Here is a 56,471-nt window from a genome sequence, read left to right as displayed (position 1 = left end):
GACGCTGACCAACACGGAAGCCGGCCCGGACAATTTCCAGGTCTTCCTCAAGCCGAAATGCGACGCGGCCATTGCGCAGTTCGACCCGACCCAATGGCGGCTGGAGCGCGGCCAAATCATCCTGCTGTCGAAGACGGGCGAGGCCTGGCAGTTCGAGGCCGACGACAACGCGCAGTGGCGGCGCGTGCCCGATACTGCCGATCCCCTGATCCTGCTGCGGCAGTAGGCGCCGCCCGGCTTTCGAATTTTTTCATGACTTGTGTCGATCTGGCGTCGGCTGGACCGTCATCTCCCTAGCGAGCTGATTTTGCGGCCGAAACGGCGGCGTCTCGCCTCAACAGGAGTTTTGCATGCGCTTCATGTACATCGTCACCTCCCCGAAGCCCCCTATGGGCCCGTCACCTGCGCTGATGGAGGCGATGCAGCGGATTTCCGAGCGGGAGATCAGGGCCGGCCGGATGCTCGACAATGGGGGCCTGATGCCGCTCGCGACCGGCGCGCGGGTGCATGTCGCCGATGGCGAGCTCAGCGTCATCGACGGCCCGTTCGTGGAGGCCAAGGAGGTGATCGGCGGCTATGCGATATTCGAGCTGCGCGACAAGGAGGAGGCCCTGACGATGGCCAAGGAATTCATGCAGCTGCACCTCGACCACATGCCGGGCTGGGAAGGCACGTGTGAATTGCGGGCATTTGCGACGCCGGGCGTGGACGTGGCCTGCGAGGTCGACGCGCGCGCGGGGGTAGCCGCCCACGCCTGATGGCTGAGACAGTCCACCCCGGTCGGCGGCGATGACCGCCGCCGACATCGATCGCGTCATCCGCGCCAATTGGCGTGTCGTGCAGCCGCGGCTGATCGCCACGCTGTCGCGGATGCTGCGCGACGTGCCGCTTGCGGAGGAGCTGACCCAGGACGCGCTGGTTGCGGCGCTGGAAGCCTGGCCAAGCATGGGCGTGCCCGAGAATCCCGGCGCGTGGCTCATGACGACCGCCAGGCGGCGGGCGCTCGATCATCTGCGCCGCGGCAAGATGCTCGCGGACAAGCACGGCATGCTGGCGCGGGACATGTTGCAGGAGCAGGCGACCGTGCCGGATTTCGATGCCGCGCTCGACGATGACATCGGCGATGAATTGTTGCGGTTGATCTTCACGGCCTGTCATCCGATCCTGTCGCGCGAGGCCCGCGCGGCGCTGGCGCTGCGCATGATCTGCGGCTTGACCACGCCGGAGATCGCGCGTGCCTACCTCGTGCCGGAAGCAACGATCTCCCAACGCATCGTCCGCGCCAAGCGGACGCTGTCGGAATCCGGCCTCGCCTATGAGACCCCCAGCGGCGAGGCGTTGTCACAGCGCCTCGGCTCGGTGCTGGAGGTTGTCTATCTCATCTTCAACGAGGGCTACCTCGCGGCGCGGGGAGAGGAATGGCTGCGGCCGCAACTCTGTGACGAGGCGCTGCGCATGGGCCGGGTGCTCGTCGCTCTCGCGCCGGAAGAGCCCGAGGTTTATGGCCTCGTCGCCCTGATGGACCTGAATGCCTCGCGCTTGCATGCGCGCACCGATGCAAACGGCGATCCCATTCTGCTGATGGACCAGGATCGCATGCTCTGGGACCGGTTGCAGATCCGTCGCGGCCTGCGCGCGCTCGAACGCGCCGGCGAGCTCGGCGGCGCGAGCGGATTCTACGCGCTTCAGGCCGCCATCGCGGCGTGTCACGCCACCGCGGATGTGGCTGCAAGCACCGATTGGCGGCGCATCGCGCAGCTCTACGCCGAGTTGGCGCGGCTGGTGCGCTCGCCGGTGATCGAGCTCAATCGCGCGGTCGCCGTCGGGATGGCCGACGGACCGCAGGCCGGTCTTGACATCGTGGATGCGATCGCCGGCGCGCCGGCGCTGACGGCCTATCATCACCTGCCGGCGGTTCGTGGCGACCTCCTGCAAAAGCTCGGGCGGCTCGCAGAGGCGCGTCTGGCGTTCGAGGCCGCCGCGCAGCTCGCGACCAACGGCCGCGAACGTGCGCTGATGCAGCGCCGCGCTGAGGCCCTCCGCGACGAGCCTCTCTAGGATGTCGGCTTGGGCGGCGGCGCGGTGCCTTGCGCCCATTTCTCCATCTTGCCGAGCACGCCCCAGGCTGTGAGCGCCAGCGAGATCGGGAGCGCGAACTGGCTCAGGCCCGGGACCGCTGAGGCGATCGTCCCGAACAGCCCGGCAAGACCTCCCGCGTTCGGGCTTGCCGTTACCGCGGAGAGCAGCGCAGTGATGAGCGAGCCGCCGATGCCGAGCGCGGTTTTCTTGCCGTTCAGGAGATTGCCGATGGTGTCGCCGAGCGCGCCATTGACCTGGCCGAGGACGGGCTTGTTGCTGAGCAAACCGCTGAGCAGGTCGACCACCTGTTTGAGTTGATCGGTCGCAACCGGACTTGTCGCCGCCGCTGTTCCGGGCGCGGGAGCCGAGTTGCTGACGAGAGAGAACAGCCGTTCGAGCACGCTGACTGCATTGTTGGCCGCGGGCTGTATGCTTGCCGCTGTGGCTCCTCCCGGTTGCAACAGCTGTGCGAGGCTCTCGACCCGGTTCAGGATTTGAGAGAGCTGGTTGGGCTGCGCTCCGGGCGCCGTTGCTGTCAGCGGGCCCGCGACCGGCGTTGCACCTGTCGGCGTCGCCGCGCCCGGCTGCAGGAGCTGAGTGAGATTTTCCACTCGGCTCAGGATTTGCGACAGCTCGACAGGCGATGCTCCCGACGTCGTGCCCGTCGGTGTTGTCGCCGCTGGCGGTACCACTTGTGTGAGGTTTTCCAGCCGCTTGAGGATCTGGGAGAGGTCAGCGGGCTGTACCAACGGTCCTGGCGGCGTGGCCTTCGTAATCGCGGCAATCGTGGTGCCGTCGAGCAGGCCAGTGTCTTTCAGGCCGTTGCGTTGCTGGAATTGCGAGACGGCGGCCTTGGTCTTCGGTCCGCAGATGCCGTCTTCGTCGAGCGGCGGATTGGCGCCGAGCTTGTTGAGCGTCTGCTGCATCAGCAGGACCGACGGCGCCATGTCGTCGTCGGGTTCGGAACGGCCGGCGATCGGCGGGCTGCCGTCGAGCGTGATCGAGGAATCCTGCGACATCATCGCATGCAGGATCACCGCGGTGCCGAGCTGGGAGTCGGCATGGCCCGGGTCGAAGACGTGGTCGGCGACGAATTTGCCGGCGCGTGCCTCGGGCGGCCCGTAGAGGGTCGAGCCGCCATAGAGATAGGGCGAGTTGACGCCCTTGGCGTGATAGCCGAGGCCATTGAAGCACTCGAGCCTGAACAGGGTCCGCGCGGCGCCCCAGTCCTGCGTTCCGACGAAATTCTCGATCCTCAACGCGTCCACGGCGCCGTCGACGAACGAGGCGAACGGACCGCGCCCTTTCGGGACCAGGCATGTCGCGCGATGTAGCGTCTCGCCGTTGCCGAGATAGGTGTCGAAATCGAAATTGGACTCGCGATAATGGCACAGCGCGACGAAGTGCCAGGGCACCCCGGTCAGCCGCTCGACCTGCTGATAGCTCGCCTTGCCATTGATCGCCTTGCGCGCGACGGCGTTGGCTTCGGCGAGGCGTGCGGGCCGGATCTCGAGATTAGCCCAGTTTCGCTCATATTCGCTCTTCAGAGTCTCGAATGACACCATTTTCCCGCTCCCGCGAATTCATAAAATATTGGTTCGTCGTGCAAGTCAGGCGCGAGCCGCGTGCCATCGGCGGGCAGGGGCTCTCGGCGTGGCCCGCTGAATGTGGCAGGCCGCCGCTCCGGGGTATGTGAAATGGCTTACACGCTCGGCGGGAAATCAGCGGAGCAGCTGTGGCCAGGGTCACGAGAGCCCCGATTGCGGCAGTGCAGTCCGAAGCGGCCGGCCGACGACACGACTGCGCCAGTCGGGGAACCGGCAAGGCCGGTCGTCCGTTAGCTATGGAGTTTGTTTGGCAAGGAGACCTGCTTGGTCAATCGCGTCCTCGCGATCGGCATCGAGCCTGGAAGTGCGGATTACAGCGCGTTTCCGCAGCTCACGCCGGAGCTCGTGCGTACCTATATCGAGGCGCAGCTCCTGCGCCTGCGTGATCTCGGCTACGAGGTCACAAGCTGCCTCATCGATCTCGACGCGACCGCGGAAGCCAGCGTGACGGCAGCGTTGCGCGATGAGCGCTTCGACTGCATCGTCATCGGAGCCGGCCTGCGCGAGCCCAGGCAACGGCTACTGCTGTTCGAGAGAATTGTGAATCTGGTCCACCGGCTCGCACCGGAGGCGGCGATCTGTTTCAACACGACGCCGGCCGACACCGTCGAAGCCGTGGAGCGCTGGGTCAAGCCCTGAGATGATGTTGGCGGCGGCTGCATCGCATGCGGTCTGGGATGCCTTCGAGCCCGGACTCCGGCGCCGTCGCGCACGGCGTCAACCCCCGCGATCTGCGATTGTTCTGGCTCGAATCCGCTGGCGGCGCTATGACGTGTTTCAGCACAATGGAGGGCTTGGAATGCTTCGTGGTCTTGGAATTGCGGCGTGTCTGACCGTGGCCATGGCGATGCCGGTCCATGAAGCAGTGGCGCAGGATGCAATTGGCGGTGCCATCCTCGGCGGCGTCGGTGGGGCGATCGTTGGTGGCGCGCTTGGCGGCGGCCGTGGCGCGGCGATCGGAGCCGTCGTCGGCGCCGGCACGGGTGCCGCAATCGCCTCCGAAGGCGAGCGCCGCCGCTCCGGATACTACGCCTATCAGCGCGGCTGCTACATGCAGCGCCCCGACGGCCGCTATGTCCCCGTCGATCCCAGGTATTGCTACTGAGCGGTCATCCGCTTCCAGCGGGCACGCAGTTGAACCGTGAGCGGCAACTAAATCAGCCGCATCCCGCGCAGGCTGGTGTGGCCGCTCTTGCCGACGATGATGTGGTCGTGCACGGAAATCCCGAGCGGCTTGGCGATGTCGATGATGGCCTTGGTCATCTGGATGTCGGCCTGCGACGGCGAGGGATCGCCCGAGGGGTGGTTGTGCACCAGGATCAGCGCGGTTGCGGATAATTCCAGCGCGCGCTTGATCACCTCGCGCGGATAGACCGGGGTGTGGTCGACCGTGCCGGTCTGCTGCACCTCGTCGGCGATGAGCTGGTTGCGCTTGTCGAGAAACAGCAGCCGGAATTGCTCCTTGTCGGCAAACGCCATGCTGGTGCGGCAATAGTCGATCACCTCGTTCCAGGACGACAGAGCGTTGCGGCTGTTGACCTCGCCCTTGGCGACCCGGTGCGCAGCAGCGGCGATCAGCTTGAGCTGGTTGATCGCGCCTTCGCCGACGCCCTCGATTTCGCGCAGCCGCGCCACCGGTGCGTGGACGACCTCGGCGAATGAACCAAAGGTCTTGATCAGCGCCTTCGCAAGCGGCTTGGTGTCGCGCCGCGGCAGTGCCGGAAACAGCGCCATCTCCAGCAGCTCATAGTCGCTGAGCGCATCCGCCCCCGCGCTATAGAAACGCTCACGCAGCCGCTCGCGATGGCCGAGATAGTGCGGCGCGTCGTCCGGCTTGCTCTTGTCGTGGTCGGCTTTGGCGGGCATCGGCCGCCAGCATTGCCGCGGACCGGCGCTTTTGCAACCGCCAATTGCGGTGCCGCTGCTCTAGCGGTCCAGGCAGCGCCTCGAAACGCTCACCCGATCTGCTTCTCGCCGTGCCGCTCCGACAGCGTGAAGATCTCGACGCCGGTGGCGGTGACGCCGACGGAGTGCTCGAACTGCGCCGAGAGTGAACGGTCGCGGGTCACGGCGGTCCAGCCGTCGGAGAGAATCTTTACATGCGGCTTGCCGAGATTGATCATCGGCTCGATGGTGAAGAACATGCCGGGCTTGAGCTGCACGCCTTCGCCGGGCCGGCCGATATGGATGATGTTCGGCTCGTCGTGGAACATGCGCCCGAGGCCGTGGCCGCAGAAATCGCGCACCACGCTCATGGCCTGCGGCTCGACGAAGCTCTGGATGGCGTGGCCGATGTCGCCGGTGGTGGCGCCGGGCTTCACCGCGGCGATGCCGCGCATCATGGCTTCGTAGGTCACTTCGATCAGCCGCTCGGCCTTGCGCGCGATCGGGCCGACCGCATACATCCGGCTGGAATCGCCATACCAGCCGTCGAGGATGAAGGTGACGTCGATATTGACGATGTCGCCTTCCTTCAGCGGACGGTCGCCGGGCATGCCGTGGCAGACCACGTGGTTGAGCGAGGTACAGGTCGAGTAGCGATAGCCGCGATACATCAGCGTCGCCGGATAGGCGCCGTGGCTGAAGGCGAAGTCGCGAACGAATTGGTCGATGCGCTCGGTCGGCACGCTGGGCCCGACGATGTCGGTCAGTTCGTCGAGGCACTTGGCCACCAGCGCGCCCGCCTTGCGCATGCCGGCAAACGCGCTCGGCCCATGCAGCTTGATCTGTCCGGTTTTGCGGAGCGAGGTATCGGTGGCTTCAACGTAGCTCATGCGGATGCGGTCTTCTCGGCACGGGGCCGGTATCGAGGTGGGCGCAAGGGTCTGATTTCAGGCCCCAATTTAATGATCGCGGGCCTTCATGCAAGCCAAGCTTGGCGGGCATGCGCCCGAAAGCCGGCTCAATTCGGGACTTCTACGGTGGTTTCCACCGGGAGCGCGCCGCCGCGGACGCGGATTTCGCGGACCGGATAGGGAACCCGGATGCCCTCGCGCTTAAAGGCGTCCCACAGCGCCAGCATCACGTCGCTCCTGACGTTGTCCATGCCGTCGGGGTCGGCGAGCCAGAGGGTCAGCGAGAACTTCATGCCGGCTTCGGCGAACTCGGTCAGGATGCAGTTCGGCGGCTTGGCTTTCTGCGCGCGGGGATGGGCGGCCGCGGTGTCGATGGCGAGCTTGCAGACCAGCTTCGGATCGGCATCGTAATTGGTACCGAAGGTGATCTTCACCAGCGTGTTCTTGTCGGTATAGGTCCAGTTGACGACCTTCTGCGTCACCAGATCCTCGTTCGGCACCAGGAATTCGCGGCCGTCGCCGGCGGCGACGGAAATATAGCGCGTCTTCATCGCGCTGATGCGTCCGGTATTGTCGCCGATGGTGACGAGGTCGCCCGGCTTCACCGACTTGTCGGCGAGCAGGATGATACCCGAGATGAAATTGGCCACGATCTTCTGAAGGCCGATACCGATGCCGACACCGACGGCACCGGAGAACACCGCGAGCGCCGAGAGGTCGATGCCGACCGTTCCGAGCGCGATCACGATCGCGATGGCGAGCAGTCCGATGCGGATGATCTTGACCAGCAGCACCTGGATCGACGGGGTCAGGTCGGAGGCCGAGTTGATCTTGCTCTCGGCGAAATTGCTGGCGACGTTGGTGAACCAGAGCGCGATGATCAAGAGCGCTCCGGCCTTGAGCACCAGCAGCGGCGTCAGCCGCAACCCGCCGAGCACGATCGCATAGGAGTCCAGCAGCTCGACCGTGGCATCGAGCTGGCCGAGGATGGACAGCGCTGCGACGAACCACGCCGTGATCGACACCAGCTTGACGATGAATTCGTTGCGCAGCACCGAGGTCAAGAGGCGGATCGCGAGCCAGGCCAAGCCGAGCTTGGCGGCGACCATCAGCAGATAGCTGCGGCTCGGCCAGGTCGCATGGTACATCACGATGCGCGAGATGATCACGACCAGGGTGAACACCGCCGCCGAGGCGCTGGACACCATGACGCGGACGAAGTGCCGCAGCGGCAGCGGCCAGCTCATCGCCAGCGACGTCATGTCGACGCGGGTGCGAACGGCGGCCTCCGCCGCATAGGCGATCCCGGTCGCCACCAGAATCAGACCAAATTGCAGGTAGAACCAGGGCGAGGAGATTTCCGCCCCGACGCCGCGCGCAGTTGTCTGCACGAGCTCCATGAGGTCTTTGAGGTCCATGTCCATCGCGAGGTCTCGTCGGGAAGCGGTCGGAATTGATTCGAGGGAGAAGCAGAATCCCACAAAGGCAGCGGCGGGACCATCGATACACCGCCCTCTGACGCGCGTTAAGGCCGCAAAATACGGGCAGATCGCCGCGAGCGGGAGAAAATATGTTGGCGCGGGAGTCTGCCGACGATAAGGATGCCATTCCAGTGATTTGCCAGCGATTTGCCAGCGCTTTGTAACCGGAAGGTGGATGGCCTCTCTCGATTCCGTCAGCATCGCCATTCTGCTCGGCGCCGTCCTGATCATGGCCGGTATCCTGTCGAGCCTGCTTGCGTTGCGCTTCGGCGCGCCGCTGCTGCTCGTCTTCCTCGCGATCGGCATGCTGGCGGGCGATTCCGGACCCGGGCAGCTGCAGTTCGACGACGTCCGCACCACCTATCTGGTCGGCTCGGTGGCGCTGGCACTGATCCTGTTCGACGGCGGCTTAAGGACACGCTTTGCCAGCATCCGCACCGTGCTTGCGCCGTCGGTGACGCTCGCAACCGTCGGCGTGCTCCTGACCGCGCTGATCACGGCGCCGTTCGCGAAATATGCCCTCGACCTCAACTGGACCGAGTCGCTGCTGGTCGGCGCCGTGGTGGCCTCGACCGACGCCGCCGCGGTGTTCCTGCTGGTGCATACCCAGGGCCTGCGCCTGCGCCCGCGTGTCGGTGCGACGCTGGAAGTGGAATCCGGCACCAACGATCCCTTCGCGATCTTCCTCACCTTGATGCTGGTCGAATACATCTCGCTGGGAACGGGCACGGCCACGCATGTGCTGACGGAGTTCGCGCAGGAGGCGGTGCTGGGCGCCATTGTCGGCGTGATCGGCGGGCGCCTGGTCGTCATCGCGCTCAACCAGGTGGCCTTGCCGCAGGGCCTGCATGCGCCGTTTGTCACGACCGCAGCGCTGGTGATCTTCGGCGGCTCGCAGATCATGCACGCCTCGGGTTTCCTCGCGGTCTATCTCGCCGGCATCGTCATCGGCAACCGGCCGACGCGCGCGCACAATTCGGTGGTGGCTTTCCTCGATGCGGCGACCTGGCTGGCGCAGATCGTGATGTTCGTGCTGCTCGGCCTGCTGGTCTCGCCGAGCCGGCTTGGCGCCAGTGCGCTGCCGGCGGTGGGGGTCGCATTCGTCCTGATGCTGGTGGCGCGGCCGCTTGCCGTGTTCGTGTGCCTGGCGCCGTTCCGCTTCAACTGGCGGGAGAAGATCTTCATCGCCTGGACCGGCTTGCGCGGTGCGGTCGCGATCTTCCTGGCCTCGATCCCGATGCTGGTTGGCCTGTCGAAAGCCTATCTCTATTTCGACGTCGCCTTCGTCGTCGTCATCATCTCGCTCCTGCTGCAAGGCTGGACCCTGGCACCCGCCGCGCGCAAGCTGCACGTGGCGCTGCCCCGCGCCGAGCGCGGGCCGCGCCGCGTCGAGCTCGATCTGCCTGGCCAGCTCGAGCAGCAGCTCGTCGGCTATCCGGTGCGGCCCAAGAGCCTGTATTTCCGCCGCGGCCTGATCCCGTCCTGGTCCAAGCCGACGCTGGTGATCCGCAACGAGAACATCTTGACGCCCGTCGAAGCCGATCCTATCGCGCCCGGCGACTACATCTATTTGCTGGCGCCGCCGGAAAAGGCCGAGTCGCTCGACCGCTTCTTCGTCGACATGCAGCCGAGCACGGCGCCCGACCCGCATCTGCTCGGCGACTTCATGGTCTCCGGCGAACACACGCTGGCCGAACTCGCCGAGATCTACGGCGTGAAGGTGAGTGAGGACGAAGCCAAACTGACATTGGCCGACTGGTTCGACATCAACCTCGATCGCGCGCCGAAAGAGGGCGCCGAGCTCGCGCTGGACGAGATCGTGCTTGTGGCGCGAAGCATCTCCGGCGGCCGCGTCAACGTCGTCGGCCTCCGCCTGCCGGAAGACGAGGAAACGCCCGCGCCCTTGACGCGCCGGCAAGCGCTGCGGCGCAAGCTCGCGGATCTCTGGACGTCGGTGGCGGGGGTTTAGCCGCTACGCAGCCCGCATTGAGTTTGGCAGGCCGGAGCCAACCCCGTCATTGCGAGCGCAGCGAAACAATCCAGACTGTCGCCGCGGAAAGACTCTGGATTGCTTCGCTTCGCTCGCAATGACGATGGCGGCGGGCTGCACCCTCACGTCAGCACCTTCACCCCGCCAAGCGACGTCACCCGCCCCTGCTTCAGCATCACGATCTGGGTCGCGAGCTGGCGCAATTCGGCGACGTCGTGGCTGACATAGACCATCGGCACGTTGGCCTCGTCGCGCAACCGCACCAGATAGGGCAGAATCTCGAGCTTGCGGCCCTCGTCGAGTGCGCCGAGCGGCTCGTCGAGCAGCAACAGGCGCGGCCTGGACAACAGCGCGCGGCCGAGCGCCACGCGCTGGCGCTCGCCGCCGGAGAGCTTTCCGGGGCGGCGACCTTGCAGCGCGCCGATGTCGAGCAGGTCGACGACGCGCTTGTGCTGCGCCGGATCGGGCAGCACGCGATTCATCCGCCGTCCATAGTCGAGATTCTGCGCGACATTGAGATGCGGAAACAGCCGCGCGTCCTGGAACACATAGCCGACGCGGCGGCGCCAGGTGGGGATGTGGATGCCGGCGGCGGTGTCGTCCACGGTCTCGCCGTCAATGACGATGGTGCCGCGGTCGGGACGCAGCAGGCCCGCGATCATGTTGACCAGCGAGGTCTTGCCGGCCCCGGACGCACCGAACAGGCCGATGACGCGGCCCTCGCTTTTGAAGGATGCGGACAGCGAGAACTCACCGAGCTGCTTTTCGACGTCGACGCGCAGCATCGTCAATTCCCGTGCAGCCGCGCGGTGGCGCGGCGGGCGAACCATTCGGCGGCGATCAGCGCGCCGAGCGCGAGCACGATCGAGATCATGACGAGCCGGCCCGCGGCCGCATCACCGTCGGGCGTCTGGATCAGCGAATAGATCGCCGAGGAGATCGTCTGGGTCTCGCCGGGAATGTTGGAGACGAAGGTGATGGTGGCGCCGAACTCGCCGATGGCTTTCGCAAAGCCGAGCACCATGCCGGCGAGCACGCCGGGCAGCGCCAGCGGCAGCGTCACCGTGACGAACACTTTGAAAGGCGCAGCTCCCAGTGTTTCCGCGGCCTGCTCGAGCCGGCGGTCGATCGCCTCGATCGACAGTCGTATCGGGCGCACCAAAAGCGGAAACGACATCACGCCGCAGGCGAGCGCAGCGCCGGTCCAGCGGAACGCGAAAACGATGCCGAGATGGTCGGCCAGGAAAGCGCCGACCAGGCCGCGGCGGCCCAAGGTGAGAAGCAGCAGGTAGCCGGTCACGACCGGCGGCAGCACCAGCGGCAGATGCACCAATGCGTCGAGCACCGCCTTGCCCCAGAACTCCTTGCGGGCGAGCAGCCACGCCAGCGCGATGCCGAACGGCGTCGCCACCAGCGTCGCGATGATGGCGACCCTGAGCGAGAGCAGGATCGCCGTCCATTCCGCAGGCGAGATCTCGGACATCAACTGGTGAACATCACGTCGTGGGGCTGATCAGGAATTTGAAGCCGTATTTTTCAAGAATGGTCTTCGCCGCGGTCGAGCGCAGAAACGTCAGATAATCGTTGGTCTCGGCCTTCGCCGTCGTGGTCGCGGCCACCGGATAGATGATCGCCGGATGCGAATCCGCCGGGAAGGTGCCGACGATCTTGACGCCGGGCTCGACCTTGGCGTCGGTGGAATAGACGATGCCGAGCGCGGCTTCGCCACGGGCCACCAGCGTCAGCGCGGCGCGCACGCTCTCGGCCATGGCGAACTTCGGCTCGGCCGCCTGCCACGCCCCGAGTTTCTCGAGCGCAGCCTTGGCGTACTTGCCAACCGGCACCGACTTCACGTCGCCGGTCGCGATCCTGCCGTCGCCGGCGAGCTTTGCCAGGTCGAAGCCTTGCGCAATTGTGACGTTGTCGATTTTCGAATCCTTCGGCGCGATCAGCACGATGCTGTTGCCGAGCAGATTGACGCGGGTCGGCTCGTTGATGGTCTTCTTTGCGATCGCGTAGTCCATCCAGTCGGTGTCGGCGGAGACGAACACATCGGCCGGCGCGCCCTGCTCGATCTGCCTGGCCAGCACCGAGCTCGCGGCATAGCTGACGCTGAACTTGACGCCGGTCCGGGCGGAGTAGGCGGCGTCGACCTCGTCGAGCGCGTTCTTCATCGAGGCGGCGGCGAACACAATGATGGTCTTGTCCTCTGCGGCGGCAGGCGAGGGGCCCACGCCCGCGAGGATCACGAAAGCGGTGACAAGTGCGGCAATACGAAACATCAGATGCGCTCCGTCCGAGCCCGCGCGCGAGATCGCGCGCGCAACTGGCGTTGGGTGGGGTCTGGCTTGCGACGGGCGGAAGCGCTGTTCCACGGGTCCTTGCGACGGCTTACGGCCGGCCGGGATATCGCACCTGCGAAGATAGCAGGCTGCGGCGTCAGGTCAAAGGCGACCGTTTGCCTATTGCGCCGGCAGGATCGCGATCGAGAGCGAATTGTCCTTGGCGCCGCTGATTTGCAGCACGAAAGGCTGCGCCGACAGCTGGTATTTCATGGTCTTGCGGATGCCGTCGCAATCGGTCGCGCCGCTGAAGGCGACCGGCTTGAGGGCGTGCCCGTCCTGGATCACGTCCACCCAGGCCCCGCTGGACAGGCTGACCGTATAGAGCCCGGCCTTCGCGGTCTTGATGCTCGTGAACCCGGCAAAGCTGCCGTCCTTCGGCGCGCGCTCGGGTGGGCTGGGCAATTTGGCATCCGCGGGCGTCACCAGTCCGAGCGTGATCGCCGACGACGGCAGGGCCGCCTGCTCGCTGCCCGACGCGAGCTTGACACGATCCGGGGCGGTGAGCGCAGCGCGCTCGCGCTCGATCGGCCATTTGAACTTGTCGCAGCCGCTCGGTTCCTCGGCGGCGAGGGCGGAGGTCGCACTGATCGAAAGCGCAGCGAGGAAGGTGAGGACGCGCATGTCAAATCTCATCGTTGGCCACGCGAAGCTGCGGGCTTGCTGTCAGTTTTGTTGGAGAGCGGGATGCGCGTCCCGGGATGCCGCGGGCTTACGGCACGGCGGCAAGCTGATCCTAGCGCATTTCCATCAGACGAACCAACCATCCAGCCGTCATCCCGGACAAGCGCGCCTTAAAGCGCGCGCAGATCCGGGATCCATAGCCACAGGAAGCAATTTGGCGAAGACTCGGAATTGTCAGCCCGCGCTACGCCTTCTCCCTGGGAGTATGGGTCCCAGATCTGCGCGCGCTTAGGCGCGCTTGTCCGGGACGACGGCGGAGTATTGGCAAGCGGCGTCCCCGCGCGCATCAATTACCGCTTCGCATCCGGCGCGTGCAGCACTGCCTTGCAGGCGGCTGGCATCTGCGCCAGCGTCATCGGCGGCTTCGGCTTGGGCGGCTCCGGCGGCGGCTTCGGATGCAGCACGCCGTCGCTGAACCAATAGGCGAGATCGGACGGCTTGCAGCCTTCGTCCTCGGATTGCGACGGCTGGCTCTGACATTCGGTTGCGCCCGCGGGACAGCGCATGCGGATGTGGAAGTGATAATCGTGGCCCCACCACGGCCGGATCTTCGACAGCCAGGAGCGGTCGCCCTTGGCCTCGCGGCACAGCGCCTTCTTGATCGCGGCATTGACGAAGATGCGCTGCACCGCCGGCTCCTGCGCCGCGTCGCGCAGCACCAGGACGTGACCCGGCGTGAACACCTTGGGGTCGACGTCGAGCCGGTCGTCGCGCACCATCATGACGGCCGACGTCTCCTCGCGCTCCTCGCGCGAGAGGCGATGGTCCGGCATCGGCGTCAGCCAGATGTCGGCGTCGAGGCCGATCTGATGGCTGGCGTGGCCCGACAGCGCCGGGCCGCCGCGCGGCTGGCCGATGTCGCCGACCAGGATGCCGGGCCAGCCCGCGTCCTTGTGCGCCTTGGCCGCGAGCCGCTTGAGCAGCGCGATCATGTCGGGGTGACCGTAATAGCGATTGCGCGACAGCCGCATCACCTGCCAATTGTCGCCGTTGAGCGGCATCTCGACGGCGCCGCCGATGCAGCCTTTGACATAGGAGCCGATCACGCGCGCCGGCCCCGCCGAGGGCAGCAGCTTTCGCGCGAACAGCTCTTTGGCCCCGATCTTGGGATCGTTCGGATTGGCCAGTGGCGGCAGCGGCTTTGGGTTCACGCTGCCCTTGTCCTGGGCCAGCGCGACGCCGGCGGCCAGGAGCGTCATGACAAGCAGGAGAGGGGCGATTCGGCGGAGACTCATGCTGCCATCCTTATAGCCCAACGCTGCGTCAGGATTAAGAATCAGGGCGTCGGCTGAGATATCGTCCAAACCCGCAATTCTCCGCCTAAGCCAGCCGATTTTTAACGGCGCGATAACCCTGTGCTGCATTGACCAAAATTGGTGCGCGGGGTGAGGAGAGCCCGCCGTCGGTATGCAATCGCGCATGATTTCGGAAAGGATTCAGGCGAGCGCGCAATTTTGCGCCAGCGCCTTCTCCGATCGCGCCGCGGCACCAGGTTTGGGGCGCCCGCCGACACCGCGCCGCCTCGCAAACAGGCACAAAGTCGGTCTCGCGCGATCCGCACGACGCTGGCGTGTGGCGCCGAGCCCGCCCAAGATTACTGTTTTTTCAGAGACTTCCCGCAACAGTTGCGGCCGCTGGGCGCGACTGGGACGTATGAAGTTGAGTTTGGGGCCTCGAACACCAAAAAAGCGAAAGCGGGGCGTGCTCGCTCGGACCGGCCAACGGCCGTGCAAGCCGCGATTCGGGCGCGCGCCGCGTCCGCCGCTCGAACGTGACGCGGCGATCGTGGAAGCACGCAAAGCCCATGACCACCTGCGTCAGGCCGTCGACATGCTGCCGCAGGGCATCGTGATCCTCGATCCCGAGGGCCGCTACGTCCTTTGGAACAAGCAATATGCCGAGATCTACAGCAAGACCGCCGATCTGTTCGCCGAAGGCGCCCGGCTGGAAGACACGCTGCGCGTCGGCGTCGCCCGCGGCGACTATCCGGAAGCGGCCGGCCACGAGGACGAGTGGATCGCCGAGCGGCTGAAAAGGCTGCACGAGCCGGGCAAGCGCCACGAGCAGAAGCTGTCGGATGGCCGCGTCATCCTGATCGAGGAACGCCGCACCGACGACGGCGGCGTCGTCGGCCTGCGCGTCGACATCACCGAATTGAAGCAGCGGGAGGCCTCGTTCCGCCTGCTGTTCGACGGCAACCCCGTCCCCATGATCATCTGCGCGCTGGATGACGAGCGTATCCTCGGCGTCAACGATGCCGCGGTCGCGCATTATGGCCATAGCCGTACCGAGTTCGAGAAGCTGACGATCCGCTCCTTGCAGGCGTTCGACAGCGCGCCGCCCTGGACCGTCGATCCCGCCGCGGAGGAGCAGGCCGGGCGCACCTGGAAGCACGTCAAGGCCGACGGCGCGCTGATCGATCTCGCGATCTATTCCCGCGAGCTGACCTATGCCGGGCGGCCGGCGATGCTGCTCGCGCTGATGGACATCACCGAACGCAAACGCGCCGAGGCGCGGCTCGCCTTCATGGCCCAGCACGACGCGCTGACCGGCCTGCCGAACCGCAATCTGCTGCGCCAGATCATGGACGATATGCTCCAACATACGCGCCGCAGCGCCGACAAGGTCGCGGTGCTGATGCTGGGGCTCGACAATTTCAAGGCGGTCAACGATACGCTCGGACATGCGGTCGGCGACAAGCTGCTGCGCGGCGTCGCCAAGCGGCTGCGCTCGAGCCTGCGCGAGGACGACGCGCTGGCGCGGCTCAACTCCGACGAGTTCGTGCTGGTGCAGAGCGGGCTGGCGCGTCCCGAGGATGCCGTGCTGCTGGCAAAGCGCCTGCTGGCGGCCATCGCGGATCCCTATCTGCTCGACGGTCATTCCGTGGTGATCGGCGCCTCGATCGGCATCGCCATGGCGCCCGGTGACGGCGATGATTCCGAAAAGCTGCTCAAGAGCGCCGACATGGCATTGTCGCGCGCCAAGCTGGATGCGCGCGGCGGCTTTGCTTTCTTCGAGGCCGCGCTCGATGCCAAAGCCCAGAGCCGCCGCAAGATCGAGGTCGAGCTGCGCGACGCGATCCAGGGCGACGTGCTGCGGCCGTATTATCAGCCGCTGATCGATCTTTCGAGCGGGCGCATCACCGGCTTCGAGGCGCTGGTGCGCTGGCCGCATCCGGAGCGCGGCATGATCTCGCCGGCCGAATTCATTCCGGTCGCCGAGGACACCGGGCTGATCAATCCGCTCGGCGGGCTGATGCTGCGCCGCGCCTGCCTCGATGCCGTGACCTGGCCGGACGACGTCCGCGTCGCCGTCAACCTCTCGCCGCTCCAGTTCCGCAGCGGCAATCTGCTCTCGGTGGTGACGGACGCGCTGAAGCATTCCGGCCTGCCGCCGCGCCGGCTCGAGCTCGAGATCACCGAGACGCTGCTGCTCGAGAAGAGCGCGCAGGTGCTGGCGACGCTGCATGCCCTGCGCGCGCTCGGCGTGCGCATCTCGATGGACGATTTCGGCACCGGCTATTCCAGCCTGAGCTATCTCAGAAGCTTTCCGTTCGACAAGATCAAGATCGACCAGTCCTTCGTGCGCGACCTCGGCAGCAATCGCGAATCGCAGGCGATCATCCGCTCCATCGTCAGCCTCGGCAAAGGTCTCGGGGTCATCATCACCGCCGAAGGCGTCGAGACCGAAGCCGAGCTGAGCTGTCTGCGCGCCGAAGGCTGCGATGAAGGCCAGGGCTTCCTGTTCAGCAAGGCCCGCCCCAATGCCGAGATCATCAGCCTGCTCGCCGCCCAGCGCGGCATCGACGGCGGCGAGAAAGCGGCGCTGGTGGCGTGAGCGCTGTGTTCCTTTGGGTCATTGCTTCAATGCATCTCCAAATGTAAGGGACGTACTGGCCTCTCAGTTAACCTCTCCCGCCTGCGGGAGAGGTCGCGCCGCAGGCGCGGGTGAGGGCTCTCTCCACGCTGGGAGTCCCACTGCGGAGACACCCTCTCCCCAGCCCTCCCCCGCAAGCGGGGGAGGGAGCGCAGCGCCCTTATGGCTGTTATCCCGCTTCAACTGCCGACAATATCCCCTTCCCCACATCCTCAAAATGCGTGTCGCGCGCCTGGATCTGCTGGGTGATGGCGTGCATGTCGCGAAAGCGCCGCTCGAACGGGTTGCTGCGAAACACGGCGGTCGCGCCGGCCATGTGATAGGCGGTGTCGACCACCTTGGCCGATTGCTGGATGGTCCAGGTCGCGGCGAGACGAACCGCGCTGCGATGCACCGCACTGAATGCGCCGGTCGCAGAGAGGTCGCGCCACATCGCATTGGCCGTGACATAGAGATAGGCGCGCGCGGCGCGCAGATCCCCTTCGGTGCGGCCGATCAATCCCTGGACCGCCTGGTTGTCGCGCATCGCGTTTGCTGCAAGAGACTGATGTTTCGCCCGCGCCAGCGCAATCGCGGCGTCCAGTGTCGCGCGCGCGACGCCGAGTGACACTGCGGCGAAGCCGAGACTGAACGTCGAACCGGTGGGGAGCCTGTAGAGCGGCCCCGGCTCGCGCAAAGCCTCGGGCATGTCGCGGAACGCGGCAAAACGATCGGGAATGAAGAGGTCGTGCACCTCGTAGGAATCGGTGCCGGTGCCCGCGAGGCCGATTGCCTGCCAGACGTCGTGCAGCACAGCGCTCGCAGAGGGAAACAGGATGGTGCGTATCTCCGGCGAGCCGTCGGCGTTTTTCCGTGGCGTGCCGTCGGCACTGAGGATGCGCACATGCGCGCCGAGCCAGCTCGCCTGGCGCGAGCCCGAGGCAAAATCCCAGCGCGCTGTGACCTGATAGCCGCCCTCGACCGCGCGCGCCTCATGCGCAACCGCGCCCCAGGCGAGAATGCCGGGCGCGGCGTTGAAGATCTCGTGCGCGGTGTCGTGGTCGAGGGCGGCTGCGATCATCGCGCAGACGCTGTTTTGGCCGAGACACCAGGCGGTGGAGGCATCCGCCTTCGCGATCTCCTCCAGCATCTGCATGAAAATCTCGGGCGGCGCTTCCGATCCACCGAGGCTCTGCGGCAGCAGCGCGCGATAGAGCCCGTTCTCGATCAGCGCGCCCACCACCGCGGGCGTCAGCCGCCGCATCCGCTCGATCTCGTCAGCCTCGCCCGCAATCAGCGGCGCGATCGCCCGCGCCCGCTCGACCAGCCCAAATCCGGGAGTTGCGTTCATATCGGCGTTTCCTCGCCCATTCTTGGTGTGAGCGGTAGATGCGCGATGGTGATCTATCTGGCGGGGCGGATCAAGATCGTAGCCCGGATGCAGCGAAGCGAAATCCGGGGGCCGCTGTCTCCCACGGCGACCAACCCGGATTGCGCTCCGCTCCATCCGGGCTACGGATCAGTCGATGGAATCTCGAAGCGGTCGCTCCATGATGATCGTGCGCTCGTCACCGTGATAGCTGTCGCGCACCGCATGGAAGCCAAGCCGGGCGTAGAAGGTTTCGGCGGTGACCGAGGAAGGCACGGTCAGCGAAGGGATGTTTCGCTCGCGCGCGGTGCGATCGATCTCCGCCATCAGCAGCTTGCCGACACCTCGGCCCTGAACATCGGGGGCGACGAAGACCGTGCGAACGACGCTTCCGTCAAGGCCGGCTGTTCCAACGACGCGGCTGCCGATGACGGCGACAAAGACCGTGCGCTTCCGGATCAGCTCGCCCACGGCCGTGGGGCTGAAGCTGCGCTCGACCGTTTCGATGATCTCATTGGTATAGTCCTTCGCATTGGTTTCACGCAGGGCACGCAAAATCACCGCGCTGATGTCAGCGGCGTCAGCGTCAATCGCGGGCCGGATCGTGCATTCCATGGCTCGCTCCCACTCGCAAAGAACTGGATGTCAAGGCCCGCCACAGGCAATCAGCTTGTCGCGCAACCCAACCTGATGCTACCGTTTGTAGCATATTTGGGGCCGCCCAAGAGGCATATCATGAAGAAGCCAACCCGCCGCGATGCTCGCCTCGCCGCGGCTCCCAGCGCCGAGACGCCGACCGTGCTGGCGTTCGAGCACGCGCCGATGAGCGACATCGTCGATGCTCTGGCCGACGGGCGCGTTACCGCGACGGCGCTGACCACATTCTATCTCGCGCGCATCGAAGCTTACGACCGCAGCGGTCCGATGCTCAATGCCGTGCGCACGCTCAATCCCGACGCGCTGACGATCGCGGGCAAGCTCGACGACATCAAGCCGTCGCTCAAACGGCCGCTGGCCGGCATCCCGATCCTCGTGAAGGACAACATCGCGACCGCTGACAAGCAGCCGACCACGGCAGGTTCGCTGGCGCTGGAGGGCGCGCGCGCCAAGCGCGACGCCACCGTGGTCAAGCTGCTGCGGAAGGCCGGTGCGGTGATCCTGGGCAAGGCGAACCTGACGGAGTTCGCCAACATGCTCACCATGGACATGCCCGCGGGCTATTCATCGCTGGGCGGCCAAGTGAAGAACCCTTATGCGCCGGCGCTGATGGACGATCGCGAGATTCCGGTGGTGTCTCCAGGGGGATCGAGCTCGGGTTCGGCAGTCGCCGTGGCAACCGGACTCTGCGGCCTCGATCGGCACCGAGACCTCAGGCTCGCTGCTGCACCCCGCCGGCCTGAACGGCCTCGTCACCGTCAAGCCGACCGTCGGGCTGATCAGCCGTGCCGGGATCGTGCCGATCGCGCACAGCCAGGACACCGCGGGGCCAATGACGCGCACCGTGCGTGACGCGGCGCTGCTATTGAACGTGCTGGCAGCCAAGGATCCGCTCGACCCGGTGACGCTACGCCAGCGGCGGCCCGCCGATTACACCGCCGGCCTCGCATCCGATGCGATGAAGGGCGCGCGCATCGGCGTGCCGAGCGATCCTGCCGATCCGCTGAACGATCCCTACTACGGCAAGCTGCCACCCAAATGGATCGAGGTGATCGCCGAGGCGATCAAGGTGATGGAGGATCTCGGCGCGATCATCGTCCGCGCCAGCATGCCGACTGCCGGCTGGATCGCCGGACCGGGCACGACCGTGGCCGTGCTCAACCGCAATCCGCTGAGCCGCAACAAGGGCAGCCCGACCATGCAATGGATCGTCTTCCTTTACGAGCTGAAGCACGATCTCAATCTCTATTTGAAGGATTGGGCGACCAACACGGAGATCAAGACCATCGCCGACATCGTCGCCTTCAACGAGGCAAATGCCGACAAGGCGCTGCGTTTCGGCCAGGACCTGTTTCTCGCCGCCAATCTCACCCGCGGCGATCTGAGCGAGCGTGAGTACAAATCGGCGCGCGCCATGGATCTGCTCTCCGCCAGGACGCGCGGCATGGATGCCTATATGAACCAGCACGAGCTCGATGCGGTGCTGTTCCCCGGCGCCTATGGCGCCGCAATCGCCGCCAAGGCGGGCTATCCCAGCGTGATGGTGCCCGGCGGCTTCGTCTCGGGGACAAACGACGGCAAAGACACGCCCGACTATCCGCTCGGCGTCACTTTCTCAGGCCGCGCCTGGAGCGAGCACAAGCTGCTGCGTCTGGCCTACGCCTACGAGCAGGCGTCCCAGATGCGCAAGCCGCCGCCCGGATTGATCGCGAGATGAGATAGACCTGCATCACGGTGACCGAATTGGAGAGCCAGTGACTCTCATCCACCGACATAGGCGGCCAGCTCATCAGGCGTCCCCATCGGAAAGGCCTGCTTGAGATAGTCGAGAAAGGCAGATACGCGCGCGCTCAGCAGCCGCCGCGACGGATAGAGTGTCCATAACGCGATCTCCGGGGCGTCGACATCGCCCCAATGCAGCAGCGTGCCCGCCGCCAGATCGTGGCTGACCAGTGATACGGGAAGCCGTGCAGCACCCAGGCCGGCTCGGACGGCGTCGCGGACCATCAGGAGCGATGACAGGCGAAGAACCGGATCAACCGCGATGCGCGATGTTCCGGTTGGCACGGCCACATTCCATGTCGTCTGGCCGCCGGCTCCGCGCACCACCGCCGGGACGGCGATGTCGTCCGCCGGTCGCGCGAGTCCGGGACTCGCCACCACCACCAGCCGATCGCGCAGGAAGATTCGCCCGACCAGGCTTTCATCCCGGTCTGGATTGACGCGGATCACCAAATCGTAGCCTTCCTCGACCATGTCGACGGCCCGGTCTTCGGTCGTGACCTCGAGCCGAACCTCCGGATATCTGAGCGCGAACCCGGCGGCGAGCTTGCCCATCGCGGTCTGCGAGAAGAACACTGGCGCGCTGACCCGCAGCCTGCCGCGCGGTCTGTCCCCGCCTGAAGCAATCAAAGCCGCGGTCTGCTCCAGTTCGGTGAGCAACGTCCCCGTCCGCTCATACAGCGCGCGCCCTTCCTCCGTGAGCTTCAGGATGCGTGCTCCACGCTCGAACAGGCGCAGCTCAAGGCTGCTTTCCAGCTCCGCAACGCGCCGGGACAGCGTGGCTTTCGGGCGCCCAGTGGCCCGGGCAGCCCGTCCGAACCCTCCGTAACGGGCGACAAGGTTGAAATCAGCCAAGGCAAGCAGGTCCATCTGTTCCACCAGTGAGACGATGCGTCCAAATATAGCGTCTATCGGCTCGAATGTGGATCGCTAGTTTGCGGGTGTGTTCTTCCAACCCCAACCCGGAGTGATCCCATGACCATCCTCGTTACCGGCGCCACCGGCACGGTCGGCCGCCAAGTCGTCGAACAACTCGTCAAGCGTGGCGCCGATGTCCGTGCGCTGGTCCGCGACCCCGCAAAGGCCGGCTTCCCGGCCGGCGTCAATGTTGCGAAGGGCGACATGCTGGATGTCGATTCGCTGCGCAGCGCGTTCTCTGGCGTCTCAACCCTGTTCCTGCTCAACGCCGTCGTGCCCGACGAATTCACCCAGGCGCTGATTGCCCTCAACCTGGCGCGAGAGGCAGGCATTGAGCGCATCGTCTATCTCTCGGTGATCCACAGCGATCGCTACGTCAACGTGCCGCACTTCGCCGGCAAGTTCGGCGTCGAGCGGATGATCGAGCAGATGGGCTTCAAGGCCACCATCCTGCGCCCGGCCTACTTCCTGAACAACGACCTCACGGTCAAGGACGTCGTGACCGGATACGGCGTCTACCCGATGCCGATCGGCAGCAAGGGGCTCGCGATGATCGACGCCCGCGACATCGGCGAGATCGCGGCCATCGAGCTCATTCGCCGCGAGAACTCCGCCACGCCGCTTCCGCCCGACCGGATCAACCTGGTCGGTCCCGATACGCTGACCGGCGCGAAGGCCGCGGCGATCTGGTCCGAGGTGCTGGGTCGTCCGATCGCCTATGGCGGCGACGACACCGCCGGGTTCGAGAAGAACCTCAGGCAGTTCATGCCGAGCTGGATGGCGTTCGACATGCGCCTGATGAGCGAGCGCTTCCTTAGCGAGGGAATGATCCCCGAGGCCGGCGACGTCGAGCGTCTGAGCGCGCTGCTGGGCCGTCCGCTGCGCTCTTATCGCAACTTCGTCGCCGAGATCGCGGCCGCCGCCTGACGGCTCCGGCACCGACCGAACACGACCATGATCAATCGAAAACCAAAACTGCGGGAGCGCCTCCTTGAGGCCTCCCGGCATTGAAGGAGGCATCCATGAACAACCCGACCGACGAAAGCGCCAGCACCACGCGATCGAAGATACTGGTTCTTGGAGCAACCGGCGGGACCGGTCGCCTGATCGTCAGCGAGGCGCTGGCGCGCCGGCACGAGGTCACCGCGCTGGTGCGTTCACCGGAGAAGGCCGGCGATTTGAAAGGCGCCAGGCTGATCGTCGGAGACATCAGCGACGAAAATGCCTTGCGAGACGCGCTGAGGGGGCAGGGCGCGGTCCTCAGTGCGCTCGGCACGCCGGCAAGCCCCTTTCGCGAGGTGAAATTGCTCTCGACCGCAACGCGCGCGCTCGTGACCGCGATGAAGGCCGAGCAGGTCTCCCGGCTGGTCTGCATTACGGGGATGGGCGCCGGCGACAGCGCCGGGCGCGGCGGTTTTCTCTTCGACAGGCTGATCTTTCCGCTTCTGTTGAAGAACGTGTACGCCGACAAGGACCGGCAGGAAGCCGTCGTCAGAGACAGCGGGCTCGACTGGGTCCTGGTTCGTCCGTCCGTCCTGAACGACAAGCCCGGCCGCGGCGCGATCCGTGCGATCACGGATCTCTCTGACTTCCACGGCGGCAGCATAGCGCGCCAGGACGTTGCGACATTCGTGCTGGACCAGATCCAGGGCAACAACTGGCTGCATCGCTCGCCGTTGATCACGTGGTGATAGGCTTGGGCAGGTCTCGCAAGAGCTCAACCTGTCCTACGATGTCTGCCGGCGACGAGTCTGTTGAGGCGCTTGCGCGAACTAGCTCGCGGCGGTCGTGTCGGCGAAGGCCGCGACGACCAACAACGGCTCTCGTAGGGTGGGCTAAGGCGCTCTTGCGCCGTGCCCACCATATCTCCTCATACCGAATCAAGATGGTGGGCACGCTTCCGCCTTCCTACCGCTGGCCTACGCCTACAAGCAGGCCTCCCGCATGCGCAAGCCGCCTGCCGGCGCTGCAGGCCTGAACCTCGGCGGCGCGGCGTGCGACCAAAGATCATGCCGATCGTCAGAATTGTCCTGATCCTGCTCGCGTTCGCCGCGCCTGCCTTCGCGCAGGACGGCATCCACGAACTGGTCGCCGCGCGCGATGCCGCCAAGGCCTTCAAGGTCTATGTCGACGGGATCGCGAGAAAGGGCGGGCGGCCCGACCTGACCCGGCCTGATGTCGCCGCCATGCTCGGCCACATCTACGATCTTGACGCCTTCGCCGCGCTGCCGCCCATCGAGGGGAGCGATATGAACTGGCTGCCGGACTGGTTGGACGCGGCCAATCAGACCCACAAGCTTTTCATCCTTTACGGTGCGAAGCCGGGGCCGCAGCCTGATTTCGTCGCGCTCCAGCGCAACATGACCGAGTATGGCGACCAGTACGCGACCGCAATCAGCTTCATGATCCGCGGCATGGCGCGCGAGGCAATTGCGGGCCAGATGTTCTGGGACGAGCTTCCACCGGAGCATCGCACCCGGATCCGCGAGGAGGGATTTGCAGGCATGCGCAGGAACAGCGCCCTCTTCATCCTGTCCACGGTGTGCGCGGCGATCCAGGGTGCCAGCAAGCCAGCCAACGCCCGTCTGGTCGCGGCTGCGCTGCGCGACACGCGCGAGGTCTGGGCGAGCTACCTGCTGCCGGATGGTCGGGCCCGCGTGATCGCCGAGCTCGCCGACCTTCCCAACTGGGCGCCGGACGAAATTGCCCGCGCCGATCTCGGCGCTTTCACAGCCGCGCTTCAGGCGGTGAATTGATCAGGCGTCCTGCGGGCCAGACGCGCTCAGCATCGCAATGTCCCCCGGCGCGGGCAGCCGACCGCCAAGGTTGCGGCCAGGTCTTTCGACGCCCGCAACGCCGCAAAATAGACACGCACAAACCAGAAGCTCCAGATATGGCGTCCTGGGGAATGTTGCGGGGAATTTGTCATGCGGGCATGGATCGGCTTCATCGCGGCGTTGTGGGCCTTCGCTCTTCACCCCACCCGAGCTCAAACCGCGTTCGCAGCCGAACCCGCATCCGCCTGCGGCATTCCGTCGGACACCCACGACGGATGGGCGATGACGTCGCCGGAAAAGCAGGGGATGAACGCGAGACTGCTTTGCACGATGGACGACGGCATAACTGGCGGCAAGCTCGCCAATGTCGACGACATCATCATTATCAGGCACGGCGTGCTCGTCTACGAACGCTATTATGCCTACCCTGAGCAGCAGCTTCGGTTTGATGCCATCACGCGGCACCGCGGTAATTCGATGACCAAAAGCGTCGTCTCGCTGCTGGTCGGGATCGCGATGGAGCGCGGCCTGATCAAAGACCTGGACGTTCCGGCTTTCTTTTACGTTCCAGAGAATCCCGATCTCCGTATGCTTGACAAGAATCCCGTGACCCTGCGCCATCTCCTGATGATGTCGGCGGGATTGGGCTCCGACAGGGCTCCCGGTGTCACCTTCCGTTACAGCGACAGCGAAACAGAGCTTGTTGGCGCCATCCTGAAAAAGGTCACCGGAAAAACCGTCGATGTCCTGGCTCAGGAAGAACTCTTCGCACCGCTCGGAATCAGCGACGTCGAATGGTATAAGTCGCCGTTCAGCGGCGTTGCCATGTCGAGCGCGGGGCTGAATCTACGCCCCCGCGACTGGGCGAAAATCGGCCAGCTCGTTCTCAATCGTGGCTCTTGGGAAGGTCGGCAGATCGTTCCGGCGTCCTGGGTGGATCAATCGACGGCCGAGCAGATCAAGACCGAGGGGCCGCAATCCTACGGCTATCAGTGGTGGCTTGGTCGATCACTGGAGGCGAACCGCGAAGTTCAATGGATCGCCGCGATGGGCTTCAATTCCCAGAAAACCATCATTATCCCTGCGCTCGACATGGTCGTCGTCTTCAACGCGTCCCGACAATCCAAAAACATGGTTGCGCCCGAGCTCGACCTATTGGATCGATACATCATACCCGCAATTTCAGAGAGTAGCTCGGACAAGCGCAATAGATCCCCGTCACCCTGAGGTGCTCGCCTCTTCGGCGAGCCTCGAAGAGGCGACGGCCCGCCCGCATCTCGGCCGTTCATCCTTCGAGGCTCAGCTTGCGATGCTTTGCATCGCAAGCTTCACACCTCAGGATGACGGAATGACAAGCATGAGCTGGAAGAGCACCGTAGGATGGTTAGAGCGGAAGCGAAACCCATCCTACCTCTCGATACTGCGTCGGTCGGGCGATCGGCTTCGCAAGAGCTCAACCCATCCTACGGGCTGGCTCCGTTCGCAGCGCGCTTACCGCAGCTCTGATCATAGCGACGGTTTCGACTTCGGCATCGCCGTCCTGAGGTTGGCGCCACGCGCTCTGGATTGCAATGACCACCTGCTCGGTCGGATTGACGAAGATGAACTGACCAAAGACGCCTCTCGCCGAAAAGGCACCGTTGTTGACGCCGTCCGGCAAGGGCGGCACCGCCCACCAGTGATAGCCGTATCCCGCCGGTGAACCGGTCATGAGCCGACCGAAGGCAGTGGGCGCGCTGTCGGGCTGTCCGGCGAGATCGCGCCAGCCGGGCGGCAGCACCCGTCGGCCATTGAACGCCTCGCCATCCTCCAGCACCAGCTGGCCGAAGCGGCCGAAGTCGCGCAGGCGTGCGCTGACGCCAAATCCGCCCAGCTCCATGCCGCCTTCGGAATCGAGTTGCCAATATCCGTCGGCCTCCATGCCAGCAGGGCCCCAGATCGTCTCAGCACAGTACTCGGCCAAGGGCCGGCCCGTCGCGGCTGCGACCAGCGCGCCAATCAGGTAACTCTCGCCGGTCGAATAGTTGAAGACAACGCCCTGCGGCTGAGCGCGCGGCAGTTCGCACAGGAGGTCGAGGACGGAGTTTGGCCGGCGGCTCACCATGGCCTTGATCAGGCGAAAGGCGTCTGACCGTCCGCCTGCATCGTTGTCTTCGCGCCAGGCCACACCGGAGCACATCCGCAGCAGGTTACGAATCGTGGTTCCCTCGTAAGCCGAGCCGCGCAGCCGCGGCAGGTACTGCTCGCAGCGATCGTCAAGGCTGCCGATCGCGCCATCGTGGAGTGCTGCTCCGACGAGCGTCGCGGTGATCGACTTCGCAGTCGACATGCTGGTCCACCGGCTTTCCGGGCCGTTGCCCATGCCGTAGCATTCCAGCGCAATTTCGCCGCGCTTCAGGATCAGCAGCCCCGCCGTGCGGCGGCGGGCCATGTGGCCGCTGACGCTGTGGCGGATCCCGCCCACCTCAAAGGTCAGGTCCGCGAGCGAACGGGCGTGCGGTGGAAGCGGCCGCACCGCGTCGCCGCGCCGGATGACGCGCACCGGCCAGACCTGGTTCTGGTTGCGGAAGGTCGGCGCCTGGTTTTCAGGTGTCGTGTCCCAAATGTTCGGAGCTGTCCGCTCCGGCTCGCTGCCGCCGGCGGCATTTGTCTCTGTCGGACAGGTCATCAATACCTCCTCGCTTCGTTGAGACGACGCCAGATCGCCCGGGATTGGCGCGTTTGCAAAACAAATCAAGTTGGCTTGCCACGGTCCGGTCTCGCGGGCATGCTGACGGCCGACCGTAGCGGAGACACAGCCCCGTGGGGTCGCGAATGTCCGCTCGGCGTCAATCGCGTTGGGCAGCTCGTAGGTCGTAGCAGCCCGTAGGCCGTAGGATGGGTTTCGCAGGAGCTCAACCCATCCTACGGGCTTCGGCGAGCCTCGAAGGGCGAAGGGCCGGTTGCATCTCGGCCGTTCATCCTTCGAGGCTCAGCTTGCGATGCTTCGCATCCAAAGCTTCACGCCTCAGGATGACGGACCGACAAGCATGAGCTGGAAGAGCACCGCAGGATGAGTAGAGCGGAAGCGAAACCCATCAAACTTCTAGATATTGCGTCCGTCGCGCGATGGGTTTCGCGCCAGCTCAACCCATCCTACGGGCTTGGATCGGGTTCAATCGGATGGAGAGACATGGGCGGAGTCGGACGCTCTCTCGTGGATCGGACAAGCGCATCCATCCCCGTCACCCCGCGCAATGGCGAAGCCATTGTCGCTGGAGGTGCTAGCCTCTTCGGCGAGCCTCGAAGGGCAACGGGCCGGTTGCATCTCGGCCATTCATCCTTCGAGGCTCAGCTTGCGACGCTTCGCATCGCAAGCTTCACACCTCAGGATGACGGAGTGACGGGCGTAGTGGGTTGTGCCATGGCGAGCGCCGAAGTCTTCGTTTACGATCCGGTCGAGCCACTGTTCGGAGACGCCGGGATGCAGACAATTGGCCTGATCGGAGGCATCAGCTGGGAGAACTCGTAGGATGGGTGGAGCGGAAGCGAAACCCATCAAACTTCTAGATGCCGCGCTATCGGGCGATGGGTTTCACAACAGCTAAACCCATCCTACGGGCTAGATGGATTCTTCCGTGTTCTCTGTTGGGGTATGAAGAACCCGATTTTTCTGAATAGAGAAAACGGCAGCGAACTTTTTGCGACGCGAATGAGATTGTCCCGCAATTCCGTATTTGAAAGTAATGCTGGCATGGCCCGCAAGTCCGGGTTTAGCCCATTTCGGATGCGCGAAAATCCATGGGTAGTCAAAATTATATTGGGAAGTCTCCGGAATGAGTTCCCCTTTGTTTAGAAGAGTAACTTTATCTACCGTCTTCCCATCAATCTCTACGTACACATCCTCCACCTCATATTCGACAGCATGAAAATAGGATGAGTTATGGAGTACGAAAACAATCTGGATGCCACTCTTTTTTTGGTCCACTCTCCATTCAAGTCTTGGTATCGAAAGCTTGTAATCGATTGATCTTTCTGGCGAGCTCGATGTTCTGGCTTGCGCTACTTTCCACAACCAGTAGGGAGCCAATGCCAAGCGAATTGCAATGATGCTGCCGAACACAATCGCAGCGGTTCAGCGCGATGGGTTTCGCAAGAGCTCAACGTCATCCTACGAACTGCCTACTCCCCGATCGGCCCGTAAGTGTACGGTAATTGCGTGCGAGAGGATTCAGCCCATAGTCTTGGTTGCGGCTCATGGTGAGTCGCAATCATGCCACGAAAGGGCATCATCCATGGGTAAGAACGAAAAGACGGGAAAAGATGTCGGGTCGCTCGCCTCCAAGGCGCTTCGTGACCCCGGCTCCGTTACTAAATCTCAGATCAAGACGATTGCCGCTTCCGCGCTTACGCAGCGACCAGACCATCGTTCGCCAAAGCCGTCCCCGAAGCGCAAGTAAGTCGTTCTAGCTTCGTCACGGCAGCGGTCGGGATTGTAAAAAATCCCGACGCCTGGTCCCAATCTTCATCGCCGTTACTTGCACCCAAGTTCGGCGCGAGAACTTTTGTTTTCTCGTCATCCTGCACGAGAAATCCGACCGACACGCATTTGTGCGCGCGGCGTGGTTCAAGATCAGACAGCCATTGCCAGCCAGGTATTGGCTGACCGCTATCCACCCATTCAATCAGAACCAAATCAAGCGCCATGGTTGGAATCTCGCCGAATTATGGTTAACGGTTGGTGAAAAATGCGATAGCCGGGTTAAATTCGGCGAGCGGCGTTGTTTCGGGTGGTGTGTAGATGGGCCGCGGTCTACTCGGCAGTGCTCGATGAGCCGCGCGGCACTCTCCGAACTTTGCGATCAGTTCTTTTGCAACGATGGCATCATGCCCCTGTTTTGCCCGACGAGTCAAACAGGATTCGTAAAAATCGAAAAAGCGTAATGCCGACAACACCCCGGCTACTGTGCATGGGGTTGTTTTCGCGGTTTTGTTTGGGGCGGCCGCGCTCGGCGTACGTTCGCCTCAGCTATCCACCTTCAGCGCGGCAATGAAGGCTTCCTGCGGGATGTCGACCTTGCCGAACTGCCGCATCTTCTTCTTGCCTTCCTTCTGCTTCTCCAGAAGTTTGCGTTTGCGCGTGATGTCGCCGCCGTAGCACTTCGCGGTGACGTCCTTGCGCAGCGCGCGCACGGTCTCGCGGGCGATCACCTTGCCGCCGATCGCCGCCTGGATCGGGATCTGGAACATATGCGGCGGGATCAGCTCCTTCATCCGCTCGACCATGGCACGGCCGCGCCCCTCGGCGCGGGTCCGGTGCACCAGCATCGAGAGCGCATCGACCGGCTCGTTGTTGACCAGGATCTGCATCTTCACGAGATCAGCCGGCTTGTAGTCGGTCAGATGATAGTCGAACGAGGCGTAGCCTTTGGAGACCGACTTGAGGCGGTCGTAGAAATCGAACACCACTTCGTTGAGCGGCAGGTCGTATTTCACCATCGCGCGGGAGCCGACATAGGTCAGCTCCTTCTGCGCGCCGCGGCGGTCCTGGCACAGCTTCAGCACGCTGCCGAGATATTCGTCCGGCGTCAGGATCGTCGCTTCGATCCAGGGCTCCTGGATCTCGGCGATCTTGACCACGTCGGGCATGTCGACGGGATTGTGGATCTCGAGCTCGCTGCCGTCGGTGAGCTTCATCTTGTAGATCACGCTCGGCGCGGTCGCGATCAGATTGAGATCGAACTCGCGCGACAGCCGCTCCTGGATGATCTCGAGGTGCAACAGCCCGAGGAAGCCGCAGCGGAAGCCGAAGCCGAGCGCCGCCGAGGTTTCCATCTCGAACGAGAAGCTGGCGTCGTTCAGCCGCAGCTTGCCCATCGCCGCGCGCAGCGTCTCGAAGTCGTCGGCGTCGACCGGAAACAGGCCGCAGAACACCACGGGGATCGCCGGCTTGAAGCCCGGCAGCATCTCGGTGACCGGCTTCCTGTCGTCGGTGATGGTGTCGCCGACGCGGGTGTCGGCCACTTCCTTGATCGCCGCGGTGATGAAGCCGATCTCGCCGGGGCCGAGCTCGTCGACCTGCGTCATCTTCGGCGTGAAGAAGCCAACGCGCTCGACGTCGTAAGCCGCACCAGTGCCCATCATGCGGACGCGGCTGCCCTTCTTCATGACACCGTCGACGACGCGGATCAGCACGACGACGCCGAGATAGACGTCGTACCAGCTGTCGACCAGCAGCGCCTTCAACGTCGCATCGCGATCGCCGTTCGGCGGCGGCAGGCGGGTGACGATGGCCTCCAGCACATCGGGCACGCCGAGGCCGGTCTTAGCCGAGATCATCACGGCGTCGGAGGCGTCGATGCCGATGACGTCCTCGATCTGCTGCTTGACCTTGTCGGGCTCGGCGGCCGGCAGGTCGACCTTGTTCAGGACCGGAACGATCTCGTGGTTGTTGTCGAGCGCCGCGTAGACGTTGGCGAGCGTCTGCGCCTCGACGCCCTGGCTGGCGTCGACGACAAGCAGAGAACCTTCGCACGCCGCCAGCGACCGCGAGACTTCGTAGGCGAAGTCGACATGGCCGGGCGTGTCCATCAGGTTGAAGATGTAATCCTTGCCATCCTTGGCGTGGTAGGCGAGGCGGACCGTCTGGGCCTTGATGGTGATGCCGCGCTCGCGCTCGATGTCCATGGAATCGAGCACCTGCTCCTTGCCCGCCATCTCGCGATCGGTGAGGCCGCCGGTCATCTGGATAAGGCGGTCGGCCAGCGTCGATTTGCCATGGTCGATATGGGCGACGATGGAGAAATTGCGGATGTTGGAAATGGGGACGGTCGTCATGGGCGCGGGATACCACTCACATCCCCGTGCGGCAACCATATTGCTGTAATTTCAGGGGCTTTCTTCACGCCAAGCTGATTCCACGCCGGGCCAAAACGCGCTACGCAACGCCTGATGTCAACGACTTCAATCCCATCCGCCAGGCCGCGCGCGAAGACCCGGGTGAGCTTTGCCCGCTTCCGGGGCTGGCTGGTTGCCTGCGCGATCCGCCCCGAGGCCCGGCTTTGGCTGGTGATCCAGTTCGCCGTCCTGCATGCGGTGATCTGGACCTTCATCCTGATCAATCTCAAGTCCGCGCAGGACGTTCACATGGACGTCGCAGAGGCCTATGGCTGGGGCCAGAAGTTCCTGCTCGGCTATGGCAAGCACCCGCCGCTGTCGGGCTGGATCGCCGGCCTCTGGTTCATGGCGTTCCCGGCGGCGGATTGGGCGACCTATGCGCTTGCGATGGCGACCGTCAGCGTCGGCATGGTGATCTGCTGGCTCGTGGCACTGCGCGTCGTCGATGCCAGACGCGCGTTCCTGGTCGTGGTGATGGTCGCGCTCTACCCGATCTTCAATTTCAAGGGTTTCAAGTACAATCCGGACCTGCTGCAGCTCGTCACCCTGCCGCTGCTCGTGCTCGCTTATCTCAACGCATTCGAGAAGCGGAGCTGGCAGTCCGGCATTTGGCTTGGCCTTGCCGGCGCGCTGGCGCTGATGACCAAATACTGGGTGCTGACCATGATCGGCGCCATTGGCCTTGCCGCGCTGATCCATCCCGAGCGGCTGAGATTCCTGTTGTCACCGGCGCCCTGGGTTGCGATCGCGACGATGGCGGTGGCGATGATTCCGCACTTCATCTGGCTCGCGAATGCGCATTTCGTGCCGCTGACCTATGCCGGCGACACCTACAGCATCGAGGACACCAGTCTCGTGCATCAGCTGGTGTTCGGCTATGTCCTGCACAATGCCGCGCTGCTGGCCTTGCCGGTGGCGCTCGCCGCGCTCGCGATGGCGTTGGTGCCGCCGTGGCTCACATTGCTTGCGCGCGCACCGTTGCGCATCGTCACGCGGGCCTGGGCGCGCGGCGCCAATGCGAGCGTCAACCTCTCGCAGGCCCGCAACATCTGGATCATCCAGGTCATCGTCGCCGTCGGCCCGCCACTCGGCGCGCTGGTCTTCAGCATCTACATGAAAACCGATTGGGGCATCTCGCTGTTCTTCCTGGTGCCGCTGGCGCTGGTCGCGATCCCCGCCTTGCGGGTGCAAGGTGCGGCGATCTTCAACATCACCGCGATCTGGCTCGTGCTCAGCACCGCGACGCTGATTGCCTCGCCCTGGATCGCTGCGCGCGAGATGGCGGTCAATGCCGACAATACCGCGACATATGGCGCGCGCTCGGAGCTTGCGCGTGAACTGACCCAGGCCTGGCACGCGCGCTTTGCCACGCGCTGGGCCATTGTCGCCGGCACCATGGAATCAATCCAGCCGATGGTGTTCTACAGTCCGGATCATCCGGCTGCGTTCACGCCGAACGAGGCCTGGAGCTCCGGCCTGACGTCACTCGAAGACGTCAAGAAGTACGGCTTCATCGGCGTGTTCGATCCGACCGACGGCCGCCTGCCGGCGTTCGAGAAATGGGTGTCCGAGACCGCGCCGAATGCCGAGCGCATCGTGATGACGACGCGCCGCTTCACCCACGGCAAGGCCGGTCCGTCGATGACGTGGAACATCTACATCGCGCCGCCGGAGAAGTGACCTTCAGGTCCCTTCTTCGTTGAACTTGCTCTCGACAAGCTCCGTAATCGCCGCGAGCGCAGCTTCGGCATCAGCACCGGCCGCGGCGACCGTGATCGTCGTGCCCGGCCCGGCGGCGAGCATCATCAGGCCCATGATCGAGGTGCCGCCGACGGTTTCGGCGCCGCGCGTCACCCACACCTGCGCGTTGAAGCGCTCGACCGCCTGGACGAATTTCGCCGAGGCGCGGGCGTGCAGGCCGCGCTTGTTGATGATCAGAAGCTCTTTGGAGATCGCGCCCGCGGGCACGCCCGTCGCGGCTTGCGGCGCGTCGTCGCTCATTTGCCGGCGAGCACGCGGCTGGCGATGGTGACGTATTTGCGACCCGCTTCCTGGGCCATCGCGATCGCGTCGGGCAGCGAACGCTCCTCGCGCACCTTGGCAAGCTTCACCAGCATCGGAAGGTTGATGCCCGCGAGCACTTCGACCTTCGGCCGGCTCATGCAGGATATTGCCAGGTTGGACGGAGTGCCGCCGAACATGTCGGTGAGGATCGCAACGCCGTCGCCGGAATCGACGCGGTTAACCGCTTCGATGATGTCGCTTCGGCAGAGATCGGAATCATCTTCGGCGCCGATCGTGATCGCTTCGATTTGCTTTTGTGGGCCCATGACATGCTCAAGCGCTGCCTTGAATTCGTCGGCAAGGCGCCCGTGGGTCACAAGTACTAGACCTATCATCGGAAAAACTCCTCGCGGGCGCTTTTGGTGCACCGCACGAACGCGCCACTTTGACCATCCAGAGCCCCCGCGCAAGAGGGGATGTTGCGTATCTCCCTGAATCTAGACGGATGGATGAGGGGAGCTGCGCCGGTCTACTCGGTCGCGATAGTGGGGTTCATATGGTTACCATTTCCCTTCAAACAATCGTCCGAAGGGTTAACGGAAGATGAACTCTTGGTAGTGGTCAAGGCCGCAACAACCAGCGGGAGGGGCGAATAGCCGAGCCCGACCGGGATTCGCGGTACTTCAACACCTAAAATGCATGTTTTCAGGGATTGAGCCGGCGGCAGCCGCTCCGCGTCCGCTGCGTCGAGATCGACCACGAGGCCTACGGTCGCGTGCTCCACGAAGTCGCAGCGGCGAATCCCCAAGCCCCGGATCTCGATCAGGCCGGCCAGTACCGCGGCGGGCCGGACCTCAATTTCATGGCCGAGTGTCGCCAGATGGACACGGTCATCGCCTACCAGGACGGCCCTTTCGACCACGCCGGCACGCCCGGCCATGATTAAATCGAAGGCAAGCCGCGACTTGCCGGCGCCCGAGGGGCCGCGGATTAGCACCGCCAGAGATCCGACCTTGACTGCGGAGGCGTGAACGCTTGCGTCGCCGTCGCTCATAGCGCCGGCAGCCTCACCACGAAGCGCGCGCCGGCAACCGTCGGCGTGCCGTCGGCGTCCGTGGGGCCTGCGCGGTTCTCCGCCCAGATGCGCCCGCCATGGGCGTCGACGATCTGCTTGGAGATCGAGAGCCCGAGGCCGGAGTTCTGGCCAAAGCCCTGATGCGGGCGGTCGGTGTAGAACCGCTCGAAGATGCGCTCCAGCGCGTCGTCGCGAATGCCGGGGCCGTCGTCGTCGACCACGATCTCGATCTCGCCGCGGACACGGCGGCAAGTGAGGCGCACCTTGCTGCCGGGCTCGGAGAACGATTGCGCGTTGGCGAGCAGGTTGGAGACCACCTGCCCGAGCCGCGAATCGTGCCCTGTCACCGCGAATGTGTCGGTCGGGCTGCGGCCGTCGAAGCGCGCTTCGACCGCGACGTCGTGGCCGAGCTTGGTCTCGTTGGCGACCGAAACCAACGTGCCCAGGAGCCGCCTGAGGTTGACGGGAATGGCGTCCTGCCGCTGCAGCTCGGCATCGAGGCGGCTCGCGTCGGAAATGTCGGAGATCAGCCGGTCCAGCCGCTTCACGTCATGCTCGATCACCTCGAGCAGGCGGGCGCGGCTGTTCTCGTTGCGCGCCAGCGGCAGCGTCTCCACCGCGGAGCGCAGCGAGGTCAACGGGTTCTTCAGTTCATGGGCGACGTCGGCGGCGAACATCTCGATCGCCTCGATCCGCTTGTAGAGCGCATTGGTCATGTCGCGCAACGCGCCGGAGAGATGGCCGATCTCGTCGCGGCGGCGGGTGAAGTCGGGGATCTCGACGCGGCTCTTGATGCGGCGGCGGACCCGCTCGGCGCTGTCGGCGAGCCGGCGCACCGGGCCGGCGATCGTGCTCGCCAGCAGCAGCGACAGCATGATCATGACCGCGGCTGCTACGCCACCGACCTTCAGAATGGCAAGGCGCTCGGCGGTGACCATCTGGTCGATGTCGTCGCCTTGTGTCGAGAGCATCAGCGCGCCGTGGATGGCGCGCGAGCGCAGCACGGGCACCGCGACCGAGACGATCACCTCGCCGCGTGCGTTGACCCGCACCATCGAACGCTTCTGGCCCTGGAGCGCGTCGGCGACTTCCACATAGCCATTGCCGTTCTCGCGCCCGAGCTCACGATACAGCGGCAGGTCGCCGCGGTTGATCCAGAGGCGGACCGCGATCGTCGCGCGTTCGACCAGTCCGGGCTTTTCCGACGGCGGCGGCAGTGGCATGGTCCGCACGTTGTCGAGGTCGCGGCTGTCGAGCAGCACCGAACCGTTGGGATCGAAAATCCGCGCGCGAGTCTTGGTTGGCAGGATCAGCGTGCGCAATACGGGCGCCACGCGTTCGGGATTGATCGGAAACTCCAGCGAATCGTCCGGTCCGCCATAGCTCTCACCCAGTTTCAGGTCGAGCAGCCGCTCCGGGTCGACGGTAATCGCGTTGGTCTGGACCGTCGCCGACGCCCCGATCGCACCGGCGATGATCTCGGCCTGCACCAGCAAGCTCTGAGCGCGGGCATCGATCAGGCCGGCGCGGAATTGCGACAAATACAGGATGCTCGCGACCAGCGCGACGAGACCCGCGAGGTTCAGCGAGACGATGCGGCGGGTCAGGCTGGAGAAGGACAGCGCGAAGAAGAACTGCCCGGCGCGCTTCAGCCAGTTGAGCGGCCGCCAGCCCTGCGCGACCGGCTTGTCCTCGGCCAAGCGCTCCGGGCCGCCCTCGGATGCGACATCCTCGGCGTTCAGGTTTGGATCAGGCTGCGTTCGGTCAAGCAATGCTCATGCCCGCGTTGGGACAGCTCGTGCGATCAAGTCCCCGCATCCTAGAGCCATCCCGGTCCCGATGGAATCAGAACCGGGCGCAGCCCTGGTGTTTCGTGAAAGGCGCGTTGCGCCTCAGGCTTCCTTGAAGCGGTAGCCGACGCCGTAGAGCGTCTCGATCATCTCGAAATCGTTGTCGACCACCTTGAACTTCTTGCGCAGCCGCTTGATGTGGCTGTCGATGGTGCGGTCGTCGACATAGACTTGGTCGTCATAGGCGGCGTCCATCAGCGCGTTGCGGCTCTTGACCACGCCGGGCCGTGTCGCCAGCGCCTGGAGGATCAGGAATTCGGTGACGGTCAGCGTCACCGGCTCGTTCTTCCAGGTGCAGGTGTGGCGTTCCGGGTCCATGCGCAGCAGGCCGCGGTCGAGCGCCTTGGCGTCGTTCTCCTTCGGCGCGACGGTCGGATCCTTCGGCGCCGAGCGGCGAAGCACCGCCTTGACGCGTTCGACCAGCAGGCGCTGCGAGAACGGTTTGCGGATGAAATCGTCGGCCCCCATCTTGAGGCCGAATAATTCGTCGATCTCTTCGTCCTTGGAGGTCAGGAAGATCACCGGCAGATCGGATTTCTGCCGCAGCCGGCGTAGCGTCTCCATGCCGTCCATGCGCGGCATCTTGATGTCGAGGATGGCAAGATCGGGCTGGGTGGTGCGGAAACCGTCGAGCGCGGAAGCGCCGTCGGTGTAGGTCATGATGCGGTAGCCTTCGGCTTCCAGCGCGATCGAGACGGATGTGAGAATGTTGCGGTCGTCGTCGACCAAAGCGATTGTGGGCATGAGCCTGCTTTCTGCTTTCCGTTTGGATCGTGGCTTAAACGGCGAGCAATCCAGTGATGCGCCGCATACATGGGTCCCGAACTTGGAGTTCGAACTGTGTCACCGAGCAATGCAAGCTGGGCTGAAGTGTGACCAAGTTCCACGAAACACGGCAGATTCGCCGCATGTCGACCCATAACCAGACCCTCGTTTACCCGAAAAAAGGCCCCCCTTGCAACCACCTGAGCCGAGAAAGCCGATGCAGCCGACCCCAGATTTCGACCCCGGAAAGCTCGCCAAATCGCTGTTGCGGCGGTCCCGGCAGGGGGCGCTCGCCACGCTGATGGTCGGCAGCGGCGATCCCTATTGTTCCCTGGTCAATCTGGCCAGCCATCCCGACGGCTCGCCCATCCTGCTGATCTCGCGCTTGGCGGTGCACACCAGGAACATCCTATCGGACGCCAGGGTGTCGCTGATGCTGGACGAGCGTGCAGAGGGTGATCCGCTGGAGGGCGCCCGGATCATGCTGTCCGGCCGGGCCGAGCACGCGGATGCCGAGAAGGACCTTCTCCGGCGAAGGTATCTCAATGCCCATCCGTCGGCGGAAGCCTTTGTCTCGTTTGCGGATTTTTCGTTCTTCCGGATCCGTCCAACGGGAACCCATTTAGTCGCTGGATTTGGCCGGATTGTCGATCTGAAACCCGAGCAGTTCCTGACGGATCTCGGCGGGGCCGAGGATCTGCTCGCCGCGGAGGAAGGCGCGGTTGCGCACATGAATGCCGACCATCGCGACGCCATGGGCCTGTACGCCACAAAGTTGCTCGGCGCCGCCAAGGGCGACTGGCGCTGCACAGGCTGCGATCCCGAAGGCCTCGACATGCAGGATGGCCAGACCGCACTGCGGCTGGATTTCCCGGAGCGAGTGGAGAGCGGCACGGCGCTGCGCAAGATGCTGGTCAGGCTTGCGGGCGGAGCGCGCGCGAAGCCCGACTAGCCGCGACAAATTGAACGCCGCTGCCCATCGGTGCGACCCAAGACCGTACGGTCCGAGGTTGGAGCGAGAGGGTTCATGGCGCGCCATCGTTTGGCATGGGTCGCAAGCTTGGCGCTCGCGATCGCTTCGTCCCTGGCCACGCCCGGCGTTGCCCAGAAAGGCCTCGCCGCGGAGGGCGCGCGGATCAACGCCCTCATGAGCGCCGGCAAGTATTCGGAAGCGCTTCCCCTGGCGCAAGGCATGGTCGCGAGCCTGGAGAAGAGCGACAATGGTCGTGATCTCGCGGCAGCGTTGAACAACCTCGGTCAGGTCTATGCCGGCCAGGGCCATGACGATCTCGCCGAGCCGCTCTACCTGCGCTCGATCGCATTGATGGAAAAATCGCTCGGTCTCGACAACGCGCTGGTTGCGGCCGAGCTGACCAATCTCGCCGCACTGTATCAGCGGCAGAGTCGTTATGCCGAAGCCGAGCCACTGTTCAAGCGCGCGCTCGCCGTTCGAGAAAAGAGCTTGTCGCGCGAGCATCCCGACGTGGGCCAGGCGCTCAACAATCTGGCCACGCTCTACGTCAAGCAGCAGCGCCAGCTCGAAGCCGAACCGTTATTCCAACGGGCGCTCGCGATCTACCAAAAGGCCGCAGGCCCCGAGCATCCGGCGGTGGCAACCGTCCTGAACAACATCGGCCAGCTCGATCGCGACCTCAACCGCGATGCGGATGCAGAGGCGCCGATCAAGCGCTCGCTCGCGATCCGCGAAAAGGTGCTTGGGCCGGATCATCCCGACGTTGCCCGCTCGCTGAACAACCTCGCCGGGCTCTATGAACACCAGCAGCGCTATGCCGAGGCCGAGCCGCTCTACCGCCGTGCCCTGATGATACGCGAGCGCGCGCTGGGACCCGATCATCCTGACGTCGCGATCTCGACCAGTAATCTCGGCTATTTCCTTTACGCGTTGGGGCGGACTGCCGATGCACTGCCATTCGCGGAAAAGACGCTCGCGACCAATCGCGCGCAGTTGCGCGTGGTGCTGCCGATCCTGTTCGCTGCGCGAGAGCAAGCCCTGCTGGCCAATGACGAGGCGCTGAACCAGGCGCTCGCCGCGATCCAGCGCGGCACGCAATCCTCCGCTGCATCGGCGGTGAACAAGCTCGCGGTGCGGCTCGCCGCCGGCAGCGACCGGCTCGCCGAGCTCGTGCGCAAGGATCAGGATCTCGCGGCCGAGGCTGAGGCGCTCGACAAGGCCATCATCGCCGCGGTGTCGAAGCAAGCGGCGCAACGCGATGTCGCGGCCGAGCAGCGCAGCCGTGCACGGATCGCCGCAATCTCAAGCGAGCGCGCCGGCTTGCAGAAGACGCTCGCCGTCGAGTTTCCCGATTACGCCTCGCTGTCCAATCCGCTGCCGCTGACCGCGAAGGAGATCCAGCCGCTGCTGTCGGCCGATGAGGCCATGACGGTCTATTCCGTGCTCGACAAGCGGAGCTATGTCATCGCGATTACGCGCGAGAGCGTCGATTGGAAGGAGATTCCGCTTGGCGCAGACGCGCTGGCGCAGAAAGTCACGGCTTTCCGCAAAGGCCTCGATGTCGGCAAGGCGCGCGACGCCTCGGGCAAATCAGGCTTGTTCGATCTCGCGCTCGCCAACGAGATTTATGCCGCGCTGCTGGGCCCGGTCGAAGGGCTGACGAGGGAGAAGCGCAGCCTGCTGGTGGTGCCCTCGGGTGCGCTGACGGCGCTGCCGTTTCACCTGCTCGTCACGGAGACGCCGGAAGCCGCGATCCCGGACAAGCTCGAAGGCTATCGCAGCGCCGCCTGGCTGTTGCGCCGTCAGGCCGTCTCAGTGCTGCCGTCCGTCGTGAGCCTGAAATCGCTGCGTGCGTTTGCGCGCAAAGATCAGGGCGTCAAGCCGATGACCGGCTTTGGCGACCCCGTGTTCAATCCTGCCCAAGGCGGCCCCGCCGAGCGGCGCACAGCAGGCGGCAAAGTCGCCGCGCGCAGCATCGCGAGCATCGCCTATACCGACTTCTGGCGCGGTGCCGGGGTCGATCGCGCGCGGCTTGCGCAGGCGCTGCCGCAACTGCCTGACACCGCCGACGAGCTGAGCGCGGTGGCCAAGGATGTCGGCGCGACCGAGGCCGACATCCATCTCGGCCGCGACGCCAGCGAGACGACGCTCAAACGCGCAGCGCTTGCTCAATACGGCATCATCTACTTCGCCACCCACGGCCTCGTGGCGGGCGATATCAAGGGCGTGGGCGAACCGTCGCTTGCGCTCTCCATTCCCGATCAGCCCTCCGAGTTCGATGACGGTCTGCTCACGGCCAGCGAAGTGGCCCAACTCAAGCTCAATGCGGATTGGGTGGTGCTGTCGGCCTGCAACACGATTGCCGGCGACAAGCCCGGCGCCGAGGCGCTGTCGGGGTTGGCGCGCGCGTTCTTCTATGCCGGCGCCCGCGCGCTTCTGGTCTCGCATTGGGCAGTCGATTCCGAAGCTGCCACGCGCTTGACCACATCGACTTTCGATTTGCTCAAAAGCGAACCAAAAATCGGCCGAGCCGAAGCCTTGCGGCGCGCGATGTTGGCTTATCTGGATGACGCCTCATCGCCGCGCAATGCGTACCCTGCGATGTGGGCACCGTTCGCGCTCATCGGCGAGGGTGCGGTACGATAGAGCCGCACGCGCGTTGTGCGTCGCAATAATCACGGAAAACGCGGAAGCGCGCATTTGGTTGCGCGATCATTCAGGATTTTTCGATGCGTCTGCTCAAGGCTGACATGCACGGCGTTTGGCGCGGTCCTTGAATAAACCAAATCCGAAGGGATCAGCTTGGCAACGCGGGCGTTCACCGATATTAGGTCGTCCAACCGAGGCCGGACGGCCTGTAAATCACGGTGGCCGCGACGGCGCCAAAACATGATCGCGTCGAGTGTCGCGGGTTCGAGGAGGATTTTTCGTGCAAGAGACGGGCGTGCGCAACGGTGCCTTCGGTGCCGACAAATTCGGCTTAAAGAATCTCAAGCGGGTTCACTGGAATCTCGGCGCTCCGCAGCTCTATCAATATTCGCTCTCCGCGGGCGAGGCGGTGTTGTCCGCCGATGGCGCACTCTGCGCCGACACCGGCGAGTTCACCGGCCGCAGCCCGAAAGACAAGTTCACGGTGCGTGACGCCACCACTGACAAGAAGATGTGGTGGGCCGGCAACCAGTCGATCACCGCCGAGCAGTTCGAGACGCTCTACCAGGACTTCCTCAAGCACGCCGAAGGCAAGTCGCTATTCGCGCAGGATCTCTACGGCGGCGCCGATCCGGCCTACCGGATCAAGACCCGCGTCTTCACCGAGCTCGCCTGGCACTCGCTGTTCATCCGCACGCTCTTGATCCGCCCCGAGGCGGTCGAGCTGTCGAGCTTCACGCCGGAGCTCACCATCATCGACATGCCGAGCTTCCGCGCCGATCCGAAGCGCCATGGCTGCAAGTCGGAGAACGTCGTCGCCATCGACTTCGCCCGCAAGATCGTGCTCATCGGCGGCTCCTATTATGCCGGCGAGATGAAGAAGTCGGTGTTCACGACGCTGAACTATTACCTGCCCGAGCGCGGCGTGATGCCGATGCACTGCTCCGCCAATGTCGGCGCCAAGGGCGACACCGCCGTCTTCTTCGGCCTCTCCGGCACCGGCAAGACGACCCTGTCGGCCGATCCCAACCGCACGCTGATCGGCGACGACGAGCACGGCTGGGGCCCGAACGGCGTCTTCAATTTCGAAGGCGGCTGCTACGCCAAGTGCATCAAGCTGTCGAAGGAAGCCGAGCCCGAGATCTACGCCGCCTCGACCCGCTTCGGCGCGGTGCTCGAGAATTGCGTGCTCGACGAAGACACCCGCGTGGTCGATTTCGACGACGGCTCCAAGACCGAGAACACCCGTTCGGCCTACCCGCTCGAGTTCATCCCGAACGCCTCGCGCACCGGCCGCGCGCCGCAGCCGAAGAACGTGGTGATGCTCGCTGCCGACGCGTTCGGCGTGCTGCCGCCGATCGCAAAGCTGTCGCCGGCACAGGCGATGTATCACTTTCTGTCCGGCTATACCGCGAAGGTCGCCGGCACCGAGCGCGGCCTCGGCAGCGAGCCGCAGCCGGAGTTCTCGACCTGCTTCGGGTCGCCGTTCCTGCCGCTCGATCCATCCGTCTACGGCAACATGCTGCGCGACCTCATCGCCCAGCACAATGTCGACTGCTGGCTGGTCAACACGGGCTGGACCGGTGGCAAGTACGGCACTGGCTCGCGCATGCCGATCAAGGTGACCCGTGCGCTGCTCACCGCCGCGCTCGACGGAAGCTTGCGCAACGTCGAATTTCGCACCGACAAGTACTTTGGCTTCGCCGTCCCGACCGCACTGCCGGGCGTGCCCGCCGAGATCCTCAATCCGGTCAACACCTGGAAGGACAAGGACGAGTTCGACAAGACCGCGCGCGCGCTGGTCGGCATGTTCCAGAAGAACTTCGCCAGGTTCGAAGCCCAGGTCGACGCCGAGGTGCGTGCCGCTGCTCCGGACGTGAAGCTCGCGGCGGAGTGAGTTCGCTCCGTCTTCAATGCAAAAGGGCGGCCGCGAGGCCGCCTTTTTTTCCTTCTCCCCTTGTTGTGGGAGAAGGTGGCGCGAAGCGCCGGATGAGGGGTCTGTATCCACAAACTCGACTGCAAGAGAAGTGCTCGCGGAGAGAACCCCTCACCCGTCTCGCCGCTATGCGGCGAGCCACCCTCTCCCACAAGGGGAGAGGGAAAAAGCGGCTAGGCCTTGAAATACGCGATCTGCGTGCTCGTCGCGAGCAACCTTCCATTCGGCGACCACAGCTCGGCGTTCTGGTCGCCGTAGCTCTTGTGGAAGATCTTGGCATCGGCGGTCGCGAGCACGCGCGTAATGTCTTCGGCGGCGAGCTCTTCCGCATCTGTGTGGAAATAGGTCGTCAGCGACACCGTGCCGAACGGCACCAGCTCGCGCCGTGCATGGAAGATGCGGCCGAAGAAGGCGTCCGACATCGATATCAGCGACAGCATGTCGACCTTGCGCGGCACGCGATCGCCGATCCAGATTTTCGAATAGGTGCTGGCGAGTTCAGCCTGCGGCGGCCCGATCCGCAACTCGCCTTCGACGAAGCGAAATTCATATCGGTTGGCCCAGGACGCCGCCATTTTCGGGTACGGCAGCGTCTGCTCGAACGGCCTGGTATCAGGATATTTCGCCACCCTGTGCTCCCAGGACGGCCGCCGCTCGGCGAACACCGCGGTGGCGAGCGTTGCGACCTCGCCGCCGCCTTGCGACAGTTCGACGCTCCAGTGCTGGCTGGAGCGGTTGGCCTTCACCAGCCGGACATCGAGATCGAACGGACCCCTGGCGATCGGCGCGCAGTAATTGACCGTGAGCGCCAGCGGATCACCCGCAGCTTGCGGATGATCGATCAGCGCGCGCAAAATGGTCGCGGCGGTGGCGCCGCCGAACGGGCCGACAAAGGCCCAGTAATCGTCGCTGGTGTGCCCCTGCCAGCTGGAGTCGCCGGCGGTGACGCGCGTGGCGTCGTCGAAAGGATGTGGGAGCTTGGCATGCATGGCTGGTCCTCGATGCCGACCCGTCGTTATTGCGAGTGCAGCGAAGCAATCCGGAGTCTTTTCGCGGGGACAGTCTGGATTGCTTCGCTGCGCTCGCAATGGCGGTGTTGAGGTGACGGCGCAGTCTTGCTGCCATCGGCCTCTGCAGATGATGACGATCATATCATCATCCCCCGCGCGGAATGCAATGACTTCGCAGGTAAGGCCGATTTCGTAGCGCGGAAATATCAGCTCGCCGCGTCGCGCAGGTCCTCGGCCGCCTGGAACGGCGGCGTGACCGGATTGACCGGCACGTTCCAGATCTCCTCGGCGTACTCGCGGATGGTGCGGTCGGACGAGAACCACGCCATGCGTGCGACATTGAGAATACTGGCGCGCGTCCAGGCCGGCGCCACCTGCCAGCGCGCGTCGACGCTGCGCTGCGCCTCGTAGTAGGAGTCGAAATCGGCGCTGACCATGTAGTGGTCGAGATAGCGCAGCGCATGCGCGATCGATTCGAATCGGCCGGGATCGCCGGGCGAGAACTCGCCGCCGCCGATCGCATTGATGGCGCGCTGGAGCTTCGGCGAATTGCGGATCACGTCGGAGGCGTCGAGCCCCTGCTTGCGCCGGATCATCACGTCCCCGGCCTCCATGCCGAAGATCGCGATGTTCTCTGCGCCGACATGGTCGCGGATCTCGATATTGGCGCCGTCGAGCGTGCCGATGGTGAGCGCGCCGTTCAAGGACAGCTTCATGTTGCCGGTGCCGGAGGCTTCCATGCCGGCGGTCGAGATCTGCTCGGACAGGTCGGCCGCGGGAATGATCACTTCCGCGAGGCTGACATTGTAGTCGGGCAGGAACACGACCTTGAGCTTGCCCCCGATCGCGGGATCGTTGTTGACGACCTCCGCAACGTCGTTGATCAGCTTGATGATCAGCTTGGCGTAGCGGTAGCTCGCCGCAGCCTTGCCGGCGAAGATCTTCACCCGCGGCACCCAGTTGCCGTTGGGATCGTCCTTCATCGCCTGGTACAGCGCGACGGTCTCGATCACGTTGAGCAGCTGGCGCTTGTATTCGTGGATGCGCTTGATCTGCACGTCGAACAGCGCGCTGGGATCGACCTTGATGCCGAGCCGCTCGCCGATCAGCCGCGCCAACGCCGTCTTGTTGTGATGCTTGACGGCGCGGAATTTCTTCTGGAATTCGACGTCGCTGGCGCGCGCTTCCATCAATCTGAGCTGGGTCGGATCGTCGAGCACGGCTTCGCCGCAGGCCTCGCGCAACAGGTCGGTCAGCCTGGGGTTCGCCAGCATCAGCCAGCGGCGGAAGGTGATGCCGTTGGTCTTGTTGGTGATGCGGCCGGGATAGAGATGGTTGAGATCGTGGAACACGGTCTCGCGCATCAAATCCGAATGCATCGCCGAAACGCCGTTGATGCGGTGCGAGCCGACGAAGGCGAGCTGGCCCATGCGCACGCGCCGGCCGCTCCTCTCGTCGATCAGCGAGACCGAGGCGCGGAAATCGATGTCGCCGGGCGCCCGCGCTTCGGCGAGTGCGAGATGCTGCACGTTGATGCGGTAGATGATCTCGAGATGCCGCGGCAACAGACGCTCGAACAGCTCGACCGGCCAGGTCTCCAGCGCCTCGGGCAACAGCGTGTGGTTGGTGTAGGACAGCGTCGCGACCGTGATCTTCCAGGCTTCGTCCCAGCGGAAATTGTGATCGTCGATCAGGATCCGCATCAGCTCGGTGACGGCAAGGCTCGGATGGGTGTCGTTGAGCTGCACCGCGACCTTGGACGACAGGCTGCGCAGCTGGCCGTCGGACGCGAGATGACGTTTGATGAGATCCTGAAGCGAAGCCGAGACGAAGAAATATTCCTGGCGCAGGCGCAACTCGCGCCCCGCAGGGCTCTCGTCATTCGGATAGAGGAATTTGCAGATCGCTTCGGCGCGCGACTGCTCGGCGCTGGCGCTGACATAGTCGCCGGTGTTGAAGGCGTCGAGCTTCAGCGGATCGGGCGAGCGCGCCGACCACAGCCGCAGCGCGTTGACGTGCTGGCCGCGCCAGCCGACGATCGGCGTGTCATAGGCCATCGCCTGCACGGTCTCGGACGGATGCCAGATCGCGCGGTCGCGGCCCTTGTCATCGACATGCTCGACGCCGCCGCCGAATTTGATGTCATAGATCACTTCCGGCCGCTGCAATTCCCAGGGGTTGCCGAAGCCGAGCCATTCGTCCGGATACTCCTGCTGCCAGCCCTGATTGATGATCTGGCGGAACAGACCGTAATCGTAGCGGATGCCGTAGCCGATCGCGGGAATCGACAACGTTGCCATGCTCTCCATGAAGCAGGCGGCGAGCCGCCCGAGGCCGCCATTGCCGAGCGCCGCATCCGGCTCGCATTTGCGCAGCTCGGGCAAGGAGACGCCGAGGTCACCGAGCGCGACCTCGAAGATCTTCAACAGGCCCATATTGTTGAGCGCGTCGGTGAAGAGCCGGCCGATCAGGAATTCGAGCGAGAGGTAGTAGACGCGCTTGCGCCCCGCGTCGTAGCTGCGCTTCTCGGCGGTCAACCAGCGGTGCACGATGCGGTCGCGCAGCGTCAGCGCCGCGGCCTGGTACCAGTCGTGCTTGGTCGCCATGCCCGCGTCCTTGCCGATAGCAAGCCGCAGCTTCGCCAGGATCGCACCTTTGATCTCAGCCAGCGCGAGTTCGTCGATGGGCTGACCGGGGGCGGGAAAACTTGGCTGAAACGATTGATCTTGCAAGGCCGTCACTTCCTGGTCGCGAGAACACCACTCACACTACGCATGCTTCCGGACCGAAACCATCACCGGCGCGGCCGTGCACAGCACTGGCGCAAATTTATGCAAGGAATGGGCCGGTTTGGGAACCCGGATCAGCACGGGGAAGTGTGGATTCGATGCTAGATTAGGGGACAATTCAGCCTTCACTGTGGAGGAAACGCCCATGGCACTGCTGACGAGATCGCAGATGAGACTGCTGATCGAAACCACGGCCGTCGTCCTGTTCATCGTCTGCATCACCGCCTCCGGCAGCGCGTTCGCCGCCGGCAAGCCCGGCCGCGGCGCCGACGGCCTGAGCTGCGGCTTCGCGCTCCCGCAAAATGCGTCGCCCGCCGCGCGCTGCGCCGCGATCAAGCGGCAGTGCGGCGGGAAGTTTTATGCGAACGCGTGCGGGGACAAGTTGATGTCGGCGGTGAATTGAGTCGAAGATCGTGCGACAAATAAAGTGTCGTCCTGGCGAAAGCCAGGACCCATTACCCCGACTGTCAGAGAAGCCCTGAACGGTCATTCCAATCCGGATTCTCTTCCTCGATTAGCTTGATCTTCCAATCCCGCTTCCAGAACTTCAATTGTTTCTCGCGTGCGATCGCCTCCTGCGGCGTCGCGAATGCTTCGACGTGCACGAGGCGGAAGATCTTGTACTTCTGCACGAAATTGGAGCCACGACCCGAGCGATGCAGTTCGAGCCGCGCGCGGATGTCGTTGGTCACGCCGATGTAGATCGTACCGTGGTGACGGCTTGCGAGAATATAGACGTAATAGCTGCCTGCGCTCATGGGTGCGGCTCAAGTTTGCCAAAGCAACGCTGACCGGGGTAATGGGTCCTGGCTTTCGCCAGGACGACGACCTCAACAGTCAGTCTTTCAACATCAGAACAAATTAAGAACACTTTAGCAAGTCTTTGATATATCATGGTGATTCGGCGCGTTGCCGATACAACATCTAGGGTCTGTCAGACGTCGCGAGGACTACATGTCCACCATTGCCTTCGATCAATTTGCCCTCACCCGGATCGCCGATTTCGCGCGGTCGCTGTCGCGGCTGCACCAGACGGCGCGGCGCCACGCGGTGGACGACGATCAGTTCGACCGCGAGTTCAACGCGGTGTGCCAGTCGATCTGGGGCTACACCATCGACGACGTCAGCGACGATCTGTTCTCGGCCGAGGATCATTTGTTTCTCGACACGCTGGACGAAGCGCATGCGCGCATCTTTGCGGCCGAGCAGGGGTATGACCTCGTTGGCGATCAGGGTATGCTGACCGACTGGTGGGGCTTTTGCTGGATGATCCTGGCCGAGAAGCGCGGCCTGCTCACCCAGGACAACCGCGCCGCCGCGCGCGCGGCAATCGAGGAGAAATATCTGGCGGCGCCGAACGTGATTGGGGTGATTATCGGGCGGTGACGCTCTCTCCTCCCGTCATTGCGAGCGCAGCGAGGCAATCCAGAATCTCTCCGCGGAGGCAGTCTGGATTGCTTCGTCGCAAGCGCTCCTCGCAATGACGACTTGGTGAGGGGCGGGGCTTTAATCCAATCCCGCCCGCTTTGCCGATTTCGCCTGTGTCTTCGGCACCGCCACATCAGGCAGCGTCTCGCGCACGATCTCCGCGGCTGGCGCATCCGCCGCCACCGTCTCCGCCCGCACCGGCGCCACCTTCATTTCGCCGAGCCGCGCGCGGATCTGCGCGGTGAGGCCGGGATAGGAGGCGACCGGGGTGAACTCCGCGGTCTGGTCGTTGCCGAGGCGGATGCCGGTATAGGCCACGAGGCCGTCGCTGGTGGCGATCACGTCGCCAGCCTTCAGCGACGGATCCAGCGCGAGATCGACCGGGGCGAGGCCAGCCGGCTCACGGCCGTTGCAGGTGCAGTCCGCGCGCAGCGCCTTGCGGTAGGCGAATGCGTTCTCGCTGTCGGCGTAACGTTCGCCGGTCTGTGCCGTGGCGCCGTCGATGCTCGAGCCGAAAAAGACCTTCGTGGTGGTGGCCGGACAGAAGGCCTGACACATCTGCGCCGGCGAGGCGATGCCGCGCATCAGCGGAAAATATTTGCCGTCGCAGCTGCGCACGCAGAACGCCGGGCCCGAGCCGCCGGCCGCGGCCGAGCGCGTCGGCGGGACATTTTGCGGGGTTGCGGCATTTTGCTGGCCGGTGAAGGGATCCGCGTACGGGTTCGCCTGCTGCGGGCGCTGCTGCTGCGCGCCGCCGAACAAGAAGTCGAACAGGCCTTCGGCCGAAACGGGGGCAGGCGCCGCAAGCAGCGGGCTTGCGAACATGGCGGCCACCAGCATCGCGCGACGCCGCCGGCGCGCATGGGACATAATTGTACGCAACGCTTACTCCACCCGACGCAACGCAACGCAACCCGCCGAGAGCAATCGTCCCAGCTTCCGATTCACCATAAAGGGGGATGGTAAATGAGGGGTTGAGCGGGCGCTCTCAGCGCGAGCGAAGCTCGTCGCGGTCTCGTAAGAACGGGGCGAGGGGGAAGGACTTCAAGCCGTCAAGAATTCCGAGGCCTTGTAGAGCGAGCGGAACGGCAGGCCGGCCGCGCCGAACGTGTCGGTGGCGCCTTCCTCGCGGTCGACCATGGTCAGCACCAACACTACTTCGGCGCCCATCTCGCGCACCGATTCCACCGCCTTCATCGCCGACCCGCCAGTGGTCGTGACGTCCTCGACGATCACAACGCGCTTGCCCTCCAGGCTCTCGCCCCTGGGCAGGCCCTCAATCGCGAGCTTCGCACCGTGCTCCTTCGGCTTCTTGCGCACGAAGAACGCCGCGATCGGATGGCCCTTGATCCAGGAGATCTGCGCCAGCGCGCCCGCCAGCGGCACCGCGCCCATCTCCAGCCCGCCGATGAAATCGAGCTGGTCGTCCTTCAGCGTCTCATAGGTCAATTCGGCGAGCAGCGTCGCGCCTTCCGGATCCAGCATGGTCGGCTTCAGGTTGAAGTAGAAATCGCTCTTGCGGCCCGACGCAAGCGTCACCTCGCCGCGCCCAAAGGAGCGCCGGCGGATGATTTCGAACAGGCGGGCGCGGGAGGCTGATTTCGACACGGTGGTCCCTCGAGGGCGTTTTTAGCGGGAAGCGGAATTTATCCGCCCGGGCGGTGACATTCCAGAGGGCACGGGTCCCGTCAACAGGGATCGGCCAACGGTCGGCCATCCACGTCCGCCGGTTGTGGGGTCGCGACCTCCGGAGTAGTAGCCGAGAGCCAGAGCATCTTGGGAAGGAAACGGGCAAATGACCATCGAGCTGCACACCTGGAACACGCCGAACGGCCGCAAAATCTCTGTCGCGCTGGAGGAAATGGGCCTGTCCTACAGGGTGATCCCGGTCAACATCAGCAAGGGCGAGCAGATGGCGCCTGGGTTCCTCAAGATTTCTCCGAATAACAAGATCCCCGCGATCGTCGATCCCGACGGGCCGGACGGCAAGCCCGTCAGCGTGTTCGAATCCGGCGCGATCCTGCTTTATCTGGGCGAAAAGACCGGCAAATTCCTTCCCAAACCGCTTTCGGAACGAATCCCCGTCTACGAATGGCTGATGTGGCAGATGGGCGGCTTCGGCCCGATGCCCGGCCAGGTGCACCATTTCATCGCGCTCGAGAACGAGCAGGACCGCGCCTACGGCCTCAAGCGCTACACGGCGGAGACCCGCCGGCTCTATGGCGTGTTGGACCGCCGCCTGGACGGCCACGACTTCGTCGCCGGCGAGCTCTCGGTGGCCGATTTCGCCATCCTGGGCTGGGCCTGGCGCCATCCGCGCCACAAGGTGGATCTGGCCGATTTCCCCAACGTCAAGCGCTGGTACGAGGCCCTGATGGCCCGGCCGGCGGTGAAGCGGGGCATGGAGGCGAAGCTGGATTGAGGCGGGTCTTCTCCCTCTCCCCGTTCTTACGGGGCCGCGACGAGCTTCGCTCGCGCTGAGAGGGTCGGGGTGAGGGGGCGGGGAGAGGTGAAAAAACCATCACACCTTCCGCGCCTCGACCGCCATCCGCACCGCGAGGCCGGCCAGCACCGTGCCCATCAGCCAGCGTTGCACCAGCATCCAGCTCGGCCGGCTCTTCAAGAACAACGCAATCGAACCTGCCGCGAGCGCGATCACAGCGTTGACGCTTACGCTGATCGCAATCTGGATCGCGCCGAGCACGATCGACTGCGCCAGCACGCTGCCGGCGGCGGGATCGATGAATTGCGGCAGCAGTGCCAGATAGAGCATCGCGATCTTCGGGTTGAGCAGATTGGTGACGAATCCCATCGCGAACAGTTTCTGTGGGCTGTCGATCGCGAGCTGCTTGACCTGGAACGGTGAGCGCCCGCCCGGCTTCATCGCCTGCCAGGCCAGCCACAGCAGATAACCGGCACCCGCAAAGCGAAGCGCGTCATAGGCAAAGGGAACGGCGAGCAGCAGCGCCGTGATGCCGAACGCCGTCGCCAGCATGTAAAACATGAAGCCGAGCGCCACGCCGCCGAGCGAGACGATGCCCGCCGTTGGCCCCTGCGTGATCGAGCGCGAGATCAGATAGATCATGTTCGGTCCGGGTGTCAGCACCAGGCCGAAGGAAACGAGAGCGAAGCCGAGCAGGGCGGAGGTGTGCGGCATGGGTGAACCGGTGCGGGAGATGGCACGATTCTAATCTGCGCTTCGTGGCGCTGCCATCATGCAATTGCTCGGAGGACAATTCAGTATGGTCCTACGGCTCGGCCTGCGCGGTAGCGATGAACGCCGCTAGACGCTCCATCGCCAATCGTAACGGTTCTGCCAGTGAAGGATCGGCGGCGATGCTGTGTTCGTCCCAGGCGCCGCCAAGTAGCGGTAGCGTCACGCAGGCCTCTGTGGCCAGCCGGGCGGACATCGTCTCCAGCGTCAGCGTCAGGGCGGCCAACGCGTGCGTCGCGCGCGGTGACGTATTGATCAAGGCAACCGGCTTGTCGGGAAATTCTTTGCTGCCGACAAGCCAGTCGAGCGCGTTCTTGAGCACGCCCGCGATGCCGCGGGCATATTCGGGACTCGAGATCAGGAGCCCGTCGGCGCTCCCGATCAGCTTGCGCATCGCGCGGACCGGCGCAGGCCCGTCATCGCCGTCCAGGTCTGGATTGAAGAAAGGCAGGTCCGCAATTCCCTCGAACAGGACCACCTCCACACCAGCAGGCGCGAGCCGCGCCGCTGCGCGCAACACCGCGGAATTGCTCGAACCCGCGCGCAGGCTGCCGGAGATGGCGGCGATCTTCATAGCGATTGCCGTCAATGCGCCTCGTCCCAATTATTCGCCGCGCGCGCGTCGACATGCAGCGGCACGGAGAGCAGTACGGCGGGGAACGGCGCGTCCTGCATGACGTGCTGGACGACCGGAAGCGTCGCGGCGACCTCCGCGTCGGGCACCTCGAAGATCAATTCGTCATGCACCTGGAGCAGCATCTGCGCCGAGAGCTTTTTCTCGGCGAGTGCGTCCTCCACCCGCGTCATGGCGCGGCGGATGATGTCGGCCGCGGTGCCCTGAAGCCGTGCGTTGATCGCGGCGCGTTCGTTGAAGGCGCGCACCGAGGCATTCGAGGCCTTGATGTCGGGATAGTGGCACTTGCGGCCGAACAGCGTGGTGACATAGCCGTGGTTGCGGCAGAAATCGCGGGTCTCGTCCATGTAGGCGCGGATGCCGGGGAAGCGCTCGAAGTATTTCTTGATGTAGGCCGAGGCCTCTTCGCGCGCGATGCCGAGCTGATTGGCGAGGCCGAACGCCGAGATGCCGTAGATGATGCCGAAATTGATCGCTTTCGCACGGCGGCGGATCTCGCTCGGCATGCCCTTGATCGGCACCCCGAACATTTCCGACGCGGTCATGGCGTGAATGTCGAGCCCGTCCTTGAAGGCCTGCTTCAGCACGGGAATGTCGGCGATCTCGGCAAGCAGCCGCAGCTCGATCTGCGAATAGTCGGCGGAGACGAGCTTGTGCCCGGGCGTTGCGATGAAGGCGCGGCGGATCTTCCGGCCATCCTCGGTGCGAACCGGAATGTTCTGCAAGTTCGGCTCGTTCGACGACAGCCGGCCGGTCGTGGTCGCGGCCAGCGCGTAGGTCGTGTGTACGCGATGGGTCTGCGGATGGACGTAGGTCGGCAGCGCGTCGGTGTAGGTCGATTTCAGCTTCGAGACCTGCCGCCATTCCAGAATTTTCTTCGGGAAGTCGTGGCCCTGCTCGGCGAGTTCGTCGAGCACTTGCGCGGTGGTCGACCACGCGCCGGTCTTGGTCTTGGTGCCGCCGGAGAGCCCCATCTTGCCGAACAGGATGTCGCCGATCTGCTTGGGGCTGCCGACATTGACCGGCTCGCCTGCGATTTCCTGGATCTCGGCCTCGACGCGGGCCGCGGTCTGGGCGAAATCGCCGGAGAGACGTGACAGCACCTGGCGGTCGATCGAGATGCCGCGCCGTTCCATGCGCGCGAGCACCGAGACCAGCGGTCGCTCGAGCGTCTCGTAGACGGTGGTCATGTGCTCGGCGACGAGGCGCGGCTTCAACACGCGCCAGACGCGCAAGGTCACGTCGGCGCCTTCGGCCGACAGCGGCGTGGCCTTTTCGATCGGGACCTGGTCGAAGCTGATCTTGCCCTTGCCGCTGCCGAGCAGCTCGCTCTCCTTCAGCATGGCGTGGCCGAACCACCGCTCTGCGAGCGATTCGATCGCGTGCGAGCCGCGACCGGCGTCGAGCACGTAGGAGATCAATTGCGCATCGTCGGTGTTGCGCAGCGTGATGCCGTGCTGCGCCAGCATGACGGCGGTGAATTTGACGTCGTAGCCGATCTTGAGGATGCCGGCCGATTCCAGCACCGGCCGCAGCGCCTCGATCGCATCGGCATGCCTGACCTGGTCGGGCGCGAGGCCGGCATCGAATAGGCCCGCACCGCCGCCGGACTGCTTGTGCGCCAGCGGCACATAGCAGGCATCGTTCGGCGCCAGCGCCAGCGCGATGCCGCAGAGGTCGGCCTGCATCGGATCGATCGAGTTCGCCCGGATCTCGACCGCGACATGGCCGGCATCATGGATGCGCGCGACAAAGGCGTTGAGCTCCTTGAGGGTCTTGATCGCCTGGTATTTGCTCCGGTCGACCGGAAGCTTGCGCAGCGCCTCTTCGCGCGCCGCGGCGAGCGAGATCGGCGCGCCCTTGGGGCTCGCGGCCTTGTCCTCCTTGCTCGCCGATATGTTGCGCTCGCCCGGCCGGGCTTGCACCGGGGCGCCGGTTCCCGGCGTCGGGACGACGTCGGAGGGCGGCAGCGGCGAGAACACGCTGGCGCCGCTCGCATAGCCGGGATCGGCATCCACATTGGCCGGGTCGATCTGCGAATAATCGGCGACGCGACGCGTCAGCGTGGTGAATTCCATCGCCTTCAGGAAGGCGACCAGCTTGCGGGCGTCGGGCTCGTGAACCGCGAGATCGTCCAGCGGCACCTCCAGTTCGACCTTGTCGTCGAGCAGCACGAGCTGCCGCGAGATGCGCGCCTTCTCCGCGTGCTCGATCAGCGCTTCGCGCCGCTTCGGTTGCTTGATCTCGGTGGCGCGGAACAGCAGCTGGTCGAGGTCGCCATATTCGGTGATCAGTTGTGCGGCGGTCTTGATGCCGATGCCGGGCACGCCAGGTACGTTGTCGGTGGAATCGCCGGCCAGCGCCTGCACCTCCACCACCTTCTCCGGCGGCACGCCGAATTTTTCGATCACCTCCGCTATGCCGATGCGGCGATCCTTCATGGTGTCGTACATGGTGACGCAATCGGTGACGAGTTGCATCAGGTCCTTGTCGGACGACACGATGGTGGCGGTCGCGCCGCGCTCGCAGGCCTGCCGCACATAGGTGGCGATCAAATCGTCGGCCTCGAAGCCCACCTGTTCCAGGCAGGGCAGGTCGAAGGCGCGCACCGCTTCGCGGATCAATGCGAATTGCGGGATCAGATCGTCCGGGGCCGGCGGCCGGTGCGCCTTGTATTCCGGATAGATCTTGTTGCGGAAGGTGATCTCCGACTTGTCGAAGATGATCGCCAGATGCGTCGGCCGGTCGTCCTCGGGCATCTCGCGCAGCAGCTTCCACAGCATGTTGCAGAAGCCGAGTACGGCATTGACCTGCAGCCCGTCGGACTTGCGGTTCAGCGGCGGCAGCGCGTGATAGGCGCGGAAGATGTAGGAGGAACCGTCGACCAGGAAGACATGGTCGCCCTTCCCAGCCGCCTTCGCGGCGACGGGTTTGGCAGCAGCGTATTTGCTATCGGCTGGCGGCTTGGGCGCAGCAACCTGGGTCTCAGCTTTGGCGGTGGTCTTCGGGGAGGTTTTGGGCATGGCGGCAATGTATGAATTTCTGCGGGTTTTGACAGCCTTGGGAAGGGGATTTTTGGCTTGCTGGAGCCGCTATCCCCACTGTCATTCCCCGCGAAGGCGGGGAATCCAGTACGCCGCGGCTTCTCGGCTGAATTACTGACGTCTCGGCGTACTGGGTCGCCCGGTCAAGCCGTGCGACGACAGCGAGAGGGCGGGCTACTCCGCCGCCTGCAACCGAGCCCCGGCCTTCTTCGGCGCGATCCAGAATGCATCCGGCCGCTCGAACAGGAAGTTGGCGTGGAGGCGCAGCGCGGCCTGCCAGATCGCCAGCGATCCGAGCACGCCGGCGACGGTGACGATCAGCGACATCGTGCCGATTTCGGGAATGACGCCGGTGCGCAGCAGCAGCGTGCGCGTTGCCGCCATCGGCAGGAAAAAGCCGAGATAGATCACGATCGAATGCTCGCCGCAGAAGCGCAGGAGCTTCAGCCAATGGGCGCGCGCGAGCAGTGTGCCCATGACGATGATGGCGCAGGCGCCGGTAAAGCCGAGCACGAGCGAGACGATCTTCCATTCGCTTGCGCCGAGCGCGACCATGCCCGCATTGATCAGTGCCCATGCCGCCAGCGCTGCCAGCGCGAGCGCAGGATGTTTGCGCGCACGATCCGACAGCGCGAACACGTAAGGCGCGAACAGATAGCCGGAATAGAAATAGACGAAGCGCGCGCAGAACTCGTCGATCGCAGTCCAGCCGGTCGCGATGCGTGCCGTTTCCAGCGCTGCCGCGACCATCCAGATCGCGAGCGGGGGAAATCGCCGTGTCGATTTTGTGACGACGAAGAAGATCGGCAGCAGGTAGATGAACCAGAGCGTGCCGAACGGCTCGATGAAGGATCCGAGATACAGCAGGCCCGCGTCGCGCCAACTCGTCTCCGCCGCGAACGCAGGCGCCTTGAAGCCGAACTGGATTGTCACCCAGACGACATAAAAATAGGCGAAATGCACCACCTTGCGGTCGAGATAGGTTCGCCAATCGCGGTCGATCACCAGTGGCAGGAAAAGGCCCGAAATCAGGAAGAAGTCCGGTATCCGGAACGGCTTGGCGAAGGCCACGACGACATGCATGAAACCGGTCTCGCCGGCCGCGAGCTCGACGCCCAGCACCGAATGCATCATCACGACCATGACGATGCAGATGCCTTTGGCATAGTCGACCCAGTCGACACGCGTGGTCGCCGGGGCCTTAAAGCCTCCGCTCGCGCCGATTGTGCCGATTGGTGTCATGTTGTCCCTGTTCGACGCGTGTTCCGTCCGGTGCTGTCCGGGATCGTGGCAGTGTGGGGCCTTGTGGTTTCCGACTTCTTTACTGGTACAAATCACGTGCCGGTTTGCGGATGCGGGCTGTTCCTTCCCAGCAGGAAAATGCTAAACCGCCCCGAATTGGGGTTTCGTTAACCAGGATAGACAGGGCTTATTCAATGCGCATCGCGATGATCGGCACGGGCTATGTGGGACTGGTGTCCGGCGCCTGCTTTGCGGATTTCGGTCACGACGTCACCTGCGTCGACAAGGACGAGAAGAAGATCGCGGCACTTCATCGCGGCGAGATCCCGATCTACGAGCCCGGGCTGGACGAACTGGTCGCGACCAACGTCAAGGCCAAGCGGCTCGGCTTTACCACCGACCTGTCCAAGCCGGTCGCGGACGCCGATGCGGTCTTCATCGCGGTCGGCACGCCGTCGCGTCGCGGCGACGGTCACGCCGATCTCTCCTATGTCTACGCCGCCGCGAAAGAGATCGCGCAGTCGCTCACCGGCTTCACCGTCGTGGTGACCAAGTCGACCGTGCCGGTCGGCACCGGCGATGAGGTCGAGCGCATCATTCGCGAGACCAATCCGTTAGCCGACGTGGTCGTTGCCTCCAACCCCGA

General features: G+C 64.5%; 50 protein-coding genes and 1 pseudogene (1 of these 51 running past the window's edge). 21 read left to right on the top strand and 30 right to left on the bottom strand.

The window, feature by feature from the left end; translation table 11 throughout:
* The 3 genes from AC0L2O_RS23695 to AC0L2O_RS23685 all read left to right on the top strand — a co-directional run.
* On the top strand, window positions 1-226 hold the 3' portion of the coding sequence (locus AC0L2O_RS23695) for a protease inhibitor Inh/omp19 family protein (RefSeq protein WP_473371395.1). Its footprint begins 467 nt before the window's first position; the window shows 226 of its 693 coding nt (coding positions 468-693); its start codon lies off the left edge, out of view; it ends in the stop codon at window positions 224-226.
* A gap of 124 nt (window positions 227-350) precedes the next feature.
* Window positions 351-758 (top strand): YciI family protein, encoded by a 408-nt coding sequence (locus tag AC0L2O_RS23690; RefSeq protein WP_369719692.1) that lies wholly within the window; start codon window positions 351-353, stop codon window positions 756-758.
* Window positions 759-789: 31 nt separating this feature from the next.
* Window positions 790-2,058, top strand: a complete 1,269-nt coding sequence (locus tag AC0L2O_RS23685) for an RNA polymerase sigma factor (RefSeq protein WP_473371394.1) — start codon at window positions 790-792, stop codon at window positions 2,056-2,058.
* Here AC0L2O_RS23685 and AC0L2O_RS23680 read toward each other — a convergent pair.
* Window positions 2,055-3,644 carry a peptidoglycan-binding protein gene (locus AC0L2O_RS23680; RefSeq protein ID WP_473371393.1) on the bottom strand — a complete coding sequence of 530 codons (1,590 nt, stop codon included), beginning with the start codon at window positions 3,642-3,644 and terminating at the stop codon, window positions 2,055-2,057. The genes AC0L2O_RS23685 and AC0L2O_RS23680 overlap by 4 nt on opposite strands.
* 306 nt (window positions 3,645-3,950) lie before the next feature.
* Between AC0L2O_RS23680 and AC0L2O_RS23675 the strand changes: the two genes are divergently transcribed.
* Together AC0L2O_RS23675 and AC0L2O_RS23670 are read left to right on the top strand one after the other, a co-directional pair.
* Window positions 3,951-4,325 (top strand): hypothetical protein, encoded by a 375-nt coding sequence (locus AC0L2O_RS23675; protein ID WP_369719689.1) that lies wholly within the window; start codon window positions 3,951-3,953, stop codon window positions 4,323-4,325.
* 160 nt (window positions 4,326-4,485) lie between these two features.
* Window positions 4,486-4,791: a glycine zipper domain-containing protein gene (locus tag AC0L2O_RS23670; RefSeq protein ID WP_369719688.1), complete on the top strand. Its 306-nt coding sequence runs from the start codon at window positions 4,486-4,488 to the stop codon at window positions 4,789-4,791.
* A gap of 47 nt (window positions 4,792-4,838) precedes the next feature.
* Here the strand turns inward: AC0L2O_RS23670 and radC are convergent, their stop codons facing one another.
* The 3 genes from radC to AC0L2O_RS23655 form a co-directional block, all read right to left on the bottom strand.
* Window positions 4,839-5,552, bottom strand: a complete 714-nt coding sequence (gene radC, locus AC0L2O_RS23665; protein ID WP_473371392.1) for a RadC family protein — start codon at window positions 5,550-5,552, stop codon at window positions 4,839-4,841.
* 89 nt (window positions 5,553-5,641) lie between these two features.
* Window positions 5,642-6,460 (bottom strand): type I methionyl aminopeptidase, encoded by an 819-nt coding sequence (map, locus tag AC0L2O_RS23660; protein WP_473371391.1) that lies wholly within the window; start codon window positions 6,458-6,460, stop codon window positions 5,642-5,644.
* 128 nt (window positions 6,461-6,588) lie between these two features.
* On the bottom strand, window positions 6,589-7,905 hold the full coding sequence (locus tag AC0L2O_RS23655; protein WP_473371390.1) for a mechanosensitive ion channel family protein: 1,317 nt from the start codon (window positions 7,903-7,905) through the stop codon (window positions 6,589-6,591).
* 232 nt (window positions 7,906-8,137) lie between these two features.
* Here AC0L2O_RS23655 and AC0L2O_RS23650 point away from each other — a divergent pair, with 232 nt between their 5' ends.
* Window positions 8,138-9,931: a potassium/proton antiporter gene (locus tag AC0L2O_RS23650; RefSeq protein WP_473371389.1), complete on the top strand. Its 1,794-nt coding sequence runs from the start codon at window positions 8,138-8,140 to the stop codon at window positions 9,929-9,931.
* Between the two features lie 143 nt (window positions 9,932-10,074).
* Here AC0L2O_RS23650 and modC read toward each other — a convergent pair whose 3' ends face one another.
* The 5 genes from modC to mepA all read right to left on the bottom strand — a co-directional run bounded on the left by modC (window position 10,075) and on the right by mepA (window position 14,213).
* Window positions 10,075-10,737 carry a molybdenum ABC transporter ATP-binding protein gene (gene modC, locus AC0L2O_RS23645; protein ID WP_369719683.1) on the bottom strand — a complete coding sequence of 221 codons (663 nt, stop codon included), beginning with the start codon at window positions 10,735-10,737 and terminating at the stop codon, window positions 10,075-10,077.
* Window positions 10,738-10,739: 2 nt separating this feature from the next.
* Window positions 10,740-11,435 (bottom strand): molybdate ABC transporter permease subunit, encoded by a 696-nt coding sequence (gene modB, locus AC0L2O_RS23640; protein WP_369719682.1) that lies wholly within the window; start codon window positions 11,433-11,435, stop codon window positions 10,740-10,742.
* 13 nt (window positions 11,436-11,448) lie between these two features.
* Entirely contained in the window at window positions 11,449-12,234 is a 786-nt protein-coding gene (gene modA, locus AC0L2O_RS23635; protein ID WP_473371388.1) for a molybdate ABC transporter substrate-binding protein, read from the bottom strand.
* 180 nt (window positions 12,235-12,414) lie between these two features.
* Window positions 12,415-12,918, bottom strand: coding sequence for a hypothetical protein (locus AC0L2O_RS23630; protein WP_473371387.1), 504 nt, complete (start codon window positions 12,916-12,918; stop codon window positions 12,415-12,417).
* 350 nt (window positions 12,919-13,268) lie between these two features.
* On the bottom strand, window positions 13,269-14,213 hold the full coding sequence (mepA, locus tag AC0L2O_RS23625) for a penicillin-insensitive murein endopeptidase (protein WP_409190978.1): 945 nt from the start codon (window positions 14,211-14,213) through the stop codon (window positions 13,269-13,271).
* A gap of 466 nt (window positions 14,214-14,679) precedes the next feature.
* On the opposite strand from mepA, the gene AC0L2O_RS23620 reads away from it, so the two are divergent.
* A complete protein-coding gene (locus AC0L2O_RS23620; protein WP_473371386.1) occupies window positions 14,680-16,815 on the top strand; it encodes a putative bifunctional diguanylate cyclase/phosphodiesterase in 2,136 nt (711 codons plus the stop codon).
* Between the two features lie 208 nt (window positions 16,816-17,023).
* Here AC0L2O_RS23620 and AC0L2O_RS23615 read toward each other — a convergent pair whose 3' ends face one another.
* On the bottom strand, window positions 17,024-18,184 hold the full coding sequence (locus AC0L2O_RS23615) for an acyl-CoA dehydrogenase family protein (RefSeq protein WP_473371385.1): 1,161 nt from the start codon (window positions 18,182-18,184) through the stop codon (window positions 17,024-17,026).
* Window positions 18,185-18,352: 168 nt separating this feature from the next.
* Window positions 18,353-18,817 carry a GNAT family N-acetyltransferase gene (locus AC0L2O_RS23610; RefSeq protein ID WP_473371384.1) on the bottom strand — a complete coding sequence of 155 codons (465 nt, stop codon included), beginning with the start codon at window positions 18,815-18,817 and terminating at the stop codon, window positions 18,353-18,355.
* Between the two features lie 27 nt (window positions 18,818-18,844).
* On the opposite strand from AC0L2O_RS23610, the pseudogene AC0L2O_RS23605 reads away from it, so the two are divergent.
* Window positions 18,845-20,576 (top strand): annotated as a pseudogene (locus AC0L2O_RS23605) (amidase family protein).
* Between the two features lie 44 nt (window positions 20,577-20,620).
* Here the strand turns inward: AC0L2O_RS23605 and AC0L2O_RS23600 are convergent.
* Window positions 20,621-21,511 carry a LysR family transcriptional regulator gene (locus tag AC0L2O_RS23600; RefSeq protein ID WP_473371383.1) on the bottom strand — a complete coding sequence of 297 codons (891 nt, stop codon included), beginning with the start codon at window positions 21,509-21,511 and terminating at the stop codon, window positions 20,621-20,623.
* A 105-nt stretch (window positions 21,512-21,616) separates the two neighbouring features.
* Here AC0L2O_RS23600 and AC0L2O_RS23595 point away from each other — a divergent pair, with 105 nt between their 5' ends.
* The 4 genes from AC0L2O_RS23595 (at window position 21,617) to AC0L2O_RS23580 (ending at window position 25,563) form a co-directional block, all read left to right on the top strand.
* On the top strand, window positions 21,617-22,486 hold the full coding sequence (locus AC0L2O_RS23595) for an NmrA/HSCARG family protein (protein WP_473371382.1): 870 nt from the start codon (window positions 21,617-21,619) through the stop codon (window positions 22,484-22,486).
* Between the two features lie 95 nt (window positions 22,487-22,581).
* Window positions 22,582-23,250: an NAD(P)-dependent oxidoreductase gene (locus AC0L2O_RS23590; protein WP_473371381.1), complete on the top strand. Its 669-nt coding sequence runs from the start codon at window positions 22,582-22,584 to the stop codon at window positions 23,248-23,250.
* A gap of 318 nt (window positions 23,251-23,568) precedes the next feature.
* A complete protein-coding gene (locus AC0L2O_RS23585) occupies window positions 23,569-24,315 on the top strand; it encodes a hypothetical protein (protein ID WP_473371380.1) in 747 nt (248 codons plus the stop codon).
* Window positions 24,316-24,486: 171 nt separating this feature from the next.
* Window positions 24,487-25,563, top strand: coding sequence for a serine hydrolase domain-containing protein (locus AC0L2O_RS23580; RefSeq protein ID WP_473371379.1), 1,077 nt, complete (start codon window positions 24,487-24,489; stop codon window positions 25,561-25,563).
* Window positions 25,564-25,789: 226 nt separating this feature from the next.
* On the opposite strand, the gene AC0L2O_RS23575 is transcribed toward AC0L2O_RS23580, so the two are convergent.
* Window positions 25,790-26,878 carry a serine hydrolase domain-containing protein gene (locus tag AC0L2O_RS23575; protein ID WP_473371378.1) on the bottom strand — a complete coding sequence of 363 codons (1,089 nt, stop codon included), beginning with the start codon at window positions 26,876-26,878 and terminating at the stop codon, window positions 25,790-25,792.
* Window positions 26,879-27,532: 654 nt separating this feature from the next.
* Between AC0L2O_RS23575 and AC0L2O_RS23570 the strand changes: the two genes are divergently transcribed.
* Window positions 27,533-27,847 (top strand): hypothetical protein, encoded by a 315-nt coding sequence (locus tag AC0L2O_RS23570; protein ID WP_473371377.1) that lies wholly within the window; start codon window positions 27,533-27,535, stop codon window positions 27,845-27,847.
* A 90-nt stretch (window positions 27,848-27,937) separates the two neighbouring features.
* Here the strand turns inward: AC0L2O_RS23570 and AC0L2O_RS23565 are convergent, their stop codons facing one another.
* The 3 genes from AC0L2O_RS23565 to lepA form a co-directional block, all read right to left on the bottom strand.
* Complete coding sequence (locus tag AC0L2O_RS23565) at window positions 27,938-28,438, bottom strand: hypothetical protein (protein ID WP_473371376.1); 501 nt, start codon at window positions 28,436-28,438, stop codon at window positions 27,938-27,940.
* A gap of 284 nt (window positions 28,439-28,722) precedes the next feature.
* Entirely contained in the window at window positions 28,723-29,022 is a 300-nt protein-coding gene (locus tag AC0L2O_RS23560) for a hypothetical protein (RefSeq protein ID WP_473371375.1), read from the bottom strand.
* 318 nt (window positions 29,023-29,340) lie between these two features.
* Window positions 29,341-31,152, bottom strand: a complete 1,812-nt coding sequence (gene lepA / locus AC0L2O_RS23555) for a translation elongation factor 4 (RefSeq protein WP_473371374.1) — start codon at window positions 31,150-31,152, stop codon at window positions 29,341-29,343.
* Between the two features lie 114 nt (window positions 31,153-31,266).
* On the opposite strand from lepA, the gene AC0L2O_RS23550 reads away from it, so the two are divergent.
* Window positions 31,267-32,892 carry a glycosyltransferase family 39 protein gene (locus AC0L2O_RS23550; RefSeq protein ID WP_473371373.1) on the top strand — a complete coding sequence of 542 codons (1,626 nt, stop codon included), beginning with the start codon at window positions 31,267-31,269 and terminating at the stop codon, window positions 32,890-32,892.
* 3 nt (window positions 32,893-32,895) lie between these two features.
* On the opposite strand, the gene AC0L2O_RS23545 is transcribed toward AC0L2O_RS23550, so the two are convergent.
* From AC0L2O_RS23545 to AC0L2O_RS23525, 5 genes are all read right to left on the bottom strand, one after another.
* A complete protein-coding gene (locus AC0L2O_RS23545) occupies window positions 32,896-33,213 on the bottom strand; it encodes an HPr family phosphocarrier protein (RefSeq protein ID WP_369719668.1) in 318 nt (105 codons plus the stop codon).
* Window positions 33,210-33,611 carry a PTS sugar transporter subunit IIA gene (locus tag AC0L2O_RS23540; RefSeq protein WP_024339151.1) on the bottom strand — a complete coding sequence of 134 codons (402 nt, stop codon included), beginning with the start codon at window positions 33,609-33,611 and terminating at the stop codon, window positions 33,210-33,212. Before AC0L2O_RS23540 ends, AC0L2O_RS23545 begins: the two co-directional genes overlap by 4 nt.
* A 134-nt stretch (window positions 33,612-33,745) precedes the next feature.
* The gene (locus tag AC0L2O_RS23535) at window positions 33,746-34,270 is read right to left on the bottom strand and encodes an HPr kinase/phosphorylase (RefSeq protein WP_473371372.1); all 525 of its coding nucleotides are present in this window, start codon (window positions 34,268-34,270) and stop codon (window positions 33,746-33,748) included.
* A complete protein-coding gene (locus tag AC0L2O_RS23530; protein WP_473371371.1) occupies window positions 34,267-36,063 on the bottom strand; it encodes a stimulus-sensing domain-containing protein in 1,797 nt (598 codons plus the stop codon). The genes AC0L2O_RS23535 and AC0L2O_RS23530 overlap by 4 nt, the downstream gene beginning before the upstream one ends.
* Before the next feature lie 120 nt (window positions 36,064-36,183).
* Window positions 36,184-36,885 (bottom strand): response regulator transcription factor, encoded by a 702-nt coding sequence (locus AC0L2O_RS23525; RefSeq protein WP_027535781.1) that lies wholly within the window; start codon window positions 36,883-36,885, stop codon window positions 36,184-36,186.
* A gap of 238 nt (window positions 36,886-37,123) precedes the next feature.
* Here AC0L2O_RS23525 and AC0L2O_RS23520 point away from each other — a divergent pair, with 238 nt between their 5' ends.
* From AC0L2O_RS23520 to AC0L2O_RS23510, 3 genes are all read left to right on the top strand, one after another.
* Complete coding sequence (locus AC0L2O_RS23520; protein WP_473371370.1) at window positions 37,124-37,858, top strand: HugZ family pyridoxamine 5'-phosphate oxidase; 735 nt, start codon at window positions 37,124-37,126, stop codon at window positions 37,856-37,858.
* A gap of 75 nt (window positions 37,859-37,933) precedes the next feature.
* Entirely contained in the window at window positions 37,934-40,525 is a 2,592-nt protein-coding gene (locus tag AC0L2O_RS23515; RefSeq protein WP_473371369.1) for a CHAT domain-containing protein, read from the top strand.
* Between the two features lie 283 nt (window positions 40,526-40,808).
* Entirely contained in the window at window positions 40,809-42,425 is a 1,617-nt protein-coding gene (locus AC0L2O_RS23510; RefSeq protein ID WP_473371368.1) for a phosphoenolpyruvate carboxykinase, read from the top strand.
* 212 nt (window positions 42,426-42,637) lie between these two features.
* On the opposite strand, the gene AC0L2O_RS23505 is transcribed toward AC0L2O_RS23510, so the two are convergent.
* The gene (locus AC0L2O_RS23505) at window positions 42,638-43,453 is read right to left on the bottom strand and encodes an acyl-CoA thioesterase (RefSeq protein WP_473371367.1); all 816 of its coding nucleotides are present in this window, start codon (window positions 43,451-43,453) and stop codon (window positions 42,638-42,640) included.
* Between the two features lie 227 nt (window positions 43,454-43,680).
* Window positions 43,681-46,206, bottom strand: coding sequence for a glycogen/starch/alpha-glucan phosphorylase (locus AC0L2O_RS23500; RefSeq protein ID WP_473371366.1), 2,526 nt, complete (start codon window positions 46,204-46,206; stop codon window positions 43,681-43,683).
* Between the two features lie 202 nt (window positions 46,207-46,408).
* On the opposite strand from AC0L2O_RS23500, the gene AC0L2O_RS23495 reads away from it, so the two are divergent.
* Window positions 46,409-46,666, top strand: a complete 258-nt coding sequence (locus AC0L2O_RS23495; RefSeq protein ID WP_473371365.1) for a hypothetical protein — start codon at window positions 46,409-46,411, stop codon at window positions 46,664-46,666.
* A 64-nt stretch (window positions 46,667-46,730) separates the two neighbouring features.
* On the opposite strand, the gene AC0L2O_RS23490 is transcribed toward AC0L2O_RS23495, so the two are convergent.
* Complete coding sequence (locus tag AC0L2O_RS23490) at window positions 46,731-47,021, bottom strand: GIY-YIG nuclease family protein (protein ID WP_473371364.1); 291 nt, start codon at window positions 47,019-47,021, stop codon at window positions 46,731-46,733.
* Between the two features lie 196 nt (window positions 47,022-47,217).
* On the opposite strand from AC0L2O_RS23490, the gene AC0L2O_RS23485 reads away from it, so the two are divergent.
* Window positions 47,218-47,649 (top strand): hypothetical protein, encoded by a 432-nt coding sequence (locus AC0L2O_RS23485; protein WP_473371363.1) that lies wholly within the window; start codon window positions 47,218-47,220, stop codon window positions 47,647-47,649.
* A gap of 120 nt (window positions 47,650-47,769) precedes the next feature.
* On the opposite strand, the gene AC0L2O_RS23480 is transcribed toward AC0L2O_RS23485, so the two are convergent.
* Window positions 47,770-48,531, bottom strand: coding sequence for a DUF2865 domain-containing protein (locus tag AC0L2O_RS23480; RefSeq protein WP_473371436.1), 762 nt, complete (start codon window positions 48,529-48,531; stop codon window positions 47,770-47,772).
* Window positions 48,532-48,735: 204 nt separating this feature from the next.
* Window positions 48,736-49,299, bottom strand: coding sequence for an orotate phosphoribosyltransferase (pyrE, locus tag AC0L2O_RS23475; protein ID WP_369719659.1), 564 nt, complete (start codon window positions 49,297-49,299; stop codon window positions 48,736-48,738).
* A 187-nt stretch (window positions 49,300-49,486) separates the two neighbouring features.
* Here pyrE and AC0L2O_RS23470 point away from each other — a divergent pair, with 187 nt between their 5' ends.
* The gene (locus tag AC0L2O_RS23470) at window positions 49,487-50,113 is read left to right on the top strand and encodes a glutathione S-transferase family protein (protein WP_473371362.1); all 627 of its coding nucleotides are present in this window, start codon (window positions 49,487-49,489) and stop codon (window positions 50,111-50,113) included.
* Between the two features lie 99 nt (window positions 50,114-50,212).
* On the opposite strand, the gene AC0L2O_RS23465 is transcribed toward AC0L2O_RS23470, so the two are convergent.
* The 4 genes from AC0L2O_RS23465 to AC0L2O_RS23450 form a co-directional block, all read right to left on the bottom strand.
* A complete protein-coding gene (locus tag AC0L2O_RS23465; RefSeq protein ID WP_473371361.1) occupies window positions 50,213-50,848 on the bottom strand; it encodes a LysE family translocator in 636 nt (211 codons plus the stop codon).
* 91 nt (window positions 50,849-50,939) lie between these two features.
* Complete coding sequence (locus AC0L2O_RS23460; protein ID WP_473371360.1) at window positions 50,940-51,479, bottom strand: NADPH-dependent FMN reductase; 540 nt, start codon at window positions 51,477-51,479, stop codon at window positions 50,940-50,942.
* 11 nt (window positions 51,480-51,490) lie between these two features.
* Window positions 51,491-54,562: a DNA polymerase I gene (gene polA / locus AC0L2O_RS23455; RefSeq protein WP_473371359.1), complete on the bottom strand. Its 3,072-nt coding sequence runs from the start codon at window positions 54,560-54,562 to the stop codon at window positions 51,491-51,493.
* Window positions 54,563-54,757: 195 nt separating this feature from the next.
* Window positions 54,758-55,825: an acyltransferase family protein gene (locus AC0L2O_RS23450; RefSeq protein ID WP_473371358.1), complete on the bottom strand. Its 1,068-nt coding sequence runs from the start codon at window positions 55,823-55,825 to the stop codon at window positions 54,758-54,760.
* Between the two features lie 194 nt (window positions 55,826-56,019).
* Between AC0L2O_RS23450 and AC0L2O_RS23445 the strand changes: the two genes are divergently transcribed.
* On the top strand, window positions 56,020-56,471 hold a 452-nt coding region (locus AC0L2O_RS23445), incomplete at its 3' end, for a 2-dehydropantoate 2-reductase N-terminal domain-containing protein (protein ID WP_473371357.1).

The organism is Bradyrhizobium sp. Kon10, assembly GCF_055807395.1.
This window is presented reverse-complemented; position numbering and strand designations above follow the sequence as displayed.

Coding starts and splice junctions, on each gene's coding strand:
- AC0L2O_RS23630 (WP_473371387.1), bottom strand. CDS start 12,918: ATGCGCGTCCTCACCTTCCTCGCTGCGCTTTCGATCAGTGCGACCTCC.
- AC0L2O_RS23470 (WP_473371362.1), top strand. CDS start 49,487: ATGACCATCGAGCTGCACACCTGGAACACGCCGAACGGCCGCAAAATC.
- AC0L2O_RS23600 (WP_473371383.1), bottom strand. CDS start 21,511: ATGGACCTGCTTGCCTTGGCTGATTTCAACCTTGTCGCCCGTTACGGA.
- AC0L2O_RS23495 (WP_473371365.1), top strand. CDS start 46,409: ATGGCACTGCTGACGAGATCGCAGATGAGACTGCTGATCGAAACCACG.
- AC0L2O_RS23610 (WP_473371384.1), bottom strand. CDS start 18,817: ATGGAATGCACGATCCGGCCCGCGATTGACGCTGACGCCGCTGACATC.
- AC0L2O_RS23595 (WP_473371382.1), top strand. CDS start 21,617: ATGACCATCCTCGTTACCGGCGCCACCGGCACGGTCGGCCGCCAAGTC.
- polA (WP_473371359.1), bottom strand. CDS start 54,562: ATGCCCAAAACCTCCCCGAAGACCACCGCCAAAGCTGAGACCCAGGTT.
- lepA (WP_473371374.1), bottom strand. CDS start 31,152: ATGACGACCGTCCCCATTTCCAACATCCGCAATTTCTCCATCGTCGCC.
- AC0L2O_RS23580 (WP_473371379.1), top strand. CDS start 24,487: ATGCGGGCATGGATCGGCTTCATCGCGGCGTTGTGGGCCTTCGCTCTT.
- map (WP_473371391.1), bottom strand. CDS start 6,460: ATGAGCTACGTTGAAGCCACCGATACCTCGCTCCGCAAAACCGGACAG.
- modC (WP_369719683.1), bottom strand. CDS start 10,737: ATGCTGCGCGTCGACGTCGAAAAGCAGCTCGGTGAGTTCTCGCTGTCC.
- AC0L2O_RS23485 (WP_473371363.1), top strand. CDS start 47,218: ATGTCCACCATTGCCTTCGATCAATTTGCCCTCACCCGGATCGCCGAT.
- AC0L2O_RS23545 (WP_369719668.1), bottom strand. CDS start 33,213: ATGAGCGACGACGCGCCGCAAGCCGCGACGGGCGTGCCCGCGGGCGCG.
- mepA (WP_409190978.1), bottom strand. CDS start 14,213: ATGAGTCTCCGCCGAATCGCCCCTCTCCTGCTTGTCATGACGCTCCTG.
- AC0L2O_RS23480 (WP_473371436.1), bottom strand. CDS start 48,531: ATGCTGGTGGCCGCCATGTTCGCAAGCCCGCTGCTTGCGGCGCCTGCC.
- AC0L2O_RS23540 (WP_024339151.1), bottom strand. CDS start 33,611: ATGATAGGTCTAGTACTTGTGACCCACGGGCGCCTTGCCGACGAATTC.
- AC0L2O_RS23670 (WP_369719688.1), top strand. CDS start 4,486: ATGCTTCGTGGTCTTGGAATTGCGGCGTGTCTGACCGTGGCCATGGCG.
- AC0L2O_RS23460 (WP_473371360.1), bottom strand. CDS start 51,479: ATGAAGATCGCCGCCATCTCCGGCAGCCTGCGCGCGGGTTCGAGCAAT.
- AC0L2O_RS23465 (WP_473371361.1), bottom strand. CDS start 50,848: ATGCCGCACACCTCCGCCCTGCTCGGCTTCGCTCTCGTTTCCTTCGGC.
- AC0L2O_RS23585 (WP_473371380.1), top strand. CDS start 23,569: ATGCCGATCGTCAGAATTGTCCTGATCCTGCTCGCGTTCGCCGCGCCT.
- AC0L2O_RS23685 (WP_473371394.1), top strand. CDS start 790: ATGACCGCCGCCGACATCGATCGCGTCATCCGCGCCAATTGGCGTGTC.
- AC0L2O_RS23615 (WP_473371385.1), bottom strand. CDS start 18,184: ATGAACGCAACTCCCGGATTTGGGCTGGTCGAGCGGGCGCGGGCGATC.
- AC0L2O_RS23650 (WP_473371389.1), top strand. CDS start 8,138: ATGGCCTCTCTCGATTCCGTCAGCATCGCCATTCTGCTCGGCGCCGTC.
- AC0L2O_RS23550 (WP_473371373.1), top strand. CDS start 31,267: ATGTCAACGACTTCAATCCCATCCGCCAGGCCGCGCGCGAAGACCCGG.
- AC0L2O_RS23490 (WP_473371364.1), bottom strand. CDS start 47,021: ATGAGCGCAGGCAGCTATTACGTCTATATTCTCGCAAGCCGTCACCAC.
- AC0L2O_RS23680 (WP_473371393.1), bottom strand. CDS start 3,644: ATGGTGTCATTCGAGACTCTGAAGAGCGAATATGAGCGAAACTGGGCT.
- AC0L2O_RS23520 (WP_473371370.1), top strand. CDS start 37,124: ATGCAGCCGACCCCAGATTTCGACCCCGGAAAGCTCGCCAAATCGCTG.
- AC0L2O_RS23515 (WP_473371369.1), top strand. CDS start 37,934: ATGGCGCGCCATCGTTTGGCATGGGTCGCAAGCTTGGCGCTCGCGATC.
- AC0L2O_RS23505 (WP_473371367.1), bottom strand. CDS start 43,453: ATGCATGCCAAGCTCCCACATCCTTTCGACGACGCCACGCGCGTCACC.
- radC (WP_473371392.1), bottom strand. CDS start 5,552: ATGCCCGCCAAAGCCGACCACGACAAGAGCAAGCCGGACGACGCGCCG.
- AC0L2O_RS23560 (WP_473371375.1), bottom strand. CDS start 29,022: ATGGCGCTTGATTTGGTTCTGATTGAATGGGTGGATAGCGGTCAGCCA.
- modA (WP_473371388.1), bottom strand. CDS start 12,234: ATGTTTCGTATTGCCGCACTTGTCACCGCTTTCGTGATCCTCGCGGGC.
- AC0L2O_RS23690 (WP_369719692.1), top strand. CDS start 351: ATGCGCTTCATGTACATCGTCACCTCCCCGAAGCCCCCTATGGGCCCG.
- AC0L2O_RS23525 (WP_027535781.1), bottom strand. CDS start 36,885: ATGCCCACAATCGCTTTGGTCGACGACGACCGCAACATTCTCACATCC.
- AC0L2O_RS23450 (WP_473371358.1), bottom strand. CDS start 55,825: ATGACACCAATCGGCACAATCGGCGCGAGCGGAGGCTTTAAGGCCCCG.
- AC0L2O_RS23535 (WP_473371372.1), bottom strand. CDS start 34,270: ATGAGCGACGGCGACGCAAGCGTTCACGCCTCCGCAGTCAAGGTCGGA.
- AC0L2O_RS23655 (WP_473371390.1), bottom strand. CDS start 7,905: ATGGACATGGACCTCAAAGACCTCATGGAGCTCGTGCAGACAACTGCG.
- AC0L2O_RS23590 (WP_473371381.1), top strand. CDS start 22,582: ATGAACAACCCGACCGACGAAAGCGCCAGCACCACGCGATCGAAGATA.
- modB (WP_369719682.1), bottom strand. CDS start 11,435: ATGTCCGAGATCTCGCCTGCGGAATGGACGGCGATCCTGCTCTCGCTC.